A 57671-nucleotide genomic window follows, 5' to 3' on the forward strand; every position below is an offset into this window, starting at 1 on the left:
TGTCACTAAAATGACGAAGACGTCTTTGTGACACACTTTGAAGATACAACTTTTTGTTGGCCATAATTAATAGATTTTAAGTTTAAAATTTTACTTTTAAACGGTCAACCTATTTCAGGCATTGACAAGGGTTTAGTTATTAGTTATTAGGGATTGTTAAATTTAGTTTTGAATTAAAATTTCGGATTTGAAACTTTTATTCAAGTTTAGAAGACTATGATATCCTTCAAAAAGAATAAATAAACGTCAATAACTAATCCCTAATAACTAAACACGCTTTAAATCACTCCTAATTCTTTTCCCACCTTAGTAAATGCTGCAATGGCTTTGTCTAGGTGTGATTGATCATGAGCTGCGGAAAGTTGTACACGAATTCTCGCTTTCCCTTGAGCTACTACAGGGTAGAAGAATCCAACTACATAGATACCTTCTTCCAACATGCGAGCTGCAAATGTCTGAGCAATTTTAGCATCATAAAGCATCACTGGCACGATAGGGTGGAAGCCCGGTTTAATATCAAAACCTGCGGCAGTCATTTGCTCGCGAAAATATACGGTGTTTTCATCTAATTTATCTCGTAAGGCAGTTGACTCAGTTAATAAGTCTAAGACTTCAATGGATGCAGCTGTGATAGCAGGAGCTAAGGTATTGGAGAATAAATATGGTCTAGAACGTTGACGTAATAATTCGATAATCTCTTTTCTCCCCGAAGTAAATCCTCCAGATGCTCCACCTAAAGCCTTTCCTAAAGTACCTGTGATGATATCAATTCGCCCCATGACATTAAAATGTTCATGCGTTCCTCTCCCTGTTTTACCAATAAAACCGCTGGCATGGCATTCGTCTATCATGACCAATGCTTGGTACTTGTCGGCTAAATCACAAATTTTATCTAAAGGAGCCACAGAACCGTCCATGGAAAACGCCCCGTCACTGACAATGATACGGTGACGACAGCCTTGAGCTGCGATTAATTGTTTTTCTAGGTCTTCCATATCGATATTCTTATATCGGAAGCGCTGAGCTTTGCATAAACGTACCCCATCAATGATGGAGGCGTGATTTAGTTCATCTGAAATGATGGCATCCTCTGCCGAAAATAATGGTTCAAAAACACCTCCATTGGCATCAAATGCCGCAGCGTACAAGATGGTGTCTTCTGTACCTAAAAATTCGGAAATCTTTTGTTCTAAAGCTTTATGAATATCCTGTGTACCACAGATAAATCGAACGGAGGATAAGCCAAATCCATGTGAATCGATGCCTTTTTTAGCGGCTTCAATTACTCGGGGATGTGAGGATAATCCCAAATAATTATTAGCACAGAAATTGATGACTTCTTGCCCTGTATTTAATTGTATATCCGCTCCTTGTGGGCTGGTGATAACGCGTTCTTGTTTGAATAATCCAGCTTCTTTGATGGATTGTAGTTCTTCTTGTAGAGGTCCTTGTAATGTTTGGTACATGATCGTTGATGTATTATTTTCTTAGGTTACTAATCATATCTTGGGTTAACTTGCTCAGGTCGAATTCAGGTTTCCATGCCCAGTCACGTTGTGCCATTTGGTCATCGATGGAAGCAGGCCAAGAATCCGCTATGGCTTGCCTTGGATCATGAGAAGCATAGTTGAGCTGAAAATGGGGAATATGCTTTTTGATTTCTTCAGCTAGTATTTCTGGCGTAAAACTTAAACCAGCAAAATTATAACTGGAACGAATTTGGATTTTATCAGCTGGAGCATCCATGAGTTCAATGGTTCCTCGGATGGCATCTTCCATATACATCATTGGTAATTCCGTTCCTTCGGAAAGAAACGAAGAATAAGAGCCTTTTTTCAACGCCTCATGAAAGATATGAATGGCGTAGTCAGTTGTACCACCGCCAGGGGCCGCTTTCCATGAAATTAAACCGGGGTAACGGATACTTCGTACATCTAATTGATACTTTTGATGGTAGTATTCACACCAGCGCTCTCCTGCCAATTTACTAATACCATACACCGTATTAGGGTCCATGGTACAGTACTGAGGCGTTTGTTGTTTGGGGGAATTCGGGCCAAATACGGCAATGGAGCTTGGCCAATACACTTTAGCGGTTTTATAAGCTAAAGAAAAGTCTAGCACATTCAACAAGCCATTCATGTTCAAATCCCAGGCCAATTTTGGATTTTGTTCTCCTGTGGCGGAGAGTAAAGCCGCCAATAGATAAACTTGGGTAGGCTGATATTTTTGATAAATCTCTTTGAGGTTGTCTTTGTCTAAGACATTGACAAATTCAAAAGGACCAGCATGTAGTGTTTCGTAATCAGGGCGGCGGATATCACAAGCTACGACATTGTCGTTATGATAGGCCTTTCGAAGTGAGTTGACTAGTTCGGTACCAATTTGACCATTGGAACCCAAAACCAATATTTTTTCTGACATGTGCTTGTTGATGAGTAGATAGGCAAAGGTAGAAAAAATGTGAGTCCCATGTGTCGAAAATTGATTGGAAAAAGATGAAATGGTAAAAGGTGATTCAAATCGGATGGGAATATGATCACCTGTTACCTCCTGATCAAATCAATAATTTGACTTATTTTTTTTCTCTTTTTTTGCTTCCTTTTTCTCCTTCGGAGTTTTCGTAGCTTCTTTTTTCTCAGTTTTTTTGGAATTCATTCCCTTGGCCATAGCAGTAAAGGTTAGATGGTTTCATATTTCCTGCAAGGAAGGTAAAATATGATGGAATGCCAAGGTTTAGCCATGGCTTTGCATGAACTATTCAGGATATTAGCTAATTTTATTTCAAATTCTAAACCTAAATCAAACATCATGCTTCATTCCATTTTAGTGGTCACTATGCTCTTTGGTGGGCTACATGCTCGTTTTTTTGAATATTCCCTGCTTCAAAATAAAACAAAGAAAGAATTTCCGTCGAATCGCCCAGCTCGTATTCAACGCGATGCACCAGGTAATTATCTATTAAGTGCTGCCAAGGGGAAGGCGATTGGTCCCAATATTAAATTCATGCCAGAATACCAGGCTTTTGGCTGGTTTACTTCCAAAGATCGTGTGGAATGGGAAGTGGATGTGCAGAAAGCAGGGGATTATCAAGTAGAAATCAATTATTCAGTTGATAATGCCGAGGCAGGTAAAGAATTCATTTTGTCGAGTCCTTCAGCCCAATTAGTAGGAAAAGTTCCTCCCAGTGGAAGTTGGGAAACATATAAAATCCTAAAAGCCGGGAAAATCCATTTGAATCCAGGTGTTCAAAAATTAGTATTTAAGTCCAAGACCCAATTTAAAGCAGGTGGTGCCATATTGGATTTGAGAGCCATTGTTTTGAGATGATTTAGGTAAACGAAAAAACAGGTAGCTGAGGCTGCCTGTTTTAATTTGGACTTGAAAATTTGAAACTATCTACCTACCATTTTCATGGCTGCTTCTGAGTATCTAGCTCCATGTATTTGAATTTTAGCGGAGGCATTTTCTATTTCTTCAATCTCATTTGGATTTAGATTTAAATGTACTGAAAGTAAATTTTCATGTAATCGGTGCAATTTCGTGGTGCCAGGTATAGGTGAGATCCAAGGTTTTTTGGCTAAGAGCCATGCTAAACAAATTTGAGCTGGAGTAGCATTTCTCATTTGACCAATTTGTTGGAGCAATTCCACCAAAGCCTGATTGCTATTTCTTGCTTCCGCAGTAAACCTAGGCAACGTACTTCGGAAATCATTTTCTTTTAACTCGGTATTTACATCAATTTTACCAGTTAAGAAGCCTTTCCCCAGTGGGCTAAATGGAACAAAGCCAATTCCTAATTCTTCTAATAAGGGGATGATTTCCTGTTCAGGTTCTCTTGTCCAAAGGGAATATTCACTTTGGAGTGTCGTGACAGCCTGCTCCAGATGTGCCTTTCGAATGGTAGCTGCTCCTGCTTCCGATAAGCCAAAATGCTTCACCTTTCCTTCTTGAATCAAATCCTTTACTGTTCCTGCCACCTCTTCAATCGGTATTTCTGGGTCTACTCGGTGTTGGTAAAACAGGTCAATGGCATCTACTTTCAATCGTTTTAAGGATGCTTCTGCCACACGACGAATATTAGCTGGACTGCTATCTAAGCCTAGCATTTTACCATCTTTTGGGTCTATTTTAAAGCCAAATTTGGTAGCAATAACCACTTGATTTTTGAATGGCGCCAAAGCTTTCCCTACCAATTCTTCATTGATATAAGGACCATAAACTTCAGCGGTATCAAAAAAGGTAATACCGTGTTCGAATGCAACGTGCATGAGCTTAATCATTTCTTGATCATCCGCTTTGTCACCATAGCCGAAGCTCATTCCCATACAACCAAGTCCCAATTCAGAGACTTCAAGATTTTTTCCAAGGATTCTTTTTTTCATGTTGTAAAAATATATTGTTAGGTATTTCTGAATTTTAAAGGGCTAATGCCTGTATTTTTCTTAAAGAAGTTATTGAAATAACTTACCTCATTGAAGCCTAAAGCAAATGCGATTTCTGAGATATTCCAATCACTGAATTTTAACATGACTTTAGCTTCTTGAACAATGCGCTCTGCAATAATTTGTGAAGTGGTTTTTTCTGTGGTCTCCTTGATGGCTCGGTTCAAATGATTGACATGTACAGATAATTGATTGGCAAAGTCGGAAGCATTTTTTAATTGAATAAATGGATGAGATTCTTCTATGGGGAATTGTCGCTCCAATAATTCTAAAAATAGCATCGATATCCGTTGGTTGGCATTTACTGGGCTATGCTTATTGGCATTTACTGGTTCTAATTTTAACGCATTATGTATAGCTTCAAAGGTTAAATTTCTCAGAACATCATACTTGTGGATATAATCGGAGCTAATTTCAGCGAGCATTCTATTATATAACTCCTCAAATTGATTGTAGGACTCATCACTTAATTCAAAAACAGGAATTCCTTGTGGTTGGTAAATGGAATAGCTATTAATATTCCCAAATTGTTTGAAAAAATCTTGGTTAAAGATGCAGAAATAACCGCTGGTAAGATTTTCAATACTTTCCCATTTGTAAGGAATCATGGGATTTGAAAAGACAATAGCCTGCTTTTTTACATCCACAAATTTATTAGCGTAATGAACGCGGCCCTGTCCTTTTACTAAGGTGATTTTGTAAAAATCTCTCCTTTTGTATGGAGTTGGTTTTGCTTTGATACCAATATATGGGTCCAATTTGAATACATTGAAATGTCCCCATTCCTTTTTTAGATTTTCTGGAACCCAATTGAATTTATTTCGATAAAACTCTTCTAAGTTGATTAATTTTTCCATGTTCAAAATCTCTATAAAGTTTTAAATTTCTTTTGAAATTGATAAACCAAAGCAATGTTCCAAACAAAATCATTTCCTGGAATGGTAGAATTTATTTTTTGATTTAAAATAGAACTGATAGATATAGGCATGTGGGAATTGGTTATACTCAATGACATGGTGGCGTAAGTTCCCGCTTGATTATCCATGATTAAATAAAATAGCTGTGGGTTGAGTCTCAAAAACGTGTTTTTTACAATGGGAATAGCCGAAATGCTACTGTTTATGGTCATGAAATGCGTATTGTTGGTTGTACCCTCCGTCATCCCATGAGAATACAAATAATAGGCCCCCACACTAAATCGATTTGAAATAATTAAGCTAGGTGAAAATTCACTTGCAAGGTATTGAGTAGGATTTAATAGTTCTTTGGGACTTCCAGTTTTATCATAGAGCCATGTGCTTTTAAATGCCACCGATGGGTGCATACCCAATGTAAATCGAAATTTCTTAGTTTGAATAGCCTTGTATCGGAACCAAAATAGAAATGACCAAGGCTTACCTTCAAGAGAAAAGCGTAGTTGAGGCTCAAAAGCTAGTTTTTCGCTGCCAACAGAAAGATCAAAAATGGCTGCGGGTTTTCCAAGTGTAAAGGTCGGAATGACCGAAATGCCGTTTTGTGTAATTAAAGCACTACCCGAAATATGGTACACAGCTTTTGAGCTATCTCCCGGCGCATCTTCCGCTTTTAAGGGAGTCAAGCTGCAAGTAATGCATAAGCTAATAATCCCAATGATGGCCAATTGAAAAGAGAAATGGGTTAAACGCCAATGGTTCATATCAAACATTGTTTTGTTTTTCAAATGCAAATTTCCTTCAAATTAGGTAATTAAACAGTATATCAATCAAATAGTAAATTATAAAAATCAAACAATTTGATGGGAAGGTGAATGTGTAGGAATCACCAATTAGTTAGATATGATAGTCTAGTTTTTTTACCCAATTGATTCCTCATTTTTGATTTTTAAAGAATTTTGTCCAATTTCAACTAGGGAGTCGGCAGTTTATCTGATTCTTTTTTGAAAACCTATCGACTATAAAACCACATGAAAAAGCTAGTACTTCTGTTCTTCTTTGTCCTACTTCATGCATCTTTTACACAAAGAGAAATTACTTGGGTGGCTATTGGTGATTCCATTACCTATTTAAATGAGCACCCCGATGAAACAGGAAATAGAATTACCAAAGGATATATGACTGGCGTGGTAGAAAAGTTGCCAGCTTTTCATTATATCAATAAAGGATACAATGGCTGGACAGCAGTTAAAATTGCGACAGACATAGAAAAGTTGAATATTCCTTCGGCCGACGTCTATTCGATATTTTTAGGAACCAATGATTGGTGGGGCTCCAAGCCATTGGGAACATTGGCCGATTATGAAAATAATACGGGTGTGGCTACTGTTCAAGGTTCATTTCGAGTGATCATAAATAAGTTAAGAAGCCTAAATGCTCAAGCCAAAATCGTTTTGATTACCCCGATGCAGCGGGTAGATTTTGTTTATATTAATAATTATAAGAACAATGCATTTGGTTCTTACAAAGAAAAAAACGGTCAGCATTTAGAGCAATTTGCCGATGCCATCGTAGCGATAGCCAAAAAGGAGGGCATTCCTGTGGTGGATTTATACCATAAAAAGGGAATGGATCATGCCAAATTGGTACGTTTTAAATATTTAAAAGATCCAGCAACGGGCCAATACAAGAAATTTTCATATCCTGATTTTGTGGATGTGCCATTTAACCCAACGACGGATGAATACCCATATCCTGTGGAGGCTTCCCATGTAACTTACGATGGACTCCATCCATCCGATGAAGGATACGAAATGATTACTAAAGAGTTAGTCAAGGTTTTTAAAAAGTGGTAATTTATTAGGTCAGAAAGGGGCTTAATTGCTTAAAAAGCATTTATCAGTTTCTTGGCATTCTCCTTTTAATTCGTTGAATTGCTGGTCTTTCACAGCAGTTTTTAAGAGTTCTCTTTTCTCTAATGAAAGTTTTCGGATGATTTTTCCTTTGCAAAAACGACGAAGCTGTACTTCATTTTCTAAAATGATACCTGGTACTGTCGTTAGGTTTCCTTCCGAATCTTTAGCCGCCATGGTGAAATAGCAGGAGTTCGTATGCCGCACTATGCCATCTGTGGGTTTGAAAGATTCCACTCGCATCCCTACAATCATGGTAGTTTTGCCAACGTATATGATGGAGGCTTTGATGGTGACCAATTCGCCCACTTCTACGGCTTGTTTGAATTCAACACCCTCTACCGCTACAGTGACACAATATTGTCCACTGTGCTTAGAGGCACAAATAAACGCTACTTTGTCCATCAGTGAGAGTAGAATTCCTCCATGTATTTTTCCGCCAAAATTGGCATAGGAAGGAATCATGAGTTCTGTGTAAATGGTTTCTGAATCCATCACACTTTTTTGTAATTGATCGGACATGTTTTATTGGTTAACGGTGGCTTGTATCAAAGAGTTTAACTGAGTGCGGTGAAGCTTGACAACTTCACCTACTATGATGATGGCAGGGTTGCTAATTCCAGCATATTCTGCTTTAAATTGAATATCACGTGTCGTGCCAATGACCATTTTTTCATCTGGTCGGGTACCATTTTGAATGATAGCAACAGGCGTTTTGCTTTTGCCACATTGCTGAAAAATATCCATAATGGCTTCTAATTTGCTCATGGCCATGAGTATAATGACTGTAGCAGATGACTGAGCTGCCCAAAATATATCCGAAGAGATTTCTCCATTGGCTGTGGTGCCCGTAGTGACCCAAAAGCTTTCATTGATGCCACGACAAGTTAGTGGAATTCTTTGAGAGGCTGGAACGGCCAACGCACTCGATATGCCAGGGATAATGTCGACTTGTATACCTGCAGATTCAGCTGCTTCTATTTCTTCTTGCGCACGACCAAATACGAAAGGGTCACCTCCTTTTAATCGAACAATATTGAAATATTGTTGTGAAAGTTCTACAATACGGTCATTTATCTCATGTTGGGACAATGCGTGGCAGCCAAATCTTTTGCCTACAAATTCAAGGTGGCAGTCGGGTCTTGCATGATTTAAAAGTTGGGGATTCGCCAGTGCATCATATAAAATCACATCCGCTTCTTGAAGAATGCGCACCGCCTTCAATGTCAGTAATTCAGGGTCGCCGGGTCCAGCACCGACTAGAAATAATCGTTTAGTAGACATGCTTGTTCTTGGTTTGTTCTTGGTTAAATACAATTTGTAAGTGAAAAGCTAATGTTCTCAATTATAAACCTGCATGTAAATCTAGTTAGCTAAGTTTAATTTTTGCCTATTTATTATTATTTTTTTGTAAAATGATTAAAAATGAATTTAAAAATTGATTGAAATTTAATCTAAAACCGAATAATCAATAAAAATAGGTTAAATATTTTCCTAAAATACTTGTTTTGTATTTTTAGATGGTCAATATTTGCAACAGATTAAAAGCATTTATATAACAACGATTGTCCTTTTTTAGCATTTTAAGGAAATTTCAAAATGTTCCAAAATAAAATAGTCGCTTAGCTCACTATTTTGTTTCTCATCAACAAGGATACATACTAGTCAAGATTAAATTGGAAAAATTCAATTTTATCTGATGAAAGTTTTTAGCACATTGTAACATCAAGCATCATGAAAATTATCATCATCGGCAATGGAATGGTTGGCTATAAGTTTTGCGAAAAACTGATAGCAAAAAATCCACAAGGCGTAGAACTCATTGTATTTGGAGAGGAAATTAGGCCGGCCTATGACCGTGTCCACCTCAGTGAATTTTTCTCAGGAAAGACTGCCAAAGATTTAGAAATGGCTCCAGCTTCTTGGTATGAAGAACATGGAATCAAACTGTATATGGGTGATCCTATTATGCATTTGGACTGCCAAAATAAGTCTGTTAAATCCCATGCTGGAATAATAGAAACCTACGATTACTTAGTTTTTGCAACGGGTTCATCTGCCTTTGTTCCACCCATTCCTGGTGTGGAAAAAGACGGAGTATTTATTTATCGCACCATAGAAGATTTGGAAATGATGCGCGACTGGGCCCCCAAAGCTAAGAAAGGCGCTGTGATAGGCGGTGGACTCTTAGGTTTGGAAGCAGCTAAAGCCATGATTGATTTGGGCGTTTCTGATACCCATGTGATTGAATTTGCTCCTCGCTTAATGCCTCGACAAATAGATGAAGCTGGTTCCAAGATTTTACAAGCCAAGTTAGAATCGATTGGCCTACATATTCTGACATCAACAAATACCTTGGAAATTACAGGTACTGATAAAATTGAAGGCATGCGCTTTCAAAATGATGAGCTCTTGGAAGTAGATATGCTTGTTATTTCAGCCGGTATTAAACCTCGGGATGAATTAGCTAAAAGTGCTGGTTTAGCTGTAGGTCCTCGGGGTGGGATTTTGGTTGACTCGCAGATGATCACTTCTGATCCTCATATTTTGGCCATTGGAGAATGTGCTTTGTATGAGGGGATGATCTATGGTTTAGTAGCCCCTGGGTATGAAATGGCTGAAGTTGCCATAGCTACCTTATTAGGTTCGGACAAGCAGTTTACCGGATTTGACATGAGTACCAAATTGAAATTGATTGGTATTGATGTGGCAAGTTTTGGAAATCCTTTTTCTACAGATGAGGATGTTCGATCGATTGTACTAGAGGATCGAAATAAAGGAATATATAAACGCGTCAATATTAGTGCTGATGGTAAAATGCTTTTAGGAGGTATTCTGATTGGAGATGCAGAACAGTATAATATGCTGTTACAAACCTGTAAAAATCAAGTAGTTCTCCCCCCTAATCCTGAAGATATCATGTTAGGTTCTCGAGGTGGCGAATCTGAAGGAGGGGCAGGCGTACTGAGTTTACCGGATGAGGCTATGATTTGCAGCTGCGAAGCCGTAAGTAAAGGAGATATTTGTTCCCACGTAATCAATGGGGCGGAAAACGTAGAGGCCATTAAAAAATGCACCAAGGCAGGCACCGGTTGTGGTGGGTGTGTTCCCATGGTCAAAGATATCGTAAATCATACATTAAAATCACAAGGCATTTATGTACGCAATGTCATTTGTGAGCATTTTGATTATTCTCGACAAGAGCTTTTGGATTTAGTGCATTTGCACAATTTGAGATCTTATGATGAGGTACTTTCAGCGCATGGACATGGGGATGGTTGTGAAGTTTGTAAGCCTTTAGTTGCTTCCTTAATTGCCAGTCTCTGGAATGAGATGATTTTGGATAAGGGGAATGATACGGCTCAAGATAGTAATGATCGTTTTTTAGCTAACATTCAAAAAGGAGGCACTTATTCCGTGGTACCCCGTATTCCTGGTGGAGAAATTACACCTGACAAGCTCATTGTCATTGGGGAAGTGGCTAAGGAATATCACCTGTATACCAAAATCACGGGTGGTCAGCGCATTGATTTATTCGGGGCTCACTTAACGGATTTGCCTGCTATTTGGGAAAAACTCATAGCTGCAGGTTTTGAAAGTGGACATGCTTATGGTAAAGCATTACGTACAGTAAAAAGCTGTGTGGGCAGTACTTGGTGCCGCTTTGGCTTGCATGACTCTGTAAGTTTTGCCATTCAAATTGAGGAAAGGTATCGCGGAATTAGGGCGCCACATAAAATCAAAGGTGGTGTTTCAGGTTGTATTCGTGAATGTGCCGAAGCACAAAGTAAGGACTTTGGTATTATAGCGACCGAGAAAGGGTGGAACCTACATGTATGTGGAAATGGTGGTTCTAAACCCCAGCATGCCCTATTGCTTGCCAGCGACATCGATTCAGAAACCTGCATTCGCTACATCGACCGCTTTTTGATGTTTTACATCAAAACAGCTGATCCTTTAACTCGTACCGCTACTTGGTTGAATAAATTGGATGGAGGTATCGATTACCTACGCAATGTAGTAGTAAATGATAGCTTAGGTTTAGCCGAGGAATTGGAAAGTGAAATGCAAAAACTGGTGGATAATTATGTCTGTGAATGGAAAGCTGCAGTAGAAAACCCAGAGTTCAGAAAACGTTTCAGCCATTTTGTTAATGCGCCAGAAGAGAAAGACCCAACGGTCAATTTTGAAGTTTTACGTGATCAAAAGAAGGCAAAAGCCTGGAATTAATTAGCCTAACTAGTACAATTATGGTAGAGACAATGAATAAAACATGGTTCCTGGCTTGCCAGGTACAAGATGTGCCCGAAAATGGAGGAGTTTGTGTCAAAGTAAAAGACCAACAAATTGCCTTGTTCCATTTCGCCCGACGTGGAGAATGGTATGCTACTCAAAATGAATGTCCACATCGTCAACAAATGGCGCTAAGTCGTGGAATGATTGGCTCACAGGGAGAAGAACCTAAAGTGGCTTGTCCATTTCACAAAAAGACTTTTTCGCTTAAAACAGGAGCTTGTTTATCAGGTGATGTAGAGGCTATCAAGACCTATTCGGTCATGGTCAAGGATGAATCTGTGTACATTTTTATGGAAAGCGATGAAATATAAACTACTACTACTTCTATTGTTAATGTGTAGCCCCCTTTTGGCGCAATTATCATTTACAGGACAATTAAGAACTCGCACGGAGTATCGTGATGGAGTGGGGACTTTACGTTTAAAATCCATTGATCCAGCCTTTTTTACATCTCAAAGAACTCGACTGACTGCAGCTTACAAAAATAGTCGCGTTCAGTTTCAAGCAACTCTACAAGATGTACGCGTTTGGGGCCAAGATGCTTCTACTATTTCAGCCAATGATGGGAGTAAATTAGGTGTTCATGAGGCTTGGGCAGAAGTTACACTTTTGAATAAGTCTGACAGCACTTTACCTAAAGGACTAGATTATTTGGCCTTGAAAATTGGTCGCCAAGAATTATTATACGATGATTCACGTTTATTGGGTAATTTGGATTGGTTGCAACAAGCGCGTCGTCATGATGCCGTACTTCTTAAAATGTTGCACCATGGATGGCGGGCTGACCTAGGTTTGGCATTTAATCAAAATACCGACGCTTTTCAGTATGATGGTACTTATTATACTCCAGCCAATGTGATTCCGTATATCAAAGACAGTAAGGGAAATTTGGTAGCAAGCCCAGCTGGAATGATCCCCACTGTCAATGCCCAAGGAATTTCAAGTAAATCAGGTTCTTTGGCGGTATTAAATCCTCCAAGCACCAATGCTTTAGGTCAAAATTATAAATCCTTACAATTTTTATATGTATCCAAAAGCTTTTCAACTAGCAAACTGACTGGACTTTTATTGAGTGATCAATTTGGGGCTTATACCCTGGACTCAACTAGAAATGTGGCTGGCCGTGATACAGGTTATGTATTTGGAAGAAAGTATCATTCTTCTCTGAATCATGCTCGATTTACTTATGGCCTCACCTTATCAAGTATGTTAGAAAAATCAAAGAAAGTCCAATTAAATGCAGGCTTTTTCTATCAGTCTGGACACGACAAAGAAGGGCTATTGCTTGATGCATTTACTTCCACTTTAGCTGTTAGTATGCAACATAAACTATGGAGCTATACTTTGGGTTGGGATTACGTTTCTGGAAATGATGCTTTTTCAAGCTCTCAAGTGAATCACCGCTTTGATCCATTATATGGGACACCTCATAAATTTTGGGGATACATGGATTATTTCTACGTAGCCACAGGGTCACCATTAGGTGGTTTATCTAATGTCTATGCCAAAGCGAAATACCTTTCCAAGAATAAGCGATTTAGTACAGGATTTGACCTTCATTATTTTGCATTAGCCAATCAGCAAAAGCGATTGGATGGGCAGCTTCTAGATGCCTATTTGGGAATGGAGTTGGATTGGATTAGTACGTATATGCTAAATAAATCCAGTCAAATCGAAGTAGGCTTGTGTGCGCTGAATGCCAGTGACTCCATGGAATATGCTAAATCAATAACACCTGGAACAAGTCAAAAAAATGCCCAATGGGCCTATTTACAATTAAATATCCTTTTATAATCCACCTAAATATTAATCTGATGAATACGATCAAACCTCTCGAAAAATTACATGTCTTTTCATTCAAAGGCGTGCAAATGCGTACTTTTCATATTACATGGTTGACTTTTTTTGTTTGTTTCTTTGGCTGGTTTGGTTTAGCTCCACTGATGCCAACGATCAAGGAAACATTGCATTTGAGTAAGTCTCAAATCGGCAATATCATCATTGCTTCCGTTTCAGGAACGATCATTGCACGCTTATTAATAGGCCGTTTATGTGATACTTGGGGACCACGAAAAACATATACAGCTTTACTATTATTGGGTTCTATACCTGTGATGGGGGTGGGTTTAGCTAACAGCTACGAAAGCTTCTTGTTATTCCGATTAGCTATAAGTATTGTGGGTGCATCCTTTGTTATCACTCAATTTCATACTTCCATTATGTTTTCTCCTGCCATAAAGGGGACAGCCAATGCCGTTGCTGGTGGTTGGGGGAATTTAGGTGGAGGAGTAACGAATATGGTCATGCCATTGATTTTTTCTGCCATTGTTGGGTTTGGATACATCAAAGCTGACGCATGGAGATATGCAATGATCTTCCCTGGCATATTAATGTTGATCATGGCTTTTGTTTATTACCGTTATACAAAGGATACTCCTGCCGGCAATTACGATGAAATAGAAAGGTCGGCCGATCAAAAAAGTAAAACAGATTATTCTGTTTTAAAAGATTGGAGAATTTGGGCTCTTTCTTTAGCCTATGCGGTATGTTTTGGTATGGAAATTACATTCGACAATGTTGCGGCCTTGCATTTTGTTCAAGAATATGGCTTGACACAAAGCACGGCAGGTATCTGCGCTGGAGCATTTGGCTTTATGAATATTTTTGCTCGTGCATTAGGGGGAATTTTTGCCGATAAAGTAGGTAAGACTTATGGTATGCGAGGCAAAGGTTTGCTTTTAGCAACAGTGTTATTGTTGGAAGGACTAGGCCTAATCATGTTTGCCAATGCAGGTAACTTAACCATGGCTATTTTATCCATGATTGGTTTTGCACTTTTCTTAAAAATGGCCAACGGTACTACATACGCTATCACACCATTTGTCAATGCCAAAAATGTAGGATTAGTCAGTGGAATTGTAGGAGCGGGTGGAAACGTTGGAGGCATGATGTTCGGTTTCTTATTTAAGAGCGAGAATATTACTTACATGCAAGCATTTGCTTACATAGGATTAATTGTCATCGCCATTTCGGTCATTATTTTCATCACGCGTTTTTCGGAGCCTAAAAAGGCAATGGAACTTAATTTGGCATAATTATCACAAAAACACCTCATGGATAAGCACTTAAAAGCTGGGTTTACGGAGCATTTGAGTACCTGCTGTTACTGTGGGGTAGGCTGCGGTGTATCTATACAAAAAGATCCCTTAGGTAGAATTTGGGTGGAAGGCGAGCAAGGTCATCCAGTAAATCAAGGGCAACTTTGTAGTAAAGGGATGAATTTGCACCATACAGTCAATGATACCTCCGACAGGCTACTTTATCCAGAGGTTCGCTTCGGTAAAAGTCAGCCTCGACAAAGGGTCACTTGGGATATTGCTTTAGAGCGCACCGCGGCCGTGTTTCGTTCATTAATTGAAAAATATGGGCCTGATTCTGTGGCATTCTACGCTTCAGGTCAATGTTTAACAGAAGAATATTATGTGATTAATAAGCTCATCAAAGGTTTTATAGGTTCCAATAACATAGATACCAATTCCCGCCTTTGCATGAGTTCAGCAGTAGTAGGGTATAAAATGGCTTTAGGAGAAGATTCCGTGCCAGTTTCCTACGAGGATTTAGACCATGCAGATGTGATTTTTGTAGCTGGAGCCAATCCCGCTTGGTGTCATCCTATTTTGTGGAGAAGGGTTGAAGCTGCCAAGGAACGTAATCCAGATTTAAAGATTATTGTTAGCGATCCACGAAAAACGCAGACCTGCTCCATTGCAGATGTCCATTTGCAACTGAATCCTGGTACCGATATTATCTTGCATCATGCCATTGGTCGCGCACTCATCGAAATGGGTGCTATTGATTTGGCTTTTGTAGCGAATCATACGGAAGGGTTTGCACGTTATCAAGAGTCCGTGATGCAAAGGACCTTGGAAGAAGCAGCTCATTTATGTGGGGTTTCATGTAAAGACATATTTACAGCAGCATCATACATTAAAAATGCACAGGGTTTTATGACCATGTGGACCATGGGATTGAATCAAAGTGCCGTGGGAGTGAGTAAAAATCTTTCATTGATTAATTTGAACCTCATCACTGGTCAAATCGGTCGACCCGGCGCTGGTCCATTGTCTTTAACAGGTCAACCCAATGCTATGGGGGGGAGAGAAGTAGGAGGATTATCCAATTTACTTCCAGCTCATCGAGATTTATTAAATCCTGAGCATCGGGCCGAAGTAGAAGATTTTTGGTCCGTTCCTCGCGGACGAATCGCCGCCAAACCGGGCCTTAGTGCTACCGAAATGTTTGAAGCACTGGAATCAGGCAAATTAAAGGCTGTTTGGATTATTTGTACTAATCCATTAATCAGTATGCCTGATGTTCGTCGAGTAGAACAGGCCTTTAAAAAAGCCAAATTTGTAGTGGTACAGGACATTTCCAACAAAGTGGAAACTTTAGCATATGCCGATGTAGTATTGCCTGCAGCCTCATGGGCAGAGAAAGAAGGTACCATGACCAATGCCGAAAGAAGAATAAGTTACTTACCCAAGGTATTGAATGCACCCGGAGAGGCAATTCCCGACGCTGAAATTATTTGTCGATTTGCTCAAAAAATGGGTTTCAAGGGCTTCGACTTTAAAAATTCAGCTGATATATATGCAGAACATGTGCAATTGACCCAAGGGACAAATGTGGACATGAGTGGATTGAGTCATGCTATTTTGAAGCAAAAAAGAACGGTTCAGTGGCCTTATACCCAAGGACAAAGTGGTCAAGGTACACCCCGTTTATTCACGGATAATCAGTTTTTTACGGCCTCGCAAAAAGCACAAATACATACGGTTTCAGATGAAAATACCTCAGAGAAGATATCAGAAGAATTCCCTTTTATTTTAACTACAGGCAGAATTCGAGATCAGTGGCATACGATGTCTAAGACGGGGAAAGTGAATAAATTGAAACAACATATTCATGAATCATTTCTGGAAATTCATCCTGAGGATGCCCAAAAATTAGGTATTCAGGATCAGTCGCTGGTAGAAATTGAAAATAAGCGAGGGCTAGCTCGTGTCAAAGCCAAACTATCTCCAGACATTAAAAAGGGAGTGTTGTTTATGCCCATGCATTGGGGGAAAATGGGAAAATTAGACTTGAATCGAGCGAATAATTTGACCCAAAATTTAGTTGATCCCAAAAGCAAAGAGCCTGATTTTAAGTTTTCGGCAGTTTCTGTAAAGCTTTATACTAAATCAAAGCAAAAGATCATCGTAGTTGGTGCAGGCGCAGGTGCATGCGGCTTTGTGAAGTCGTATCGACAATACAATACGGATGATAGCATTGAGGTATTCAGTAAAGAAAATTTGCCATTCTACAACCGAGTTTTACTTCCTGATTATATCAATGGTACACTTCCTTGGGTTAATCTAGTCAAGATGTCGGAGGAAGAGGAATTGGAACATCAATTTACCTTACATCGGGGTGTCTGGATGACTTCGGTGAATCGCGAAGAAAAGCAAGTAGTTGATAATTTGGGCCGTAGTCATAGCTACGATGTATTGATTCTAGCTACAGGAAGTAGACCTGCTCTTTTACGTGAAATCCCTTCTTTAGCAGGTATTTTCACCATGCGTAGTCGTATGGATGCGGATCGCTTTTTAGCCCATATTGACCCAGGTCGGGGTCCTGTATTAATTGTTGGTGGAGGATTATTGGGGATAGAATTGGCTGCTTCCTTGCAAGAAATGCATGTAAAAGTGACGATTATTCATCGAAATTCGCGGTTTATGGACCGACAACTGGATCCTTTGGGTAGTCAATTATTGCATGAGGAATTAGTAGATCGCGGAATTGGGATACATTACAACGATGAAATAGAGCGATTTGTTGGAGATGAAAAAATAGAAGCTGTGCGTTTGAAAAGTGGATTGACTTTAACTTGTCAAGCCATGGTTATCGCCATAGGTACCATTCCAAATATTGAATTAGCCAAGGAGGCTGGATTAAAAACACAAAGAGGAATTTGTGTGGATGAATATTTACAAACCAATGATCCACATATTTATGCCATTGGTGAAATTGCTGAATGTGATGGAGCCTTATTTGGGATAACGGCTGCGGCAGAGCAACAAGCAGAAATTGTGGCTCGATATTTATCTGGTGATATTTCAGCTCAATATTCAGGTTCATTATTGATGAATATTTTGAAAATGCATGGTACGGATTTTTGTTCGATGGGTGTCATTGAACTTCCTCAGAACCCTGCATATGAGGAAGTGGTGTTTATAGATAAGACCAAGCGATATTATAAAAAATGTATTATTCATAATGACCGATTGGTAGGAGCCATATTGATTGGAGATAAGCGTGAATTCTTGGAATTTAAAAATCTGATAGAAAATAAGATTGAATTAAGTGAAAAACGCCTGCAATTACTTCGTTCAGGGGAAGCTCCCGAACCTGTAATTGGTAGGTTAATTTGTAGTTGCAATGGAGTAGGGGAAGGGAATTTGCTTAAAAAAATAGATGCGGGATGTACGGACCACTTACAATTATGTCAGTTGAGTGGAGCAGGAATGGGTTGCGGAAGTTGTCGCCCCGAAGTGAAATCGATTTTAGATCATAGCTTAAAATTGAAACATCATGAAACAGTTATTGGATAAACCTTCGATCTTTAAAGGTCAAAAAGGGCTAGAATATTTTGAATTTGAAGAGGATTTTGTAGAAGCGAATATGCGGTGTATTCCCATGGTAGTTCGCTTTAAATTGGATCAAGTAAAGATCAAGTTGAAATTACATGAATGGGCTAAGTTTTCAGCTGCCGAGAAATTGGCTTTAGCTCTTGCTCCTACAGAAAGTTTAGCGGATAAAATGAATTATAAGGATAAATTGAGGTCTTTGGTTTTTCAATATACCAAGGAGGACATGAGTGAATTAGACCCAAGTCGATTGATATTTGATTGGATGGATGGATTAGTTGTCCCTGCTCGTCTTCAAGAAAAAGCCAAAGAATTTGGTTGGAAAGTCTCTGTCCAACAATGGGGGCAATTGAGTCATTTACAGCGATATGCCTTGTTGAAATTAACTAATCCTGGGCATGAGAATAAGAATTTTCCCATTGCCATGCGCGAATTTAATATCGTATGAATTACGTAAAGATTAATTTTCTGGGGGGTATCATTTCGCCAGGAGATCTTTTGGAAATATTGGACTTGCTAGATCGCTTGTACATTCGCTATGTAAGTTTTGGTTTACGTCAACAGTTGATCATTCCAGTAGAAGAAGATCTAATTCCTGCTTTGCAAGCTGGATTAGAGTCTAAAGGAATAAATTATGAGTTAAATTCTGAGATTTATCCCAACATTGTTAGTTCCTATCCTGCAGAAGATATTTTTATTCAAGGTACGTGGCTAAGTGAAGGGGTATATCGTGACATTTTAGATGGAATTGATTTTTCTCCTCAATTGAAGATTAATATTTCGGATTCCAATCAAAGTTTCACCCCATTGTTAACGGGAAATATTAATTGGGTGGCATCAGTTAATGAGGCCCATTTCTGGCATTTATTCATTCGTTTTCCCAAAACCAATGTAGTCTACCCTTGGACAGAACTCGTTCATACCCAAGATGTGGCCTCTTTTTCTAAGTCCTTGGAAAGTTTGATTTTAAGTGATCTTCCCACTTTTTATGACCAAGAAAATGCCAGTGGGACGGAGTTAATGTCTCGCATGAATTTGAGACCATACATTTTACGAAGAGCTCAAGAACAGGCTAAATTACCAGATTTTAATTTGCCTTATTATGAAGGCTTAAATCGCTACAATAATCGGTATTGGCTAGGGATTTATCGGAGAGAAGAAAGATTTACGGTGGCATTTCTACGGGAGGCATGCCAACTCTGTATGGCTACCAAAGTGGGTCAGATGGGTTCCACACCTTGGAAGTCCTTGATTATCAAAGGTATTGTGGAGTCGGACAAAGGAGCGTGGAATTTATTGCTAGAAAAGCATCAAATTAATATGCGCCATGCAGCGAATGAACTCAATTTTCAAGTAGAAGACCATTGCCCTGAGGGATTGGCTTTAAAACAATATTTGGTACGACATTTGAATGAAGAAGATACACGGACCTTTGGCTTGAGTATCGGTATTAAAACAAGGAAAAAATCGGAGGTATTTGGTGGAATAGTGGTTAGAAGAAGACCTCTTTTATTTGGGCTTTTTCATGTGTATGATATTTTATGTGCCAATGATTTTAATCCCAATCAACGAACAGGTTCTTTATATGGATCTGGACTGCCCAAATTTATTTTAGGGGAACAATTACGTCGTGCAATTTTGAGCTTTTATAAATTTCGTTCTTCTCAAGTGAAATCCTTCATGGAGCCTGTCGTTGTCCAAGAAGAGATTAAGTTGAGTTTATGTCAATGTCCAGCTTGCTTGACGATTTATAATCCTGAGTTTGGAGATGATTCCCAGCAAATTCCAGCAGGAACACTTTTTGAGGACTTACCCGATGATTATGTCTGTGAAATGTGTGAAGCGCCTAAACTTACTTTTGTTTCAATTAGTTGATTTCCTCAGGAGTATTACAATTGATAAAGTTCTTCGTATTTTCAGCCGAAACTGGTTTTATAGCCGCCTGCAGTCTATTCAAAATAGATATTAAGCTTGTAGGTATGAGTTCTTTTTTTTCTAACAAAGCAGAGAGTTTTTCTAAGCCATTGGCTGAATAAATAGCACACATTGGCTCAATTTGCTCCCCATTTTGATATACCCAAGCTAAGGCATTAGGCTGGGAATTTCGGAATTCCATTAAATCTTGTAGACAAGAAATTTCCATGTTGGGCATGTCACAGGCTAACACCAGAATATCTTCCTTTGGATAGGATAGATGAGCAGATAATATACCCTGGATTGGGCCAGGTGCCACAATATCTGGATGGTCAAGAATGATATTAGCAGGAGGAATATGTGGGGAATAGCTAGAAGTTTGTAAGGGATTTATTCCTACATAACTCTTGATTCCGCAGGATTGTAGCTTGTTCCACGCAGATTTAGCCCATATTTCACCCGTTTTTGTTACTAATAGGCCTTTGTCAGACCCCATACGAAGGCTTTTTCCTCCCGCCATGACTAGTCCTATCATCGGTCAGAATGTCCCAAGGACTTTTCTGGGCAGATTTTATCTCGTAGTATTTGCTTTAATTCCTTAATCTCCATAAAACCACCATTCGTTTTTCTATCAAACAAGAGCTCATGGTTGATATATAGAGCGAACTCTCCTGAGGTTTCACTGGGTTGTAATGTTACTGCTCCCAATTCTGTTTCGAACGTACTTAACATCTCTTGGGCCACATAGGCTGCACGAAGAAGCCAATGGCATTTAGGACAATAGGAAATCGTTAAGGTTGGTTTCATGTCAGTGTATCTTCTAAAAAGCTTTATTAAAATGGTGGATCATTCAAATAAATTTACCTAATTTATTGAAAAATTACCCCTTATATATCATTATCCTTAAAGACCTATTTCATTTATGAAAATCATTTCTTGTCTCGCATTCCTTGTATTATTAAGTTTTGCTAGTCCCTTATTTGCTCAGGGCCCCAAAGTTTTGGTAGTAACGGCGCATCCAGATGATGAAACAGGGTTTTCAGTCAGTCTATTTAAAATCACGCATGAACTCAAAGGAATAGTTGATATGGCCGTGATGACAGATGGAGGAGGAGGCTTTGCCGATTCTCAATTAGGCGCCATGTATTATGGACTCAATTTAACCGATTCTTTGGTTGCTCGTACACATTTACCCCTGATTAGGAAACAAGAGATTTTGGATGCTGCTAAAATTATGGGCTTGCGAAATATCTATTTTATGGAGCAACCCGACGACTGGTATACCTTGGATCCAACACCTTATATATCGGGTAAAAATTGGGATATACCATTCATTGAGAAGCGTTTGGATTTAATTTTGGCTGAGCGTCAATACGATTATGTCATTACCATGTTGCCACATGCAGGTCAGCATGGCCACCATAAGACAGCCGTTTTAATGGCACTTCGCGCAGTTCAGCGATTCAAAGGACCTCATAAACCAATCATTATAGCGGGCAGTCCATTGTCTGCCAATGTCAAACCTGTTGAATTTGCTATGTTAGAAGGTTTTCCTGAAACTATGATCAAATCGAATGCTCCTACTTTTACGTTGAATCGGGCATTTCGATTTAAGGAAAATGATAAAGTAAGTTATAAAATTGTAGCAGATTGGGTTATTGCAGCTTATAAATCGCAAGGAGCCATACAAGAAAATGGTATCCATAAGACTGACTTTGAAGTATATCGCTATTTTGATATCAATGACTCTAAAGGTATTAAGCAGGTTCAGGACTTATTTCAACAATTGGCCAACAGTGGCTTTGCGGCTCCTAAATAGATTTAATTAGCTATTGATCTTCTTTTTCTCCTATTCGCAGGGATTTAAATAATCCTTGCCCGACAATTCTATTGGCTTTTTATTCGTTAGGTATGCACCTAATTGATTCAGGAAATTGCTCCTCGGTTGATTGGCCATTTTCATCCATGTAAATCAAGCTTTAGACTCGGAATGAGCCGTTTATACTAATTTTTATTTATTCGAAAATTTTATGACTTATTTAGTCAGTATTGTTCCTTTTCCACTAATTCAATCAACCTAACATTTTTAAAGAGCAAACCATTATGGGAATTTGGAATTATTTTTTTGGAGGGAATAAGTCTGAGGAAAAGACTATTCCTGATGTTGCATTGCAGGAAGAAGCGAATCGGATCGACCAGCGATTGAACCCTAGTTTAGATGTTCGAAAGCCGCATTTTGATGGTAGATCGGAATCAACCTGGCAACGGATTTTTGATCGAATTCGGCATGATTATGAAATGGAAGGTTACCAAGATGCCTTGACTACTGCCGATAATAAATACCGTGATGATAATATTTCTATTATTAAATTGGACTTACAGGCAGATATTCATGAGGCTGAAATTGCCATCAAAGAATACCTGAAGGAAATAGATTTTCATATTAATTCTAGAAGAAAGGCAGATTTACATGATTTAGTAGAAGAACTAGAATCCCGACGAGACATCTGTTTAGATCGATTAAAAATCATGGAAGAAATAAAAGTGGATGTTACCAATGAAACAGGAACTTCCATCCGCATTATATTGGCATACAAACGTGGTTTTAATAAGGGTTTAGCGGCTCTTTCCATGGCGAACATCATCAATCGTAACATCTAAACTTATGGAAAAGACCTTCATCCCCAAAGACTTATGGCTTCGTTTTGGATGTTTCCTATCGGGACACAATTACCAGATTTTGTCGGAATGCTCAGAAGCAAGTAAGCGAGATCAAAAGAAAATCACTTCTGCCTTAGTAATTATTACGCTCATTTGGTCCATTATTGGCTATATTTTCTCTAATAAGTACCTCAATTTTGGACCATGGTTATCTTTACTAGGTTCTGCTTTTATGGCGGTTTTGATTGTTCAGATAGAACGACAAATTATACTTTCTGCCAAATTGAATAGCTGGGCAAAGTTCTTTCGTGTGTTATTGGGAATTATTGTTGCTGTCATTGGAGCTAGTATCATCGATCAATATCTATTTGCCAATGATATTCAGAAAATTGCCCAAGCATCCGTCGAGGCAAAGGCATTAAAAGAAAGTAATATTGCCCGAAATGCTTACCAAACAGCTATTGCCCAATTGGATAGCACCATTATGGTAGAGAAATTCAATTACCAAAAAATACAAACTCAAGTATTGAAATTACCCGCTACGCTCGCTGGGGGTGGGGGTGGAAGAAAATACGATTCCGCAGGGAATTTGATAAGTGAGCAACAAAGTAGTCGGATTCCGAATCCAGAGATTTCCAATTTACGCGCCTTTCAAGCTTCAATTGCTTCCAAGATTAGTGTGTTGGAAAATGAGAAAATTCAGAAAGGACAGCAATATGCTGCGGAAGTTAAGAATAAAGCCAAAGAGATTTTAAATCGCAAACCTGGCTTTTTGTATGAGCTGAATGCTTTGATCAATTATTTGTTGGAGTTTGATCCTTATCCTACTGCATTAATCTTTTATTTGATCTGGTTCTTCTTTTTCTTACTCATAGAATCTTTAGTCTTAATTATTAAAAGCAATCATCATGAAAATGACTATGAGAAGGTGGTAGACTACCAACAAAATATTCGTATTCGTCGTTTAATGGCATTGGAGGATAAACGTAATGCTGCTTTGGGTTCAGAATCCATGATTAGTTCATCATCTAATTTAATCGATCATTTACCCAGATAGTCAATTTGGATGTACAAAAAAAGCCTCCCGAAATCTCAGGAGGCTTTTTTTATTGAAATGAAATCAATTATTTCTTAGGATCTAATGCTTTATCAATTCGAGCAATCAAATCCAATACATGTAATTTACTTAAACGATCAATGGTACCAGCTGAAGCAACTTTTAAACTATCTTTCAAGCTCAATAATTGTCCTCTCGCAATAGAAGGTAAATCGGTTTGGTTTAGATTGACCACTCTCGTTTTAAAGCCATAAGTAACACCTACAGGAATGGATCTAACTTGAGCTATTCCTGGATTCAATAAGGCAGCTACTTTATCAATGAATAGTTTCTGAAGATTTCTTCTGAAAATATCGATGGAAGCTTGGCTTTTTAATTCAGCAAAAATACCTAAACGTAAATCGGTCATTAATTCATCCACCGAATAATTGTTTTTATTGATCGACGAACCTTCCATTAAACGGACCATTCGGTCACCTACCAATAGATTACTTAAGGTGGCATCTTGCATGGATTTAATGGACTCTACTCCATTTTCAGGATTGATTTTGGCTAATATGTTTTGATCTAACAACCAAGTTGGAGTAGCAAATAATTGCTTATTTAAGAAGTTGACGGCATCTTTTTGTAAACTTTTTGGAACTATTTCAAATTGATTTCCAGTCATATCATAGGTTTTAGGATTGTCGTAAATACCTCCGACATTTTTGGTAACATGACCTAAATACCTTCTAAATTGCCCTGTAACATTGCTATATAATTCATCAAGTTCGGAATAGCTTTCGCCATTTTCCTTGGTCCAATCGATTAAATTCGGCAAGATTCTTTGTAAGTTTTTAATTCCATAAGTGGAGGCCACCATGGCATTATCACCAATATCTTCTGTTTGATAACGAGGGTCATATGGGCTAATCTCTGTTCCAAACCAAAGTCTACGGTTCTTATATGCTTCCTTAGTTAATTCATTTAGAATAGTCTTTTCTTCTTTTTCACTTTTGGCTTCGTCAAAATACGAATAACCCCATTTGATCGCCCATTTGTCGTAATCTCCAATTTTAGGGAATAAATGAGTTACGCCATCTTCCGGTTGAGCCACATAGTTGAAACGTGCATAATCCATGATAGAAGAAGTATGTCCGTTTTTCTCTTGAAAGTCTTTATCTCTTAATTTCTCTACTGGTGTAGCGGAACTTGCTCCCATATTGTGACGTAAACCTAGGGTATGGCCAACTTCATGAGAAGAAACAAAGCGGATCAATTCACCCATCAAAACATCATCAAATTGTTTTTTGCGAGCATTAGGGTCAACTGCCCCTGTTTGAACCATGTACCAATTTCTTAAAAGAGACATGATGTTATGGTACCAACCAATATGGCTTTCTAATATTTCACCCGTTCTAGGATCATGTACATTGGGACCATAAGCATTTTGAATATCGGCAGCAAAATACCGTACCACGGAGAATCGAGCATCTTCTAAGCTCATGCTTGGGTCATTTTCTGGCCAGTATTCCCCACGAATGGCATTTTTCCAACCAGCATGTTCAAAGGCCACTTGCCAATCATCAATACCTGCTTTGATGAATTTTTTCCATTTGTCTGGTGTAGCAGGGTCAATGTAGTAAACGATAGGTTTGATGGGTTCAATCAATTGTCCTTTTTTCTGTTTTTCGGCATCCTCTTTCGACTTAGGTTCAAGGCGCCATCTAACCGCAAAAACATCGGTATCTGCCTTTTGAGATTCCTCTTCAAATACGCCATATTGATTGGCAAAATAACCTACACGCGCATCAAAACTTCTTTTGCGCATGGGCTTCTTAGGTAAGGCAATCATGGATGTATTTAATTCCAACGTCAATAGTCCGGCATCGGCTCCAGCAGGCAAAATGGCTCCAATTCGAGGCACAGGGCTTAGAGAAAGCAGTGCAGGAACCGTTGAAAAGGTTTTCACAGTTCTGATTTCTGTATTGATTGGAAAGCTACTGATTTTTTGAATGAACGATTTGTCCTTTTGAAAAGCCTGAATACTCAACGTTTGTTTTTTTACAGGATCTAGAGAAAATGTCTGAATATCGGAATCGAAGGTACTCGTCATATCAATGACAAAAGCCATATCCTTTTTACCTGTTGAATCTTTTTTGATCGCCAATATTTCATATATACCAATAATGGGATTCGCTGAAGAATTTTTAACGGCTTGAGCTAAAGGCTTTCCTTCATCTGGAGACATGATAACGTAGCTGATTGAACGAAGCAATAAGTTATTATTATTTCCTTTCTCAAATTGAATCACTTGTCGGTTGACTTCTTCACCACCAAAAATACCTCCACCAGCAGGTGTTTTGGAAAAACGAGTGATGGTCATAATCTCTTGGTCGATGAGCGACGCTGGGATTTCAAATAGGTACTTCTGATCCATTTTGTGGACATCGATTAATCCTTTTTGTGTGACAGCAGTACTATCAACCACCTTATTATAAGGTTTAGGCCCTTTTTTGGCATCAGGTTTCGGAGCATCGCTACTTGGCGCAGCTGCCACAGGAGTTTTAGGCGGTTCCACTTTTTTATTGCTTTGAGCGAATGCGGAAGGAGTTAGACTCAACAGCGCAGCAGCTAATAGCAAATTCAGCTGTAATTTTTTCATGTATTTTTTAGTGTGTTTACAAGGAAATTCGTTTAAAACGACCGTTTCCTAAATGGAAGTTATCTTGTAATTTAAACAGGGTCATTTTACTTACCAAACCAGTGGTCATTTTTCCAGAGAATATTTTTTAAGTTCTGAATTGTTCCCATGCCTATAAAAATAAAAAGCCTCTCCTGTGAAAGAGAGGCCGGTAAAACACGGAAAATATTTTTAGCAATGTATCATTAGTAGAAACCTACAACTCCTACATTTAAACGTCCACCTGTACTGGTTTTACCACTTAGTGATGGCGTTGCTATGGTGTTATTAATAATGGCTTTTTTGATAACTTGAGATGCCGCTTGATTAGTGCTCGTTGGGTAATTTTTAGCAGCATAAAGTGCCACAGCCGCAGTCACGTGCGGTGTTGCCATGGATGTTCCGCTGTAGGCAGCATAACCTACTCCATTAGGTCCAGGAACGGTGGAAATGATGTTATCACCAGGTGCGCCTAATGCCACGGTTTTTACGCCGTAGTTAGACCAAGATGTTAATAATCCATTCACGTCGATGGCAGAAACAGCAATGACATTTGGGCTTAAATAACTAGCTGGGTAGTTAGGACTTGCATCGATGTTACTTCCAGCGTTTCCTGCCGCTGCAATGAAAAGTATACCAGCTTTATCTGCACGTTGAATGGCAGCTAATAATAATTTAGAATAACTTCCGCCACCCCATGAATTATTGGAAGCTACAATATTGATTTTTTTGTTCTTCTTTAAATTAGTTAAATAATCAATGGCTTTAATCGCATTGGAAGTAGAACCTCCGCCAATACCTAAAAACTTGGTTGGGATAATTTTGACATTCCAATTCATTCCCACCACTCCAATTGAATTATTGCCTAAACCACCAATGGTCCCAGAGACGTGAGTACCGTGGGCATCAACATTGTTTGTTGAAAGGCCATCGTAAACCGAAGCGTCATTGTTGGCGAAATCCCATCCACGTACATCATCAATGTAACCGTTTCTGTCATTATCTATTCCATCAACGATTTCATTAGGGTTGGTCCAAATATTATTGACCAAATCAGGGTGATTATACATGACCCCTTCGTCCACAATACCTACATAAACTGTTGAACGTCCCGTATTATTATTTGCCCAAGCTACATTGGCATTGCTACCATAGGTGCCATTTAAGCCCCATAATTGACCTGTACCGTAGAAATAGTCGTCTGGAGTCGTGGTAGTTTGTTGGTGTGTATATAGTTGATTGGGTTCTACAATTTCAATTAATGAATTTCCAGAAGCTCGGTTGATGGCTTCAATGGCATTAATATTAGTTTTTACCACGTAGAAACCTTCATCTCCCTCATCCTTCATTTCTTGAGTGATGATTTGTTCTTGTATGATTCCAGAAATGGCTTTTAATGCAGTTAATTTCCCAGATTCAGGAATCCCGCTTTTGAATTTGATTAATACTTCGTTTGAGATAACACCTCCAGCATTGGAATTTTGACTTAGGCCTGGAGCAGATGAATTGCCATTGTTTCCGTTAGGAGAAAGGGCTAATTCATCCAATTGCATCTGGCAGGAAAAGGTAAATGCTGCCAAAAGCACGATTGCAATTTTCAATTTCATTATTCGATTTTTTAAGGTTAGAAAGTTTCATCTTTAATCTAGAACACATCTTAATAAAATTCGAACACGTGGTAAATGTAATAATACATTTGGATTTATTTGAAATACAAATCTATTTTATCTTATTTTTTTACAATTTTTTAATTGAAATAGGGGTAAAATTGACATTAATCATAAAATTAATTCAAAGAATAAGTTTTTAGCTTACCATGTTCTGTATTTTAATTTAGATTCATAACTAATTATCTAAGCAATTTTTTTTTTTTGATTTCGTTTTTAAATTTAGAACATGTAAGAAATGAATACTTAAAATGATTCATGGTGTTTTTTCAAAATTAAAGCCTCTCATGTCGGACATAAGAGGCTTTGATTTTAATTATATAATTGTACTGTTTATTTACCTTTTTTCTGAGTAGCCATCCATTCCATAATACTTACAGGCTTTCCATTTATTTTTACTAAGGAACCATCAAAATCAGTTTTTGGTAAGTTCTCATGTAAATATACCCATGACCAATGACCATTATATTGAAACCCCTTTCCTCCGTAGAAATTAGTAATATCATTCACATGGTCATAGTAGGTAAAGTGTACATTTTTAGCACCTGCGGCCTGTAACCTTTTATAAACAGGTACAACTGTTAAATCAGGGATGGTAGTTGCATCATCTTTGGAATGAACAAACCAAATGGGAACCTGTTTGATTTTTTGAATGTCCGTATCTGTAATATATTCTGAGCGGTAAGCTAGAGCACTGATATAACCTGCAGCAAAATAGTCAGGGTAAAGTAATATCAACTTTAAGGCCATATATCCACCATTAGAGCAGCCTCCTACATAAATTCTAGTTGGGTCAATGTTGGGATTGGATTTAACGTAATCTTTAATCAAGGCCATTAAAGCTTCATTATAGACATCATTTTCTTTTCCTTGCGTGCTTATTTTTTGTGCATTATGCATCCAAGCACCAGGACACTGTGGAGATAAAACATAAGCTCCTTCAAAAATGGATTGAATCGGTTCAGCAGCATAATTCGCAGCTTTATTACCTAATAATGGAATAGTGGGGTCAAATCCTCCTTCTCCACCTCCATGTAACCAAATGATCAATGGTGCTTTATCTTTTTTGATTTTCGGACTAAAGCTGGCATATGACATGGTCAGTTGATCATTGAATTTATATTTTCCTGTCAAATCAAATTGATCAATCAATGGCATTATTTTTCCTGCATTCGTATCCCATACTTGTTGTGATTTTGCATGAACAATCGTCAATTGGTAATCTACCCAGACATTTCCTTTGCTTCGAAAATATTGAATGGGAGAACTAATGGGCAATTGAGGGCCTACTATCAAGACCAACGTGATATTTTTACCTGTTTTCACTCGATTGCCATTTTCATCAGAAACGTAGGCTCCTAGGACATCTCTTTTACCAGATGATTGTTCATCAGCTATGGGACCAGCAGTCGATTTCCTTGATGCAAAAACGGAATATTCCATCCCATTGACGATTGATGTAGTATCGGATAAAGAAAGTATGACTTTGTTGACACCTGCACCCCAGTCAAAGCCCTCTACAACAAGTTTATATGATCCAGTTGGTTTGGCCAAAGCCACAAAAGAGAATAAAGCCATTAAAAGCGTAAAAGAGGTAAGCTGTTTTTTTCATGGTGTGAGGTATTTTTTTTCAATGTAGTTAAAAATTGGAGATTTCATTCAGGTAAATTCAATAAAATAGAGAGCAATGATCTTTCATTTAGAACTGGAAGTTAATTCGTAATGTTCAGGTTTTCAATTTGTTATGACGATTTAATATTTTCCTCAGTTGTTGGAAAAATCAATATTTAAAAGAACATTTGATTTCAAAAATTAAATCAGATGAAAAAAGCCATTTTAATTTTGATTACTGCCATTATTTTTTGTCCCAAATATTCAAATGCTCAAAATAATACGGCTGCCATTGCAGGGGCAGCTGCCGTTGGAGCCATGGCAATTGGTTTGGGAATAGCCTCAATCGAAGAAATGAAAGAGCGTGCTGAATTGAGAGCTACTCAATGGATATTGTCGAACCATTCAGAACTTCAAAGCTTCTCGTTGAAAACATTGGATTTTGATGGTAAAAAGTTGAAAGACATGTCATCGACTTCTGTAATTACCTATAAAATTCAAGAATTTGTGCCTGCCGATAATCCTAAATTAGATGGGAAAAAACAGGTATTGATGGGCTTTACTAGTTATGGTTGGATTAGCGAACAAGGTGTTGATTTCAATAAAGTTCAATGGTTTTTAATTGATCGCCCGGAATGGGTAAATATGATGATTGCCTACTCTAAAGTAGCTTCTGGTGAAAAAAATGAAGGGGTTTTGAAAGAGAAATTAATGAATGGCCTAATCGTTAACAGAGGAATTCGTGTTAAAGGTCGAATTGAGATTCCATTTTATAAACTAGAAGAAGATATGTATTTAAGTACGGATTATTCTCCTGCTATGAAATTTATTTACAATGAAAGGTCCCTAGGTATTTTTTTGAAAGCGACTGCAAGCTTGGTGCAAATTCGTAGGGCCGACTTAATTAAAACACATGAATTCTTTTTTGATGGAAATTAACATTGGAATAGATATCGGCAAGAATTTATTGCTAATTACTTCTAAACTCCATAGATTTTAGAAAGGGATTTCAATAAATTACGAAACATTTCTATTTTAAGGAATGCGGCTAGAACAGACAAGAATACATCAATTTATGAGAAATTGCTTTTACTTAAGTTTACTATTTATACTGTTGGGATTGTCCGATTTGCATGCTCAAACTCCATTGGATAGCTTACATCAGCCTATTATTCGATTTTTTGATGGTTTTTCTCAATTGAATACTGCTTTATTTCGACAGAATACCACTCCTGATTTTATACTCTTAGAAGCTGGGATGATTTGGAACAATGATACTTTAGTCAATAAAGTAAAGCCTAATCCCACTATTGCGTATGAGCGGAAAAATAATTTTACTTTTTTAACGAGCGAGCAAAAAGGAGATGTGGCTTGGGTTACATATTGGAACCAAGCGGAGATTCGTCGGGGTGATCAAATCAGACATGCGCGTTGGTTGGAAAGTGCAGTTTTGGTCCGACAATCAGGCAGATGGAAAATTCGTTTGATGCATTCTACGCCAATGCCAAAGTAAATGTTGACTTTGTCGCATGTTAAAAGAATAATTTGTTGAAAATTCAAACCTTTTATCCTTGATCTAGTTTGAACATTGATTCATTTAATGAATGTCTCAATGAATGGATCCTAGTATATGCAAGGAGTTAAAAAGCAACATTTACCGGTTAAAATGTGCCCCATTTGCTTCAGGCCATTTTCTTGGCGCAAAAAATGGGAACGAGATTGGGATAAAATCGTGTATTGCAGTGAAAAGTGTAGAAGAAATAAATAAGTTAACAGAAGAAGATACCGACAGAATCATTCAGATGGCCTGGGAAGATCGTACCCCATTTGAAGCCATCGAATTTCAGTTTGGATTGAAAGAAAAGGATGTCATTGAATTCATGCGACTGCATAGCAAGAGGTCAAGTTTTCAGATGTGGCGCAAAAGGATGTCGGGTCGAATCACCAAGCATGTGCAAAAAAGAGTAAGTGTAGATCCTCGATTTAAATGTAGCCTACAAAGAAGTATTAGCCTCAATAAAATCAGTAAACGTTGATTGAATTCCCCACGAGTTTAGCTGCAGTACATGATCGAATTGATACTTTTGATCCTATTCACTATGCGCGTACAAGAAATTTCATTGATGGTGGAGTTTCTTCCCTTTCGCCTTATTTGTCTCGTGGATTTATCACGATAACCGAAATATATCGGCGATTGAAAAATCGGGGATTTAGCTTTTCTGAATTGGAGAAATTCATTCAAGAATTGGCATGGCGAGAGTATTATACGAAAACCTGGTTTCGATTGGGTGATGGTATTTTTCAAGATATCCGACATCCACAAGAGGGGGTGTTGCACCACGGAATTCCTGCAGCATTGGTTCATGCTCAAACGGGGATACAAGCTGTAGATTCTCAACTGGCGTATTTTGCTCAATCAGGCTATTTGCATAACCACATACGGATGTATATAGCGTCGTTGACTTGCAATGTGGCACATTATCATTGGTCTGCCCCAGCTACTTGGATGTACTATCATTTACTGGATGGGGATTTAGCTAGTAATGCACTTAGTTGGCAATGGTGCGCGGCTACTTTTAGCAACAAGCCCTATTATGCCAATCAAGAAAATGTCAATCATTTCACCCACAGTGAACAAAGAAATACGGTGATTGATTGTAGTTACGAGGATTTACCACAATTACCTGTGCCTGAGATATTGAAAAACGGGGTAGATTTTAAACCCCAAATGCCTGAAATTCCCTTTCAAATTCCGCAAATCAATACAGCACTTTCTACATTCGTGTATACCCATTATACCCTTGATCCTAATTTTCATAAAGGGGAGGAGGGGAATCGGATTTTGGTCATGGAGCCTTCCCATTTCAGACGTTTTCCCATGTCTCCCAATTCGATACAATTTATCATGGATTTGGCTGCCCAGATTCCCAACTTACAGGTTTATTATGGAGAATATGCAGATTTGGGTATCGAGGGAATATTTAGAGACCATCCTATCAATGCTCATTTTCGAGGGCAAAGGGAAGCATATCCTTTTCTAGCACCAGATTTGATGGGAGATTTCCCTAGTTTTTTTTCTTATTGGAATCCTCTGAAGAAGCTTCTGGAAAAAGAGTAAATAGATAGCTTTCTGCCTGTTGTAAATGCGACTCTTTCTTTTCGAAAGACATCTTGTCCCAAGTGCTAATGAGCATAGCCCATCTAGGATTCTTGGAGAAAGTAGCTCTTTGTTTATCTAAAAAACGCCAAAATAGTCCATCCCAAATAACTTGCCATGGACCTTTTTTATAATCACTCATTTTTAAAATGTAGTTGGATCCACATATATAGGGCTTTGTGGTCATCATGCCGCCATCACTAAATTGCGACATGCCATAGACATTAGGTACCATGACCCAATCGTAGGCATCTATGTACATTTCCATAAACCACTGATATACAGCATCTGGTTTAATTTCACAGAGTAACATGAAATTGCCTAGTACCATCAATCGTTCGATATGGTGGTTATAACCTGTTTTCAAAAGCTTTCGAATGGTCATATCCACAGGTTCTATGCCTGTAGAGGCTGAGTAAAATGCTTCTGGCATCTCATGCGTAAAATGCCAATAATTGGAAGTTCTTTGTTGCGAACCTATTTTTTGATACAGCAATTGGACAAATTCTCGCCAACCAATGATTTGTCGGATAACCCCTTCCAAACTATTCAATGGCGCATGAGTCTGAGCAATTTGAGATATAATCTTGGCAGGGTTCAAAAGCCCGACATTAATAAGTGGGCTTAGTACGCTATGAAATAAGGTAGATTCTTGAGCCAATATGGCATCTTCATAAATTCCGAAAAGGGAGAGTCGTTCTTGAATAAAAATTTCCAAAGCTATTTGAGCTTCCGCATGCGTACATGGATAGTAAGCGTTCAGAAATGGTTTCTCTAATGTTCCTTGATTGATAGAAAAATGTGTTTGAATATATTGAATAGCCTCTTGAATATATGGATTGGTAGAGGGGTTAGGAAAAGGCTGTGGGATATAGGTGTTTTTGGGTATTTTTTTTCTGTTTTCGGCATCAAAAGACCATTGACCACCTAAAGGATTTTGTTGCTCATCTATTAGTATTTGAAGATTTTTTCTTTGTTGGATATAAAAAGCCGTTTGGAAATAGGTTTTTTTATTCCCCAAAACTTGAGCATCCTGATTCAAAAAATTGGGACTAGGGATTCTATTTTTGGGTACTCGACAAATACGATGTATCCTTCTTTCCAGCAAATAATCATGGGTGTCAAAATAGCTCAACTCAGTTAATCCATCATTTTGTAAAGATGACAGAAGCTCAATAATGTCTGATTTAGGATCGTTCGCTTCAATATATAGAACCTGAAATCCATGTTGTGTTAATAAATCAGCAAAATAGCGCAGGCTAGCACGGTGAAATAGGAGCTTCTGTTGATGAAAATTATATTGTTTGAAAAATAGATCGGATTCAATCAAATAAAATGTTTGATCACGAGGCAATACCAATGCTTCTTCAAATAACTGATGGGGGAAAATTAGAAAAGCTTTCACAGCAGGGTAGTTGAGGGTCTGCAATGAGAACTATTGAAATTAAGAAGATGTTTTGAAAGCTATTGGTTATTGGAAAATTGTTCTTTTATCATGCGAATGGGTTTAATCACATAATAGACAAAGTGAAAAGGTTTTGGCAATGGTAAAAATAGGTAATCTTTGATATTGGGTTTTAGAATCAGATTGATGTGTCGAAATAGGAGATTTATTGCTTTTGATTTGGCATCTAATAATAAAATCCGTTTGATCATGAAATAATAAAAATAGGCTATCGTCGACTTTTTGTTTACCCAATTTTCATTAGAAAGAAGTGAATCAATAAAAAATCGTTGAGTCTTTTTGGGAATCTCAATGGGAAAATGTTGAGGGATTTGAATTCCAAATAAATGAACAATGATATTCCCTGCCATTTCATACGAATGTTTAAGGCCGATTTTTTCAAAATGCTGATAAAGTAAATTCCATTGCTTCTCTTCTAATTTTTGCGCTGCTTGAGCAATGTCGATAAAGTTTCGCAAGAAGTTGAAAACATCTTTTCCAGCATGATGAAACAAGACTGCTAAAAAATGAGATTCATTTGTCAATCTGAATATTTTATCTTGGATTAAAGTGTGTTTTTCAGAATCTTTATTCAGCAATTGAGTGACTTCATTTGAATATAAAAGCTCAGAATTTCCAATACACCAATGTAGCTCCACATGGTAGAGTCTTTGTCCATTTTGATAAAAATCTAGGTTATATTCGTTTTCCTTTGATTTTAAGTTATCCCAACCATGTAATAATTCCATTTCATTTTCGGGGAGATAACTTTCTTTTTTAAGTATTGCGATGCAAGCTTGTAAGTCTTCCCAGTTGATTAATAAGTCAATGTCACATGAAATTCTGGAGACCAGATTTCCATAGAATTGTTGAGAAAAAGTAGCTCCTTTGAATGGAATAGCTTGAATGTTAGCACTTTGGAATAGTCGAATGATTCTTTCTGCCTCTTGGGTGAGTTGCCAGTTTCTTAATGTGATTTGTTGAAGTCTACTTTTTAATTGGTTTAATTCCGTAAACCTTTCACCACTCTGTAAAATGGATTGATATACGATGGGTGGAACTTTATGGTATTCTGAGTAACTACTAAATTTTGCCCAATCAATTGGATTAGACTGTATAAATTGGCGTATTTCATTAACATGAGAGGTTTTGAAATGACATCTAATACATAGCATAATGAGTGCCATTTCTACATCATATTCACTCTTTATTTCCTCTATAGATATCATCTTTATCCGGTTTTCAAAAATCTAATTATACTTTATTTCGCTATCCATTTTACTATAATAAGCACGTAATCAAGTTTTTGTGCTTATTGTGTAGACTTAGGTTTGAGGTCAATTACTTGCCCCAATTGATTAGTCGAATTTTTTTAGGAATCGAGCGAATTGAATGGATTTTAAAATTTTTTGTTGCTTTTCAAAAGTTGACCCATTTTCTAAATCGGCATGAAAAATGGGCAAATCTGCTTCTAATTGTTTCAAATCAAAATAGTGATTGGCCATTGAACTTTTTTTAATTGTATCTAGTATTTTGAATAAGTCACTTTCGTTTTCTAAAATCCTAGGAGTTAGGTCTGAGTTTTGAAGACCTTTTTTATTGGAGAATAATACTGAATCAGGTAATTTATTTCGCATCATATTTTTAACAAGCATACGATATTGGTAATGCGAATCGATAAACTCTTCATTGGGTATTCTGAAAAAGTAATTGACTAAATCAATGTCACAGGTAGGATCTCTTAATTCAATCCCATAATATTGTCCAAAAGTTGCTCCCAACAAACTACGAGGTATATACAATTGGATTAATCTTTGTTTAGCTTCATAGCCTGAAGAGTAGACTTTGAGAAAACTAGTTCCATTTTTTTCTAAATCATTTATGATATCATAGTCCTCTAAAACAGTTGAATTTATATATTGACTTTGTACATAGTTTTTTAAACTAGGGTCTTTCTTTTCCCCAATTTTTTTGAGGTATTTATATACAATGGGTTTAACCAATTGGCTTTTAAAATACCTGTAGGGGTGGTTCAATAACCTTTCCCAAGAATGCTTAAGTAGATAATCTTCACCTGTATATGATACAGAACCATTTCCTCCCTCTCCTGTCAAAATGGTGCCAAATCCATCTTTAGCACAGTTTTTGTAAAGGTCTATGATCCAAAAAATATTACTTGCTGCATGTACCGGGCCATCTAAGATATCTAGACCAATTTCAAGGCCATCAATGGGCGAAAAATCACCAGCAGATAAGTAATGGGCCTTGATATTACCTGAAGTATCCACGATTGATTGGATATTGGAGTGTTCATTTAATTCCCTGAGCGAGGAGAGTGGGTGCTTTTGAAGCCAGTCTGTATAATGAGGTACGTGACTATAGGTATTTAGTTGTTTACCTTCTTGTTTGAGAAGTTCTGCTGCGATATAACTGACGCTACTACTATCTAGTCCGCCGCTTAACATGGATGCAACGGGTTTGTAACTTCTTAAACGTCTTTTTACGGCAACTTGGAATATTTCAACTATCTCATGTAAATAGTCTTGTTTATTTTTATAATGGATTTCTTGGACATTTTGTGGAGGCCAATATTTTTTTAAGGATTTTTCTTGATGTGATAAAAATATAGAAAAGCCGTTCGGTAAGTAGTATACGTCTTTGTAAAAAGTCAGACCTTCTTCCAACTTCTCTTCAAATTTCCAAATACTTAAATATGAAATGAAGTAGAATTCATTTAATCGAATGCTGTATTTGGGTAACTGAAGGATGGATTTGATGGAAGAGCTGAATGCAAAAAACTCTTTTGACTGATAATAATAGAGGGATGTATAACCCATGACATCTCGGGTTATGAATAGTTTTTTAGATTCGTAATGGTACGCCGCTAAGCTCCATTCGCCTTTTAAATGTAGTTGAACCTGATCTCCATATTTTAGATAGGCTTGTAGCATAATAAATGAATCCGAAATTTCATCCCCTTTGCCTAAAGCTAAGCTATAAATTAATTCTTCTCTATTGTCTATTCTACCTTGAGAAACAAAAAGTGTGTCAATTTCACTTAAATACAAGGGGAGTACATCATATACATCTTCTTCAGTACCATAAGTAAGCTGTTTAGCAAAAATGGCTTCCTTGTTTTTATTGATTTTGATTTTTTCATGAGGCATATTTTTTAGTGGTTCAAGCATTTTACTCATGCATGAATCATCCGCATTTTCTTGATCAAAATAGACTAATCCCAATAATAAACTCATGGCAATGAAAATAAGGGTATAATATAATAAAGCGATTTAATGCTAAGGAAGTCCTAATGAAACTTATAGAAGTTTAGGATTCGATAATTAATAAATCATGAAGGATTAAAGTATTCAAAAATTCCAATACATGCGTTTGACATGCTTGTTCTTCAACATCGTATTTGAAGAGTAAAGCTTGAATTAAATCATGAATGGTAATTGGATTTTTTATTAAATCCCAAATAGCAGTTCCGATTCGATTTAAATTAAGATAATTCCCATTTTTTAAGTCCATAATGACAACTTCATCATGCAATACATTACTCATGATGTGGGAACTGTTAGAAGAAATGATAGTAGTGAGAGTTAGCTCAGTAGACGGATGCATACTTAGGGAATTAAATAGGTTTTCTAGAGAATAATTTTCCTAGTCCAATCGAAAGAAAGTATGTCTTTAATGAATGGTACAAGGAAATAATCAATTGGTTAAAGTTATTAATATATTATTTAATTTCTATCTTGGAACGATATCAAAGGTCTATTTTTTTGATTTTGAAGTGCTAATTGGTTTTTTTAGAAACACATATCACCATTATTGATTTTCTTTGTTTTTGAATTGAGCTATCAGATAAATACTAATTTCTGTTTAGCTAAATTGTGCAATTTGATCTATTCATTTTAAATGAAGAATATGTTATTTAACTATTGGGCTTTTGGATTGAAAATTCAATCGGATATCGAATTCCCTGAATTTGTAAATTCGGAATTCGATATGGCAGATTTGGTGATTTCGAGTCGAAAAGTTTCTAATAAATTGAAATCAAAGCCTTTGATAGAAGAGAATAAAGAGGCAATAAATGAAGATGAATATTATTTGGAGGTGGACAATGTTGCCAAATATTATGCCTATCAAGGGAAAATAATTGATGTGGATTTTAATCCATTAGCAGATTCGCGTACCATCAGGATTTATTTGTTGGCAACAGTCATGGCTGCTGTATTGCATCAAAGAGATTGTATACCCTTGCATGCTTCTTCTATTAAATGGAAGAATGGATTGATTATTATATCAGGAGATTCTGGTGCAGGAAAATCAACGACAGTTTCGGGTTTATTGAAATCTGGATATTCTATTTTTAGTGATGATGTAATCGTTTTAAAGCAAGAGGAAAACCAAGAAGTTCAAGCTAGAGCATCATACCCCATGATAAAATTATGGGATGATGCTATTGAAAAATTGCAAAGTGAAATGTTTGAAAAAAGAGATTTTTTAGTAAAACCAGGATATGAGAAATTTGGATTTTTTTTTCACGAGCAATTTGATCAAAATCCATATCCTATCAAATTGATTCTAGTGTTGAAAATCAAAGAAGTAGATCAAGTAGAATATCAAGAATTACACGGAGGAGAAGCGTTTAAAGAATTTATAGCACAATCATATCGACCAAATTTATTGCACAGTAATTCACTGAGAGCATTGAACTACGCTATGTTGGTAGCTATTTTGAAAAATGCCAAATTGGTAGTGGTAAATAGACCTTCCGTATGTAATCCTGAAATATTATTATCGACCATTGAAACCATTATTCAGCATGAATATCCTGTATAAGTCGAAAGAAATTGGGTTATTTGTTGAAGCTTGGATTTGGTTGGCATTTGCCAGAATGGCCATATTAATTCTTTCATTCGAATATTTGATGAAACTGATTGGTAAGCCGCTTTCAGCTCAAGAATGGGTAAAGGCAAATCAAGTTCTGGATCGCTTTATTCCTATAAATCAAGCTATTGAACGAGCATCTCGATATTCATTTTGGAGGACTAAATGCTTTGAACAAGCTCTAACGGCCAAATGGATGTTGGGCAGTCGAGGCCAAACTACCTATTTGTATTTTGGAGTAAGAAAAGAATTAAGTTTAGGCCTTACTGCTCATGCCTGGTTGGTATGTGAGGGGGAAATAGTAACCGGAGGCAATGGAGCCTCTGATTTTACAGCGATAAGTTGCATTATTTAATTTTTTTTAAGAAAATAGCAGTTTGATAATTTTTACATAAAATATAAACCTGTTAAAATGGAAAAAATGAAAGAAAACGCTTCTCAAGTAGAAGCTAAAGAAATTTGGGCAAAACCTGAGTTAGAGACAGTTTCTGTTAAAGAGAATACTTTAGCAGGAGGTCCAGGTGCCAGTGATTTTGGTATTTTTAGCTAATCTATTCTGGTTAGTTGAATTTATATTAATTAACGAGTCTAAGTAGAAGAAGCTAGATTTTTTGGTTAATATGCAAGAATGGAACAGATGAAAGAGATATGACAGCTTTCATCTGTTCTTTTTTTTAGAGGTTTTTAATTGATTTTGTTGAAATTCGAATAGGTGTCAATGGCTGAATTATTTGTTCTCATACCAAAGAGAAAAATCTAAAGTTCATGTCTAATAATTATGTCATGAGGAAATAATATCGGGAGGGAATGTAGCCCCTGATTTTACTTCGACATTTGCATTATTTAATTTTTTTCAAGAAAATAGCATGTAGATTAATTTTACATAAAATATAAACCTGTTAAAATGGAAAAAATGATAGAAAACGCTTCTCAAGTAGAAGCTAAAGAAAATTGGGCAAAGCCTGAGTTGGAGACGGTTTGTGTTAAAGAGAGTACTTTAGCTGGGAATGGTGCTACCCCAGATGCTCTTTTATTTAGCTAGATTCCATGAAAGATTTAAATAAAGTTCAATAATTATAAAATGTGGTAAAGCCTGTTGATGCTAATATATTTGTCAGGTTGTTATTACAAGGGTGATTGATAATACTTCTTTAGTTATTGATTGCATTTCTGTTTAGAAAATTGGTCTCATGAACTCTTATTTAATCTATCTTTTGCAATAGGCTTCACTGGACTTTTTAAAATCACATATTTTATTTTACTAATTAAAGATTACTAATCAATTTTTTTTACATTATAAACATAAAACATATCAAAATGAAAGAAAACAAAGAATTGATCTCCTTCACGGAAGTAAAAGAAGTGTGGGCTAAACCTGAAGTAGAATTGGTATCAGTGAAAGAAAATACCTTAGGTGCTTTCGGAGTCGGGGCTGATAATGGAATTTTTAGTTAGATTTAGATTGGATATTTGGTGCTGTTTTCGACCAAAATAAAGATTTATCGAAATGCTAGAGTTGCAAAAAAGGTGGGATTATGAAAATATATCCCACCTTTTTTGATTTCTAAATACAAGATTTAACGCTCCTAGGATTTGAATTATTTCTTTTTCAACCTTTCATATAAATCTACATAAGCAGGTTTTTTCTGGTAAGCTTCATCAAAAAGCAAGGGATATTCCTTGGGTCTTTTGAAATAACCTCTTAACCAAGAATCCTTGTCTCCCACATTCCAAAAAGTAATGCCGTACTGTTGCCCTGCAGGAATGTTGGCAAACGAAGTAAACAATAACTGAAATTTATCAGATTGGGCTTTCAGGACAATGATATCAAGCACAAAATCTGGATTGTTTTTCGGGTTTACGGCTACATCCACTTCGGAAAAATGAATGTGTAAGCCAGTAGCGGTCGACTGCTCTATCACTTGCTTGATTTCTTCATTTTTGGATTGGATGGAAATATGCATTTGCAATCCTAAGCCATGAATGGGGATTTGACGTTTTTTGAAATCTTGAACCATATTCAATATGGCCTCCATCTTTTTAGGTTTTCCATCTTGCCCGTAATCATTGTAAAAAAGTAAAGCCTTAGGGTCTGCCTCATGTGCCCAAGTAAAGCTTTTAGCAAGGTAATCAGGTATATGATCAGCCCAAAGGCTTGGTCGCAAACTCCCATCGTCCAAAAAAGCTTCATTCACGACATCCCAACCAGCTATTTGACCTTGATAATGTTTGACAATCGTTTGAATATGGTTTTTCAATAGATTTTCCCAAGCCAGCTGATCTCCTTGGAATTCTTTCATCCAAGTGGCTGTTTGATTATGCCAAACTAAGGTATGTCCATGAATTCGACTTTTATTTTTCTTAGCAAAAGCAAGAATCTCATCGCCTTTCGTGAAATCAAATCGATTTACCTCTGGATGAATGAGGGCCATCTTCATGTGATTTTCAGCTGTTAAACTTGTAAATTCACTAGATGCTAATGCGCGATAACTTGCGTTTTCTTCCAATAATCGAGGATTCACCGAAGCTCCCAAAGGATATGAGAGTATTTGTTTTAAATATGGAGCAGTACCTGAATTTTGTGCTTGGAGAAAAGGAGTGAAGCCAAGTAAAAGCAGAGTGAGGATTCTTTTCATGGTCAAATGGTTTTGCACAAGGTAGGAATTTTGATGAAAATTATTCTTAAGCGAGGTTATTATTGCTATTAGGCAAGCCTTAAGACTATTACATCTTATTTTTTATTGACATGTTTTTGAATAATACGTGCTCCTTCCTGCTTTGCAACTTTCGTCTTTCTGATTGCCCAAACTTGTTCAGAGGCTGTTTTGCGTGAATTTTCTACATCAATGATGGGGAATGGGTAATCTTGCCCAATGTTTACTTGGTACATTTTCTGTTCCATTTCACTCATCTTCCAGGGTTCATGAACTAGACTTGATGGAACATGATGAAGCTCAGGGATCCATTTTTTGATGAATATTCCATCAGGATCATGTTCCATGGAGTTTTTTATTGGGTTGTAAATTCGAATGGTATTAACGCCTGTAATGCCAGCTTGCATTTGAATCTGCGGATAATGGATGCCCGGTTCATAGTCGAGGAATTGTCGAGCCAAAAAATGAGCTAAGTCCCGCCAATCTTGCCACAGGTTAAATACAAAGAAGGAAACAACCATAGCACGCATTCGGAAATTGATATAGCCCGTTTCCACTAAACAGCGCATGCAGGCATCTACCAAAGGAATGCCCGTTTGTCCTTGCTCCCAAGCTTTTATGAGTTCATCATCGCGCTTTTTTTCCAAAGATTGATAGGCCAAATTGATGGCTTCAAATTCCATTCGACATTCATCTTCGAATTTTTGAATAAAATGACAATGCCAATGGAGGCGGGACATGAAATTTTGAAGGGAGCGTCGATTACTTGATTGAGAATAATGTTGTTTTGTAAATGTATATACCATCCTCATACTTAGGTTTCCATAGCTCAAATAAGGAGAAATTCGGCTACAGGCTCGCCGACTGGCCTCTGGTTTACTGATGGATTTACTGTAATGGATATGTCGGGTTTGTACAAAGCTTTGCAAATATTTCCAAGCCCAATATTCGCCTCCTTCTTGAAATTTCTGATTTCGAGTTTTAAAATCTTTTGGAATTTCTTCCCCTTTCAATTGGTCAAATAGTTGAATGGGTAAATGTACTAAGTTCCAATCGTGCTCTCGAACTAAAAATGGAGGCCGATTCATGCTTTGCTCCCATCTTTTTTGCCAAGTCTTTCGTGAACTTAATTTCCGAATGACTCCATTGCTTGGAGTTTCTTTCCATTGAATTCCATGTAAATCACAAAATACCTTGACTGCTATATCTCGCTGGTAGCTTAGATTGTTTCCAATTTCTTCGTGGGAAAAAATGTTTTGTATAGAATAATGTTCTGTTAAGTCAACCAACACGGGCAATACCTCTTGATGAAAAATATACAAAGTTCCATTTCGATCCTCCAATCGACCTTGCATTTCGGTTAAAGACTCATATACAAAGCGCCAATGTCGCACATCACTATCGGGATATTGGATCAAAGAAGGTTCAAAAAAATAAACCAATAGTACAGGTATATCTTGTTCCAAGGCATGGTAAAGTGGCTCATGGTCAGTAAACCGTAGATCACGTTTAAACCAAACGATATTGATGGGCGCTTTGCTCAAGAGAATTTGTTTAGTTGGTAAACTAGAAGCGGAAAATATTGTTTTAAGGGAATCCGTTAAGCTATGGCTATAAAATGACAAGAAATGTAATTACAGATTGGAGGGAATTGTATTTTTAAATTAGCTTAAGGTAATATGATTCCTTATGTCATAAGTATTAGGATAAATTATCAGTTTTTTGAGTTGATAGGATCCAAAAGCTATGTATTTTCGAATCGATAGAAAAATATTTATATATCATTGCAGGATGTAATGGAGCTGGAAAGACAACAGCTTCCAATACTATATTACCTGAAATTTTAGATTGTAAAGAGTTCGTAAATGCAGATGAAATTGCTAAGAGTTTATCTCCATTTCAACCAGAGAAAGTAGCATTTGAGTCGGGAAGAATTATGCTTGCAAGAATTGATGAGTTATTGTTGAAAGGAGAGTCTTTTTCATTTGAGACAACTTTAGCTGCCAAATCATATCAGAATTTGATTAAAGAAGCTCAGAACAAAGGCTTTATTGTATTTCTATTGTTTTTTTGGCTCCGTTCAATTGATCTTGCAAAAGAGAGGGTTGTTATTCGAGTAAAAGAAGGGGGACATTATATACCTGAAAATGTAATAGAAAGACGATATAAAGCAGGAATTACAAATTTGTTTCATATATATTTGCCCTTGGTTGATGCATGGTTAATCTATGATAATTCAGATTCAGAACCTGATTACATCGCATCTAAAGATCAAGGCGGAATTTGTAAAATTAAAAATGTTATAAAATGGCAGCAACTAAATCAGACTCGTTAAAGAATGCTTCATTAATAATGGAGAAGATAGAGTTGGGTATGTCCAAAGTAAAAGAGGATTTAATTGCATATAAAAAAGCAAAAAAATCTGATTTAGTTGTACTTAAGGGAGACAAAGTCGTTCATGTAAAACCGTAAGTATTCACATTTCAACATGTGAAATTTCAAATGTCACTTGAATGGAAGTTTCAACCTATTTAAGGTTAAGCAAAACTTTTTCTGTCCTATTCTATTATCCGGATGAAAAAAATAGTACCCATACTATGGTTTGTATTAGTGTCTTTTAACCTAATAGCCCAAAATTCATCCAAACCCAACATCATCACTTTTATTGTAGATGATATGGGTTGGACAGATGCATTTAATCCTAATTATCATACACCTAATATGGCCAAATTGGCTAAGCAAGGAGTGAAATTTTCCCAAGCTTATGCTACACCTGTTTGCACTCCTACTCGAACTAGTTTTTTATCAGGCATGAATGCCGCACATCACGGGGTGACCAATTGGACATCACCTGTAAAGGATAAAAATAGTGACGCAGATGATCAACAATTTAGTCCTAGTCCATGGAAGATCAATGGTTTGAGTCCAAATGAGTATACTTCTTACCCTCAATTGCTGAAGCAAGCGGGTTATTTTACCATTCATGTTGGTAAAGCTCATTGGGGGGCAGCGGGCACTCCACAAGCAAACCCCTATAATTTAGGCTTTCAAGTCAATATTTCTGGTCATGCAGCTGGACATCCACAGAGTTATTATGGGAAAGACAATTATGGCAATTTGCCTGGTAAAGTTAGTCTTCAAGCTGTACCTGATTTGGAAGAGTACCATGGGTCTTCTATATTTTTAACCGAGGCTTTAACTTTGGAAGCATTAAAGTCCTTAGATACTCCAATACAAAACAAGCAGCCATTTTATTTAAATTTAGCCCATTATGGCGTGCATACTCCTATTCAGTCGGACGACCGTTTCTTCCAAAAGTATTTAGCTGCCGGCTTGGATTCTGCAGAAGCAAAATATGCGAGTTTGGTAGAAGGGGTTGATAAAAGTTTGGGGGATATCATGAATTACTTAGATGAAAAGAAAGTAGCTGGGAACACGATTATTCTATTCATGAGTGATAATGGAGGTTTGAGTTTAGCGCCAGCTAGAGGGAAGAAAGCGCATGTGCAAAACTTGCCCTTGAGGGCAGGGAAGGGCTCTGTTTATGAAGGAGGAATTCGGATTCCTATGATGGTCAAATGGCCAGGAGTAGCCAAGGTAAACCAAGTAGCTAATCAATACATGATAGCAGAAGATTTGTTTCCAACGATTCTTGAAATGGCTAAATTGTCGCGAGTGAAAACTTTCCAAACATTGGATGGTCAGAGCATGGTTCCTTATTTGAAAAACCCAAGTTTAAAGAATGAAAACAGGATTTTAGTTTGGCATTATCCCAACAAATGGATAGAGCAAGACGGCCCTGGTATCAATTATAAATCGGCAATTCGTCGAGGGGATTATAAATTAGTTTATGATTTACGCACTGGCCAAAAGGAACTATATAATCTTTCACAAGATATGGCGGAACAGTTCGATTTGGCAAGCAAGTTACCTGAACAATGCCTTCAGCTCACTCAAATGTTAAAATCTTACTTGATTCAACATCATGCACCTATGCCAGTAGATAAGAAAACTGGAAAGGTAGTAGAGATTCTTTAATGGGGATTTGAATTTGGCTTGGCAACTTTCTGTTATTTGAAATTCGACGTTTTAAACTATAATTGCTTATGGATCTAAATGGATTCAAAGTTGAGCTCTTTTATTTTCCCATAACGCGTAGTTTGCAGCTATTCTTTGATGGAAACCGAGCTGTGTTTCAATAAATCGTCATCTATGTAAGTATAAGTAAGTTTTATAGATTCATTGGGCATTATTTCAAAGTAAAGTGTTGCGTACATACCTTTTGGCGTCGATGGATATTCAAAAGTATTATTGCCAACGTATTCAAAATTTTCTCCAAATACTTCATTCTTCATCCAAAGGCATTTGTTCTTTTGAAAGAGTTCAATTTTTTTGGATTTGTCTTTTTCATCGGTATAAATACCAGTTAATTTGTCAATAACTGCCGCTTCAGCTGTTAATGTTTTGGACATACTTACATGATACAATACTTTTTTGGTTCCATCTTGTAAGGTTTCAGTATCCAATATTCTGTTTTTAGCCTCAGGTGAGGAGGCGTACATATCCTTCGGGATATGGGTATCGCCAGAGAAATACAATTGTGTTACCAATGGCTGATAACCTTCTGCGGTAATCATTAAATGAAAATGTGCGGGTCTTATATGTCCACCTCCTGCATCATAGGGCACGGGTAAAATAGTCTTAAATGAATATTTCCCATGTTCATCTGAATAGCTTGTTCCTCGATAACGGTACTCACTAGATGTATTATCATAAACACCCTGGGAGTCACAATGCCACAATTCTATTTTCGCTTTTTTGTAAGGAGTTATGCAATCTTTATGTCGGATAATACCACTCAATTCAATGGGAGTTCCGCCCTGACCTTTCATGTTGAGGTTGTTTCGAAGGGGGCTGTTGGGTCGATAATAGGGTCCCAGTATATCGCTGGTAGTTTCACAATCACCTATAAAATGATTGCCGTCAAAGTGAATAAATCCATTCGTACTTATTGCCACAGCAAATAAGGTTGAGTTTTTAATAAATGTTCTTCTTTGCATGATTTCTCCTAAAAATTAGTGTTAAATCTTAAAACAGTAACTTATAATGCTAAAAACCATTCACCGAATTCCATCCAAAAAGTGAATTTATAAAAGTTTAAAACAGAAAGATGGTATCCGACTAAAAGTAACAGGACAAAGGGGAAAACGTTCCAGCGTTTATGTGATCTAAAGTCCCAGATACATAAAAAAAGCAGTAAAATATCGACTATTGCAAAGCTATAAATGGGCACTAATGGGTAACCTTCTAAGGTAGGCAAGTATTTCAATAAGGATGGTAAATGAGTGCCAATAATACGGTCGGTGATGGGTGGGATCATTGGGAAAACTGTGCAAAGCATGTATCTGGCATGAATGGTTCCTTTATTCTTATGATAGATGGCTAGGCCATATAATATGATAAAAACAAGTAAGGCATTAAGGACAAGTGCTACAGCAAAGTTAGAATATGGGCTCATTTGTTTTATACCCAATAACCTGTATTTTAACAGGTAGATGGTAGAAAACAAAAGTAGTGGTACGAGAACATAAGAAACGATCCCAATTTTTTTATGGATGGCAACTTTTTTTAATCGGATTAGCCATGGCTGAACAATCAGCATTAAGCACCATAAAATTAAGGTGATTCCATGGAAGTGTAAACGGTAATTTAACTGCTCACCCATTTTAGAAAAATAGGTAAACCAAAAGCCCCAAATCATAAACAAAAAGAATACAACAAAGAAGAGATAACTCTTTTGATAGAGCGATTTTTCAAGTTTCATTTTAAGTCCCATATCGCTAAGTTTTTTAAAAAGCTAAATCATCGTAAGTCGTTCATGTTGAGGCAATTGATTAAACGTGCACAATAGTATAAAAAGAAGCATATATATCAAATTTTTAATACTATAGTTTTGGGTATTATTGCAAAACTCGTGTATTCAGGCTTTTTACGATAGTAAACGTGATTGATTTGGTAGTTTTGCCTAATTAGAAAGGTGGTTTTGAATTTGAAATGAGGCAATCTTTAAAGGACATCCATCCTTTTATTGTAGTGGCTGATGGAGATTAAAAGTTATGTTTGTGATTCTCGAGGCGACTGGTTTATTTTTGATACAGCCTTATTTTTTATGCTAATTCGTTCATTTTCGATGATACTCATTTAGCAATATTGGGGAATATTTTCCTTGAAATAGCTTTTGTTTTTGAATAATATATTTCGAATTCTATGTATTCTGTGAATACCCCCTAAAACACAAAAACCTCATCGAAAGATGAGGTTTTTGAAGGGTGTGGTCCCACTAGGATTCGAACCTAGGACCCCCTGCTTGTAAGGCAGGTGCTCTGAACCAGCTGAGCTATAAGACCCTTTCCGTTGAATTGGTCTGCAAATATCCATCTTTTTTTGGCTTTTTGCAAGTGCAGTATAGAAAAAAATGTAGAAATTTTTCAGCTCTTTTATTAATTGTTGGCTATCTCGCAGAAAGCCAGCATCTTTGCATTCATAAAATTTTTAACATGGATCACCTTTTTTCTATCAACGGACTACTTAGCCTATTAACCCTGACTTTTTTAGAAGTGGTATTAGGCATAGACAATATCATCTTTATCTCACTAACCGCTCATAAATTACCCGAAGACCAACAAGCCAAAGCACGCAACCTCGGACTTATCCTGGCTATGGGTTTCCGCGTCATGCTGTTACTCGGTCTTTCCTATTTAATCTCCTTACAAAAACCTTTCTGGCACTTTAGTTCTGATTGGCTTTCTGTTGCACCAACAGGTCAAGCCCTCATTCTGTTCGTCGGCGGCCTCTTTCTTTTATATAAAGCCACCAATGAAATATTCCAAAAACTGGAAGGAGAAGAACATCATGCCGATGGGAAACCTAAAAGTGTGAAAGCTAAGTTTGCCCAAGTTGTCACTCAAATCGCACTGATTGATTTGGTCTTTTCTATCGACTCGGTATTAACCGCCATTGGTTTAACCAATGAAATTGTCATTATGATTACTGCAGTGATTATTTCCATCTTTATCATGATGGGCTTCTCAGGCCCTGTCGGTCGTTTCGTGAACCAACACCCTTCCTTGCAGGTCTTAGGCCTTTCATTCCTCATCATGATCGGTTTTATGCTCATTGCCGAGGCTAGTCACGACTCGGAATTCGTTATTTTGGGAAATAGCATCGGTCAAATCCCGAAAGGCTATTTATATTTTGCTATTGCTTTCTCCCTATTTGTAGAATTCATCAACATCAAAATGCGGAAGAAATCCACCAAAGCCGTAGAGATTCGTGATGTGAAAAATGAGGCGGGGGAGAAGGGGATCATTTAATTAATTGTAAATGATAAATGATGAATTATGAATTATAAATGGTTGAGTCTTTCATTCTAATAACTAAACCCTAATATCTAACAACTAAAAAGGTTAATCCAACGAAAGATGGAAACGGAGCATGAGCGAAGCGGAAGGCGCATCTTTGACCCCGTGCGTTAGGCAGTGCTAAGTGTCAAAGATTAAAGCCGTATGCGGAGTGGACATCGGTTCTGCGCAGCAGAATTCGTCTTAGGATTAACCGTATTGATTCCATTTTTTTGTTTCTTTTTTTTATAAAAAAAAGAAATACCTTAGCATTCTATGCTTAATCAAGTTCTTATTTGGTGATTGAGATGTCAGACTATTTACCTTAGGGTCTATCAAACTTTACTTTTCAGCAAGTACCTTTGGTTTTCTTTTTTTGACAAAAAAAGAAACAAAAAAATCTTTTTTTGTCGTACAGCCAAGGCGAATTCCGCTTCGCGGAACCGTGATTCACTCCGCTAGCGCCTATATTTTTGACGCCTACGCACATCGCCCATGCTGAGGTCAAAACCTCGTCTACCGCTGCGTTCATCACATTTCGCAGGGCTGTACGACGGTGTTTTCTATTAAAAATTTTACATTCTCAATTCTACATTGAACTGTTAATGCCAACGATTGATGGAAACGAAGCTTCAGCGAAGCGGCAAGAAAGAAATTGTAAATGATGAATTATAAATGGTGGAAGCCTTTCATTCTAATAACTAAACCCTAATATCTAACAACTAAAAAGGTTAATCCAACGAAAGATGGAAACGGAGCATGAGCGAAGCGGAAGGCGCATCTTTGACCCCGTGCGTTAGGCAGTGCTAAGTGTCAAAGATTAAAGCCGTATGCGTAGTGGACATCGGTTCTGCGCAGCAGAATTCGTCTTAGGATTAACCGTATTGATTCCATTTTTTTGTTTCTTTTTTTTATAAAAAAAAGAAATACCTTAGCATTCTATGCTTAATCAAGTTCTTATTTGGTGATTGAGATGTCAGACTATTTACCTTAGGGTCTATCAAACTTTAATTTCAGCAAGTACCTTCGGTTTTCTTTTTTTATGAAAAAAAGAAAGACCAAAGAAAGTTAAAGTGAGAAAATGTGATTGTAAAAAATAAAAGGCCAGAATTCAATGTAGAATTTGGCCTTTTATTTTTTAAATATCAATTAATAAATCTTGTTGAGTTGACTATTTAACCGTTTTAGCCACAGTCAATAACTCCTTCGCACCACCTCTAGGTAATCCTAATACCTTCTTTTTAACTTTACCAGAAGCATCCATAAACATCAAAGTAGGATAGCCTTCCACAGGATACATATTGGCCAATTGTGGGCCTTCACCCGCCTCCATATCCACACCAATGGAAATGAATTTGGCATTCATGTATTCGCCTAACTCCTTATCTGGAAATACCTTGGTTTTCAACACCTTGCAAGGGCCACACCAAGAAGTATACGCATCAAAAAAGATTAATTTATTCTCTTTCTTAGCCTTCGCTAATGCTTGCTTGAAGGAACCATGAAAAAACTCAATTCCATCTCCTTCTCCCGTTTTGGCAAAAGAAGTGAGTGAAATAAATAATAGACCTGTTAAAAATATAGATTTCATTGTTTTTGATTAAAATGTTGATTTCTAAACGAAATAGTATTGTTTAAATTATCTAATCACTAATCCCTAAACACTTATAACTTAGTTATACGAGTTCAGCATCACCGGCATCACCAATAACAACACATCTTCGTTTTCATCCTGATCAGAAGGAATAATTAAACCTGCCTTATTTGGTTCGCTTAATTTAATGTCCACATATTTGGCACTTAAATTGCCCAATAACTCCGAAATCAATTTGGCATTAAATCCAATCTCCATATCTTTTCCTGCATACTCACAAGCTAATACTTCATTGGCTTCATTCGAATAATCTAAATCTTCTGCTGAAAGCGTTAATTTATTGGCATTAAGTTTTAAACGTATCTGGTGAGTCGTCTTATTAGAATAAATGGAGATACGTTTCACCGAACTCAAAAACTCCATTCTGTTGATCGTCAAAATCTCATTGTTCTCCTTAGGAATTGCATTTTCATATTCAGGAAAACGCTCGTCGATAATGCGACAAATCAAAGAAAAGCTTTGGAAGGTAAAGAAAGCATTCGATTGGCTAAACTCTACTTTCACCGTGGTATCGTCCATCGGTAGGGTAGATTTTAACAAAGACAAGGCTTTTTTTGGTAAAATCAAGCTGCTTTGTGCCTCTGGACGGATGTCTGTTCTACGGTAACGTACCAACCGGTGTCCATCTGTTGCCACAAAATTTGTATGATCACCCATCATTTGAATCAAAACACCTGTCATAGCAGGACGCATATCATCATTCGAAACCGCTAATAAGGTATTAGCAATGGCTTCGCCTAAAACAGATGAGGAAAGGCTAATGGATTGGTTTTTAGCAACTTCTGGAATGCGAGGAAAGTCGATTGGATTTTCTCCGCTCAATTTAAAGCGACCATTCTGTGTTGAAATTTCAGCACCAAAAGTGCCTTGATCAGCTGAAATAGTCACTGGTTGCTCAGGTAAACTGCGAAGTGTTTCCAACAATAATCGAGCTGGAAGAGCAATAGATCCATTTTCTGCACCTTCTACATCCAACGTTGTGGTCATCACCGTCTGTAAATCTGAAGCTGTTAAGGTCAATTGATTGCCCTCCAATTCCACTAAAATATTCTCTAAAATAGGAATGATTGGATTGCTCGCAACAACACCATTAATGGCTGAGATTTGTTTGAGAAGAACACTAGAAGCTACAAGAAATTTCATGTATTTGATGGTTTTAAGAGTATTTGTGATAAAGACACCTGCAGGTGTATTCAAACCTTGAAGTTAAAATAATTTAGGTATTCTACCAAAGGTTTCAAGCATTGTATTTTTTCTTTCGGTACAGTATGACTAAAAGACTGACAATTCCCGCAAATGAGATTGGAATAGCCAAATTTATACCTTGCCAAAAGCTTTTTTCTTCCTTCACCTTCACTTTATCCAATGGTCGTAAACGAACATTTTTATTTCTGGCCAATAAGGCTTGCTGATCATCCAATATGTAATGAAAAGCATTCAAAATAAAGTCTTTATTGGCAAAGGTATGTTTCGCAAAAGTATCAAATCCCAAAGGCAATGGAGCCTTCGTGCTGGGGTCTATTCCATTCAAAGGAATGTCCCCATCTGCCACCACGATTAAAGTACCAGGTTGGTCTGTTTTAGCCTGAAACGGTTTAGCTAATTTCTCTGTTGGTAAAATTCGATTGGTAAAGGCTGATTGGAATTTACCTTCCAACATATACGCAATAACCTGTGATCCACCTTGGTATTTAGCTGGGTCAAATTCTTTGCCTGAAGCCGAAAAGGGTAGGGTGGCAGGTGTTTTTTGAACTTGCGTATAAGGACTTGTTTTCAATAATGCAGTTCTCTTTAGATTTTGACCGCTTTGAATCGTATCTAAACTAGAAACAAAATGCCCATAGATGGCATCTAGGTTTTTCGTAATGACTGAATTAGGGTTTCCATTCAATAAAGGGAATGCAGGCCATGGCATTAATTCTAAATTGGCCTGATTACCAAAATTGCCTACTGCCAAAGGTATCGCTCCACTCATTTGGGCATCTTTTACCAAATTGGAATTTAAGCGAACTCCATATTGAAATAATAAATTCTGTAATCCTAAATCTTGAGGAGTCACGATCAAGCCCTGTTTCTCTAATGTATCAATTCGAACTCCATCCAAGAAGAAAATCCCTTTGCCTCCCTGAACTAAAAATTGATCTATCTTATATTGATCTTCCGTAGAGAATTTGATGGAAGGTTGTATCACACAAATCGCATCAAGTCCATCCAAAGTGAGGGATTGCGATAAATCAACGGGATATAAATCATAGGACTTTTTTAGTTGGGCAATCAAATCCAATTGCTTGATAGCAGGCACTTTACTGTGATCTAAAAAGAAACCGATTTTCTTTCTTTCTCGATTATCTTGAACTTGCCTAATCCCTTGCATCAATTCATATTCCAAACCCTCAATGGACTGGTTCAATACTTCTTGGGGACTAGTTAGCTTATTGCCTTTCAATAAGAGAATGGCTGCCTGACGGTCCGACTTCTCTATGACAATTCCTGGAAAAATCAATTGCTGAACTTGTTGTCCATCTTCCTGATTCACCACATTGGTAGGCGGGATGCCTAAGGAATCCAAATAAAAGATAAGCGCTTGTCGATCTTTTTCTTTGGGATAGGTTTTATACACATCTATCTGCTCGATATCAATGCGCTGTGGGCTTTGTGCTCGTACATCATCAAGTAGTTCCAATAAAGCTTTTTCAAGTCTTCTAAAGCCACCCGGAAGGTTTTTTCCACCCAAATACACTTTGATGGAAATGGGTCCATCCAAAGACTGCAATACCTGCGTGGAAGATTCACTCAAAGTAAACTTCTTTTCTTCGCTTAAATCCCAACGTAAACGTAGCTGCGGGCTTAGCACGATGAGTAAAATACCCACACCTATTAAGATTACCCACAAGCCGTTTTTTGTCAGTTTCATTTTGGATCTAATACGTTTCAAACAAGAAAAGCATTCCTTGCAGAATGCTTTTCAAAGATAAAGGATATTTTGATTAATAGAATTTGTAGCGTTTATCTACAATTTTCGCATTGTCTTTAATGGCCTCATTGATGTAGTAAGAAGCACGTTGAATTCCCATGGATTGAATCTGAGATTTGTAAGTCGTGTAATCCGCTAAAGCAGGAGCTGCTACAGCAGCTGTTTTTTCTGCAATAAATACACCATTATCACCCGTGAATACTTGGCTTCTCTTACCAGTTTTCAAACCAGCAATTTTACCCAAAGCAACAGCATCAGGACCAGCCGTGTTTAACATACCAGTTGATAAAGTAACATCTGATACATTTTCAACTAAGGCACCAGCACCATATTTTTGAGCAATTTGCTCTAAGCTTCCTTTGATAGCGTTTAATTTAGCCGTGATTTTTTCACCTTTCAATTCAGCACGAACTAAGTTGGTAATACCTTCACGGTAATCATCCACTTTGACATTGTCTTTATCCGTCTTACCAGTTAAGTAAGCCACAATGTATTGATTATCTTGTTCAAATACTTTTTTAGAACCGTCTCCAATAGAAGTGCTTTCATCAAACGCCCAACGAACAATTTCACGCGCATTGGTTAAATTGTTGATGCTTGTTGCGTTTTCTAATAAACGATCGGCACGCATCATGATGATGTTTTTATCCTTTTTCAATGCGGCTTCAAAAGCACCTAAGGTACCATTGGCATTGGCAAATGCATCCGCTTGTGTATAAACACGATCTAACGTAGCTTGTGAAGGAGCAATCGTTTTATTGATCGCCGCTAAACGGTAAGCTGTATTAGTTTTGGCATCCGTGATTTTCACGATGTGATAACCAAATTCAGTTTCAACTACCCCTGGCATTAAACCTGCACCATTAAATCCGAAAATAGCTTTTTCGAAGGCTTTCGTCATAGAACCATTGTTCTTGAAATAACCTAAGTCGCCACCATTTTGAGCAGTACCATCCATACCGTTCAATTGAGCCAAGGTTTCAAAGCTTGCACCACCCTTGATTTGAGTCAAGATGCTTTCTGCTCTTTGTTTAGCTTGTGCTTTAGCAGAATCAGATTTGTTAGCTGGAGCGATTAAGATATGGCTTGCACGAACTGTGAATAAGCTATCTTTTTTAACTCCACCGTATTTGTAAATGGAATAAGTCAAACCGTTTTTAAATGGTCCATAAATACCCCCAACTTGGAAAGTACCTAATTGAGATTTAACAACTTCTGGTATTTCTGAGTAAGCCAATAAATAAGGAGTACGTACATCCGAATTCAACATAGCAAAGGCTGAATCGTTTGGAGCTACTGCTAAATCCTTCGCTAATTTCTTGATTTGGTTGTAAAATTCAACAGTATCCTGAGCTGTTGGCACTACTGGGAAAGTAGCATATTGGATAGAACGAGAATTAACTCCTTTAAAACGATCTTTATGTTTTGCCAAATATTCTTCCAATTGCGCATCACTTACTTTAATGCTAGAATCAGGAATGGAGAAGAAAGGCACATATAAGAAACGTGCAGAAAACTTAGAATTTTGAGCTTGATATTCTTTTTGAGCTTCTGCTGTGTTGACGTAAGTCGACAAACGGATTAAGTTTTCATACTTAGCACGAATACGATCTTGAGCAATTGACTTCTCAAAATTAGCCCAACCTTGTTGCTGCTGTACAGGCATTGTTTTTAAGTTTTTCAAAAACTGAATCACAAAAGTCTTGTCAAATTGACCCGTTTGAGGATTCGTGAATTGCTGACGAACAGATGGGTGGATGTTATTTCCTTGCACCATATCAATCAATTCTTCAGAAGAAACTTTCAATCCTAAAGCATCAAACTCTTTTTTGTAAGCAATATCTAAAATGTATTGATTCCAAACTTGATCACGGATCATGGTAGCTTCTTGTTCACCAGGACCTTTACCTGTTTGTGCTGTATAGTTCGCCGTAGCTTCTTCAACCTTCTTTTGGAATTCAGGTAATAAAATGCTTTCACCTGCTATAACACCTACTTCTTGGTTATTAGAGCCAAACAAAGACGATCTTCCTTGGAAAATATCACTACCGACGAGAAATAAAATTAAACTGATGGCGATTGCTGCTGCCGCGATTCCCGATTTCTCTCTAATTTTTGTAATTAATGCCATTGATAATGTATAATATGTTGTTTAATGTCTTTTTCTATAGCCTTAGCCGTTCACAAAAGAAACGCAAAATAATCACATTTCTAATGAAAAAGCAAACCTTTATCAGAATGAGCCTCCGAAATTTAAGCTTTCAGGACTTGGGTCAAACTTTCTAAAAACTGATCTGCCACCTTTTGGTCAATAGCTAAACTTGGTAATAAACGCAATGTGTGCTTTCCAGCGTAGCCACAGAAGATATGGTGGTCAAATAATAAAGTATCGCGAATAGGTCCTACAGCTTGTTCGAATTCAATGCCAATCATCAATCCTTTTCCTCTTACTTCTTTTACTGAAGCAAATAAGCTTAATTGATCCATCAAATATTGACCGATTTTTGCTGCATTTTCAATTAGATTCTCCTCTTTGATGACATCCAAAACCGCATTTCCGGCAGCGCAGGCCATGTGATTGCCTCCAAATGTGGTACCTAAAAGTCCGTAACTTGCCTTGAAATGTGGGGCAATCAATACGCCACCCATAGGAAAACCATTTCCCATGCCCTTAGCGGTGGTCATCATATCTGGTTGAATGCCAGCATATTGGTGGGAGAAAAATTTACCAGAACGGCCATAGCCACACTGAACAGAATCCAATATTAATTGAGCACCAGTTTCATCACAACGTTTTCTTAATGCTTTCAAAAAGTCTGTTCCAGCCACTTGGATACCCCCTACACCTTGAATTCCTTCTACTATGACAGCTGCAGTTTCTTCCGTAATACCTTCCTCTAAGCCTTCAATTTGATTGAACGGTAAAAAGCTAACATGTGAAGTGTCATTGATAGGTGCTACAATGTTTGGATTGTCCGTTACGGCAACTGCACCAGCTGTACGACCGTGGAATGCATTTTTAAAAGCCACTACTTTTTTGCGTCCTGTATGAAAGGAAGCCAATTTCAATGCATTTTCATTGGATTCAGCGCCAGAATTAGTTAAGAATAATTGATAATCTGGATAGCCAGATAATTTCCCTAACTTTTCTGCTAATTCTTCTTGACCAGGAATGATGACAGAATTGGAATAAAAACCAATGTTCTGTAATTGTTCTGTCAATTTAGCTACATAATATGGATGTGAGTGTCCAATGGAAATCACCGCGTGACCTCCGTATAAATCCGTGTATGCTTGACCTTTTTTATCCCATAAAGTGATACCTTGTGCTTTGACAAGTTCAATAGGATAAAGTGGGTATACGTCAAATAATTTCATGATAAGCGTGTTTTTTGAATGAAAATCTAGGTAAGATTGGATTAAAAACCGATGGCTTTTAATCGTAGACCTTCATCTTCTTTCCAACCAAGCATGATATTCATGTTTTGCACAGCTTGTCCAGAAGCTCCTTTAATAAGGTTGTCGATGATGGAAGTTATCAACAATTGTCCTTGGTGGATTTCTAAGTGCAACAAGCATTTATTGGTATTAACCACTTGTTTTAAATCAATGCTGGCTTTTGAGACGAAGACGAAGGGGGAGGACTCATAGTAATTATTGTATAATTCC

The 57671-nt window shown here is 37.3% G+C and carries 52 protein-coding genes and 1 tRNA gene (1 of these 53 running past the window's edge); 26 read left to right on the forward strand and 27 right to left on the reverse strand.

All coding sequences use genetic code 11. The annotated features are described in order from the left end of the window. Positions 1-278: 278 nt before the first annotated feature. Complete coding sequence (kbl, locus tag EWU22_RS05800; protein ID WP_130924796.1) at positions 279-1466, reverse strand: glycine C-acetyltransferase; 1188 nt, start codon at positions 1464-1466, stop codon at positions 279-281. Between the two features lie 13 nt (positions 1467-1479). Beyond that, positions 1480-2424 carry an NAD-dependent epimerase/dehydratase family protein gene (locus EWU22_RS05805; protein ID WP_130924797.1) on the reverse strand — a complete coding sequence of 315 codons (945 nt, stop codon included), beginning with the start codon at positions 2422-2424 and terminating at the stop codon, positions 1480-1482. 294 nt (positions 2425-2718) lie between these two features. Between EWU22_RS05805 and EWU22_RS05810 the strand changes: the two genes are divergently transcribed. After that, on the forward strand, positions 2719-3330 hold the full coding sequence (locus EWU22_RS05810; RefSeq protein WP_130924798.1) for a carbohydrate-binding protein: 612 nt from the start codon (positions 2719-2721) through the stop codon (positions 3328-3330). A 65-nt stretch (positions 3331-3395) separates the two neighbouring features. Here EWU22_RS05810 and EWU22_RS05815 read toward each other — a convergent pair whose 3' ends face one another. From EWU22_RS05815 to EWU22_RS05825, 3 genes are read right to left on the reverse strand one after another with little or no spacing between them, the layout of a single operon-like run. Beyond that, on the reverse strand, positions 3396-4385 hold the full coding sequence (locus EWU22_RS05815; protein WP_130924799.1) for an aldo/keto reductase: 990 nt from the start codon (positions 4383-4385) through the stop codon (positions 3396-3398). 17 nt (positions 4386-4402) lie between these two features. Then, positions 4403-5302 carry a helix-turn-helix domain-containing protein gene (locus tag EWU22_RS05820; RefSeq protein ID WP_130924800.1) on the reverse strand — a complete coding sequence of 300 codons (900 nt, stop codon included), beginning with the start codon at positions 5300-5302 and terminating at the stop codon, positions 4403-4405. 11 nt (positions 5303-5313) lie between these two features. After that, positions 5314-6120 (reverse strand): hypothetical protein, encoded by an 807-nt coding sequence (locus EWU22_RS05825; protein WP_130924801.1) that lies wholly within the window; start codon positions 6118-6120, stop codon positions 5314-5316. Positions 6121-6387: 267 nt separating this feature from the next. Between EWU22_RS05825 and EWU22_RS05830 the strand changes: the two genes are divergently transcribed. Further along, positions 6388-7212: an SGNH/GDSL hydrolase family protein gene (locus EWU22_RS05830; protein ID WP_130924802.1), complete on the forward strand. Its 825-nt coding sequence runs from the start codon at positions 6388-6390 to the stop codon at positions 7210-7212. 21 nt (positions 7213-7233) lie between these two features. Here EWU22_RS05830 and EWU22_RS05835 read toward each other — a convergent pair whose 3' ends face one another. After that, positions 7234-7791, reverse strand: a complete 558-nt coding sequence (locus EWU22_RS05835) for an acyl-CoA thioesterase (protein WP_130924803.1) — start codon at positions 7789-7791, stop codon at positions 7234-7236. A 3-nt stretch (positions 7792-7794) separates the two neighbouring features. Next, entirely contained in the window at positions 7795-8553 is a 759-nt protein-coding gene (gene cobA / locus EWU22_RS05840) for a uroporphyrinogen-III C-methyltransferase (protein WP_130924804.1), read from the reverse strand. A gap of 450 nt (positions 8554-9003) precedes the next feature. Between cobA and nirB the strand changes: the two genes are divergently transcribed. The 7 genes from nirB to EWU22_RS05875 are packed head-to-tail and all read left to right on the forward strand — an operon-like array spanning position 9004 to position 20129. Continuing rightward, positions 9004-11499 (forward strand): nitrite reductase large subunit NirB, encoded by a 2496-nt coding sequence (gene nirB, locus EWU22_RS05845; RefSeq protein WP_130924805.1) that lies wholly within the window; start codon positions 9004-9006, stop codon positions 11497-11499. A 20-nt stretch (positions 11500-11519) separates the two neighbouring features. Then, a complete protein-coding gene (gene nirD / locus EWU22_RS05850) occupies positions 11520-11876 on the forward strand; it encodes a nitrite reductase small subunit NirD (RefSeq protein WP_109322411.1) in 357 nt (118 codons plus the stop codon). A 22-nt stretch (positions 11877-11898) separates the two neighbouring features. Continuing rightward, positions 11899-13359, forward strand: coding sequence for an alginate export family protein (locus EWU22_RS05855; RefSeq protein ID WP_231962776.1), 1461 nt, complete (start codon positions 11899-11901; stop codon positions 13357-13359). A gap of 20 nt (positions 13360-13379) precedes the next feature. Further along, a complete protein-coding gene (locus EWU22_RS05860; protein ID WP_130924807.1) occupies positions 13380-14660 on the forward strand; it encodes a NarK family nitrate/nitrite MFS transporter in 1281 nt (426 codons plus the stop codon). A gap of 18 nt (positions 14661-14678) precedes the next feature. Then, on the forward strand, positions 14679-18218 hold the full coding sequence (locus EWU22_RS05865; protein ID WP_130924808.1) for a nitrate reductase: 3540 nt from the start codon (positions 14679-14681) through the stop codon (positions 18216-18218). Further along, positions 18199-18702, forward strand: coding sequence for a nitrate reductase associated protein (locus EWU22_RS05870; RefSeq protein WP_109322415.1), 504 nt, complete (start codon positions 18199-18201; stop codon positions 18700-18702). Before EWU22_RS05865 ends, EWU22_RS05870 begins: the two co-directional genes overlap by 20 nt. Continuing rightward, positions 18699-20129: a rubredoxin gene (locus tag EWU22_RS05875; RefSeq protein WP_130924809.1), complete on the forward strand. Its 1431-nt coding sequence runs from the start codon at positions 18699-18701 to the stop codon at positions 20127-20129. The genes EWU22_RS05870 and EWU22_RS05875 overlap by 4 nt, the downstream gene beginning before the upstream one ends. Here EWU22_RS05875 and mobA read toward each other — a convergent pair. Then, positions 20122-20703, reverse strand: coding sequence for a molybdenum cofactor guanylyltransferase (gene mobA / locus EWU22_RS05880; RefSeq protein WP_130924810.1), 582 nt, complete (start codon positions 20701-20703; stop codon positions 20122-20124). The two genes, EWU22_RS05875 and mobA, sit on opposite strands and share 8 nt — an antisense overlap. Further along, positions 20700-20975 carry a SelT/SelW/SelH family protein gene (locus EWU22_RS05885; protein ID WP_130924811.1) on the reverse strand — a complete coding sequence of 92 codons (276 nt, stop codon included), beginning with the start codon at positions 20973-20975 and terminating at the stop codon, positions 20700-20702. Before EWU22_RS05885 ends, mobA begins: the two co-directional genes overlap by 4 nt. 115 nt (positions 20976-21090) lie before the next feature. Between EWU22_RS05885 and EWU22_RS05890 the strand changes: the two genes are divergently transcribed. The 3 genes from EWU22_RS05890 to EWU22_RS05900 all read left to right on the forward strand — a co-directional run bounded on the left by EWU22_RS05890 (position 21091) and on the right by EWU22_RS05900 (position 23886). Continuing rightward, positions 21091-21987 (forward strand): PIG-L family deacetylase, encoded by an 897-nt coding sequence (locus EWU22_RS05890; protein ID WP_130924812.1) that lies wholly within the window; start codon positions 21091-21093, stop codon positions 21985-21987. Between the two features lie 284 nt (positions 21988-22271). After that, positions 22272-22829, forward strand: coding sequence for a hypothetical protein (locus tag EWU22_RS05895; RefSeq protein WP_130924813.1), 558 nt, complete (start codon positions 22272-22274; stop codon positions 22827-22829). Between the two features lie 4 nt (positions 22830-22833). Further along, a complete protein-coding gene (locus EWU22_RS05900) occupies positions 22834-23886 on the forward strand; it encodes a DUF4407 domain-containing protein (protein ID WP_130924814.1) in 1053 nt (350 codons plus the stop codon). Between the two features lie 67 nt (positions 23887-23953). Here EWU22_RS05900 and EWU22_RS05905 read toward each other — a convergent pair whose 3' ends face one another. The 3 genes from EWU22_RS05905 to EWU22_RS05915 form a co-directional block, all read right to left on the reverse strand. Then, positions 23954-26530, reverse strand: coding sequence for a zinc-dependent metalloprotease (locus EWU22_RS05905; RefSeq protein WP_130924815.1), 2577 nt, complete (start codon positions 26528-26530; stop codon positions 23954-23956). 224 nt (positions 26531-26754) lie between these two features. Beyond that, the gene (locus tag EWU22_RS05910) at positions 26755-28155 is read right to left on the reverse strand and encodes a S8 family peptidase (protein WP_130924816.1); all 1401 of its coding nucleotides are present in this window, start codon (positions 28153-28155) and stop codon (positions 26755-26757) included. Positions 28156-28548: 393 nt separating this feature from the next. Beyond that, positions 28549-29793 carry an alpha/beta hydrolase-fold protein gene (locus tag EWU22_RS05915; RefSeq protein WP_130924817.1) on the reverse strand — a complete coding sequence of 415 codons (1245 nt, stop codon included), beginning with the start codon at positions 29791-29793 and terminating at the stop codon, positions 28549-28551. Positions 29794-30036: 243 nt separating this feature from the next. Here EWU22_RS05915 and EWU22_RS05920 point away from each other — a divergent pair, with 243 nt between their 5' ends. The 5 genes from EWU22_RS05920 (at position 30037) to EWU22_RS05935 (ending at position 32944) form a co-directional block, all read left to right on the forward strand. Next, positions 30037-30765, forward strand: a complete 729-nt coding sequence (locus EWU22_RS05920) for a hypothetical protein (RefSeq protein WP_130924818.1) — start codon at positions 30037-30039, stop codon at positions 30763-30765. Between the two features lie 136 nt (positions 30766-30901). After that, complete coding sequence (locus tag EWU22_RS05925; protein ID WP_161566800.1) at positions 30902-31339, forward strand: nuclear transport factor 2 family protein; 438 nt, start codon at positions 30902-30904, stop codon at positions 31337-31339. Positions 31340-31492: 153 nt separating this feature from the next. After that, on the forward strand, positions 31493-31594 hold the full coding sequence (locus EWU22_RS13465; RefSeq protein ID WP_317046253.1) for a DUF2256 domain-containing protein: 102 nt from the start codon (positions 31493-31495) through the stop codon (positions 31592-31594). Continuing rightward, positions 31569-31862 (forward strand): TIGR03643 family protein, encoded by a 294-nt coding sequence (locus EWU22_RS13470; RefSeq protein WP_394364560.1) that lies wholly within the window; start codon positions 31569-31571, stop codon positions 31860-31862. Before EWU22_RS13465 ends, EWU22_RS13470 begins: the two co-directional genes overlap by 26 nt. Further along, entirely contained in the window at positions 31859-32944 is a 1086-nt protein-coding gene (locus EWU22_RS05935; protein ID WP_130924821.1) for an FAD-binding domain-containing protein, read from the forward strand. The genes EWU22_RS13470 and EWU22_RS05935 overlap by 4 nt, the downstream gene beginning before the upstream one ends. Here EWU22_RS05935 and EWU22_RS05940 read toward each other — a convergent pair. The 4 genes from EWU22_RS05940 to EWU22_RS05955 all read right to left on the reverse strand — a co-directional run bounded on the left by EWU22_RS05940 (position 32892) and on the right by EWU22_RS05955 (position 38051). Next, entirely contained in the window at positions 32892-34388 is a 1497-nt protein-coding gene (locus EWU22_RS05940) for a cryptochrome/photolyase family protein (protein ID WP_130924822.1), read from the reverse strand. The two genes, EWU22_RS05935 and EWU22_RS05940, sit on opposite strands and share 53 nt — an antisense overlap. Positions 34389-34447: 59 nt before the next feature. Then, positions 34448-35656, reverse strand: coding sequence for a nucleotidyltransferase domain-containing protein (locus EWU22_RS05945; RefSeq protein WP_130924823.1), 1209 nt, complete (start codon positions 35654-35656; stop codon positions 34448-34450). A 129-nt stretch (positions 35657-35785) separates the two neighbouring features. Continuing rightward, a complete protein-coding gene (locus EWU22_RS05950; RefSeq protein WP_130924824.1) occupies positions 35786-37681 on the reverse strand; it encodes an asparagine synthase-related protein in 1896 nt (631 codons plus the stop codon). 73 nt (positions 37682-37754) lie between these two features. Then, positions 37755-38051, reverse strand: coding sequence for a lasso peptide biosynthesis PqqD family chaperone (locus tag EWU22_RS05955; RefSeq protein WP_130924825.1), 297 nt, complete (start codon positions 38049-38051; stop codon positions 37755-37757). A 303-nt stretch (positions 38052-38354) separates the two neighbouring features. Here EWU22_RS05955 and EWU22_RS05960 point away from each other — a divergent pair, with 303 nt between their 5' ends. The 5 genes from EWU22_RS05960 (at position 38355) to EWU22_RS13230 (ending at position 40775) form a co-directional block, all read left to right on the forward strand. Next, positions 38355-39272 carry a phosphoenolpyruvate carboxykinase (ATP) gene (locus EWU22_RS05960; protein WP_130924826.1) on the forward strand — a complete coding sequence of 306 codons (918 nt, stop codon included), beginning with the start codon at positions 38355-38357 and terminating at the stop codon, positions 39270-39272. Beyond that, on the forward strand, positions 39256-39675 hold the full coding sequence (locus EWU22_RS05965) for a lasso peptide biosynthesis B2 protein (RefSeq protein ID WP_130924827.1): 420 nt from the start codon (positions 39256-39258) through the stop codon (positions 39673-39675). Before EWU22_RS05960 ends, EWU22_RS05965 begins: the two co-directional genes overlap by 17 nt. Positions 39676-39732: 57 nt before the next feature. Then, the gene (locus tag EWU22_RS13220; RefSeq protein WP_161566801.1) at positions 39733-39870 is read left to right on the forward strand and encodes a hypothetical protein; all 138 of its coding nucleotides are present in this window, start codon (positions 39733-39735) and stop codon (positions 39868-39870) included. A gap of 354 nt (positions 39871-40224) precedes the next feature. Then, complete coding sequence (locus EWU22_RS13225) at positions 40225-40362, forward strand: hypothetical protein (protein ID WP_161566802.1); 138 nt, start codon at positions 40225-40227, stop codon at positions 40360-40362. A gap of 275 nt (positions 40363-40637) precedes the next feature. Further along, entirely contained in the window at positions 40638-40775 is a 138-nt protein-coding gene (locus EWU22_RS13230) for a hypothetical protein (RefSeq protein ID WP_161566803.1), read from the forward strand. A 143-nt stretch (positions 40776-40918) separates the two neighbouring features. Here the strand turns inward: EWU22_RS13230 and EWU22_RS05970 are convergent, their stop codons facing one another. Then, positions 40919-41956 carry an endo-1,4-beta-xylanase gene (locus EWU22_RS05970; protein ID WP_130924828.1) on the reverse strand — a complete coding sequence of 346 codons (1038 nt, stop codon included), beginning with the start codon at positions 41954-41956 and terminating at the stop codon, positions 40919-40921. 95 nt (positions 41957-42051) lie between these two features. After that, the gene (locus tag EWU22_RS05975) at positions 42052-43518 is read right to left on the reverse strand and encodes a cryptochrome/deoxyribodipyrimidine photo-lyase family protein (protein WP_130924829.1); all 1467 of its coding nucleotides are present in this window, start codon (positions 43516-43518) and stop codon (positions 42052-42054) included. A 239-nt stretch (positions 43519-43757) separates the two neighbouring features. Here EWU22_RS05975 and EWU22_RS05980 point away from each other — a divergent pair, with 239 nt between their 5' ends. The 3 genes from EWU22_RS05980 (at position 43758) to EWU22_RS05985 (ending at position 46012) form a co-directional block, all read left to right on the forward strand. Continuing rightward, complete coding sequence (locus tag EWU22_RS05980) at positions 43758-44309, forward strand: zeta toxin family protein (RefSeq protein WP_231962796.1); 552 nt, start codon at positions 43758-43760, stop codon at positions 44307-44309. Continuing rightward, on the forward strand, positions 44282-44446 hold the full coding sequence (locus tag EWU22_RS13475; RefSeq protein ID WP_231962778.1) for a hypothetical protein: 165 nt from the start codon (positions 44282-44284) through the stop codon (positions 44444-44446). The genes EWU22_RS05980 and EWU22_RS13475 overlap by 28 nt, the downstream gene beginning before the upstream one ends. A gap of 102 nt (positions 44447-44548) precedes the next feature. Continuing rightward, on the forward strand, positions 44549-46012 hold the full coding sequence (locus EWU22_RS05985) for a sulfatase (protein ID WP_130924831.1): 1464 nt from the start codon (positions 44549-44551) through the stop codon (positions 46010-46012). A 128-nt stretch (positions 46013-46140) separates the two neighbouring features. Here the strand turns inward: EWU22_RS05985 and EWU22_RS05990 are convergent, their stop codons facing one another. The 3 genes from EWU22_RS05990 to EWU22_RS06000 all read right to left on the reverse strand — a co-directional run bounded on the left by EWU22_RS05990 (position 46141) and on the right by EWU22_RS06000 (position 48381). After that, the gene (locus tag EWU22_RS05990; protein ID WP_130924832.1) at positions 46141-47034 is read right to left on the reverse strand and encodes a dioxygenase family protein; all 894 of its coding nucleotides are present in this window, start codon (positions 47032-47034) and stop codon (positions 46141-46143) included. Positions 47035-47075: 41 nt separating this feature from the next. Next, on the reverse strand, positions 47076-47810 hold the full coding sequence (locus EWU22_RS05995) for a hypothetical protein (protein ID WP_130924833.1): 735 nt from the start codon (positions 47808-47810) through the stop codon (positions 47076-47078). Between the two features lie 496 nt (positions 47811-48306). Continuing rightward, positions 48307-48381, reverse strand: a tRNA-Val gene (locus EWU22_RS06000). Positions 48382-48531: 150 nt separating this feature from the next. Here EWU22_RS06000 and EWU22_RS06005 point away from each other — a divergent pair. After that, a complete protein-coding gene (locus tag EWU22_RS06005) occupies positions 48532-49347 on the forward strand; it encodes a TerC family protein (RefSeq protein WP_109322430.1) in 816 nt (271 codons plus the stop codon). A 1198-nt stretch (positions 49348-50545) separates the two neighbouring features. Here the strand turns inward: EWU22_RS06005 and EWU22_RS06010 are convergent. The 6 genes from EWU22_RS06010 to argC form a co-directional block, all read right to left on the reverse strand. Further along, positions 50546-50965, reverse strand: coding sequence for a thioredoxin family protein (locus EWU22_RS06010; RefSeq protein WP_109322431.1), 420 nt, complete (start codon positions 50963-50965; stop codon positions 50546-50548). Between the two features lie 81 nt (positions 50966-51046). Continuing rightward, entirely contained in the window at positions 51047-52171 is a 1125-nt protein-coding gene (gene dnaN, locus EWU22_RS06015; RefSeq protein ID WP_109324974.1) for a DNA polymerase III subunit beta, read from the reverse strand. A gap of 94 nt (positions 52172-52265) precedes the next feature. Then, the gene (gene gldG, locus EWU22_RS06020) at positions 52266-53942 is read right to left on the reverse strand and encodes a gliding motility-associated ABC transporter substrate-binding protein GldG (protein ID WP_130924834.1); all 1677 of its coding nucleotides are present in this window, start codon (positions 53940-53942) and stop codon (positions 52266-52268) included. A 73-nt stretch (positions 53943-54015) separates the two neighbouring features. Then, on the reverse strand, positions 54016-56133 hold the full coding sequence (locus tag EWU22_RS06025; RefSeq protein WP_130924835.1) for a peptidylprolyl isomerase: 2118 nt from the start codon (positions 56131-56133) through the stop codon (positions 54016-54018). Between the two features lie 122 nt (positions 56134-56255). After that, complete coding sequence (locus EWU22_RS06030) at positions 56256-57383, reverse strand: aspartate aminotransferase family protein (protein ID WP_130924836.1); 1128 nt, start codon at positions 57381-57383, stop codon at positions 56256-56258. 38 nt (positions 57384-57421) lie between these two features. Then, positions 57422-57671: the 3' portion of an N-acetyl-gamma-glutamyl-phosphate reductase gene (argC, locus tag EWU22_RS06035; protein WP_130924837.1), read on the reverse strand. Its footprint extends 701 nt past the window's final position; 250 of the gene's 951 nt are visible here — the last part of the coding sequence; the start codon falls outside the window, past its right edge — the gene reads right to left on this strand; it ends in the stop codon at positions 57422-57424.

Source organism: Aquirufa nivalisilvae (assembly GCF_004307455.1).
In the GTDB taxonomy this organism is placed as follows: domain Bacteria; phylum Bacteroidota; class Bacteroidia; order Cytophagales; family Spirosomataceae; genus Aquirufa; species Aquirufa nivalisilvae.

Coding starts and splice junctions, on each gene's coding strand:
- kbl (WP_130924796.1), bottom strand. CDS start 1,466: ATGTACCAAACATTACAAGGACCTCTACAAGAAGAACTACAATCCATC.
- EWU22_RS05805 (WP_130924797.1), bottom strand. CDS start 2,424: ATGTCAGAAAAAATATTGGTTTTGGGTTCCAATGGTCAAATTGGTACC.
- EWU22_RS05810 (WP_130924798.1), top strand. CDS start 2,719: ATGATGGAATGCCAAGGTTTAGCCATGGCTTTGCATGAACTATTCAGG.
- EWU22_RS05815 (WP_130924799.1), bottom strand. CDS start 4,385: ATGAAAAAAAGAATCCTTGGAAAAAATCTTGAAGTCTCTGAATTGGGA.
- EWU22_RS05820 (WP_130924800.1), bottom strand. CDS start 5,302: ATGGAAAAATTAATCAACTTAGAAGAGTTTTATCGAAATAAATTCAAT.
- EWU22_RS05825 (WP_130924801.1), bottom strand. CDS start 6,120: ATGAACCATTGGCGTTTAACCCATTTCTCTTTTCAATTGGCCATCATT.
- EWU22_RS05830 (WP_130924802.1), top strand. CDS start 6,388: ATGAAAAAGCTAGTACTTCTGTTCTTCTTTGTCCTACTTCATGCATCT.
- EWU22_RS05835 (WP_130924803.1), bottom strand. CDS start 7,791: ATGTCCGATCAATTACAAAAAAGTGTGATGGATTCAGAAACCATTTAC.
- cobA (WP_130924804.1), bottom strand. CDS start 8,553: ATGTCTACTAAACGATTATTTCTAGTCGGTGCTGGACCCGGCGACCCT.
- nirB (WP_130924805.1), top strand. CDS start 9,004: ATGAAAATTATCATCATCGGCAATGGAATGGTTGGCTATAAGTTTTGC.
- nirD (WP_109322411.1), top strand. CDS start 11,520: ATGGTAGAGACAATGAATAAAACATGGTTCCTGGCTTGCCAGGTACAA.
- EWU22_RS05855 (WP_231962776.1), top strand. CDS start 11,899: ATGTGTAGCCCCCTTTTGGCGCAATTATCATTTACAGGACAATTAAGA.
- EWU22_RS05860 (WP_130924807.1), top strand. CDS start 13,380: ATGAATACGATCAAACCTCTCGAAAAATTACATGTCTTTTCATTCAAA.
- EWU22_RS05865 (WP_130924808.1), top strand. CDS start 14,679: ATGGATAAGCACTTAAAAGCTGGGTTTACGGAGCATTTGAGTACCTGC.
- EWU22_RS05870 (WP_109322415.1), top strand. CDS start 18,199: ATGAAACAGTTATTGGATAAACCTTCGATCTTTAAAGGTCAAAAAGGG.
- EWU22_RS05875 (WP_130924809.1), top strand. CDS start 18,699: ATGAATTACGTAAAGATTAATTTTCTGGGGGGTATCATTTCGCCAGGA.
- mobA (WP_130924810.1), bottom strand. CDS start 20,703: ATGATAGGACTAGTCATGGCGGGAGGAAAAAGCCTTCGTATGGGGTCT.
- EWU22_RS05885 (WP_130924811.1), bottom strand. CDS start 20,975: ATGAAACCAACCTTAACGATTTCCTATTGTCCTAAATGCCATTGGCTT.
- EWU22_RS05890 (WP_130924812.1), top strand. CDS start 21,091: ATGAAAATCATTTCTTGTCTCGCATTCCTTGTATTATTAAGTTTTGCT.
- EWU22_RS05895 (WP_130924813.1), top strand. CDS start 22,272: ATGGGAATTTGGAATTATTTTTTTGGAGGGAATAAGTCTGAGGAAAAG.
- EWU22_RS05900 (WP_130924814.1), top strand. CDS start 22,834: ATGGAAAAGACCTTCATCCCCAAAGACTTATGGCTTCGTTTTGGATGT.
- EWU22_RS05905 (WP_130924815.1), bottom strand. CDS start 26,530: ATGAAAAAATTACAGCTGAATTTGCTATTAGCTGCTGCGCTGTTGAGT.
- EWU22_RS05910 (WP_130924816.1), bottom strand. CDS start 28,155: ATGAAATTGAAAATTGCAATCGTGCTTTTGGCAGCATTTACCTTTTCC.
- EWU22_RS05915 (WP_130924817.1), bottom strand. CDS start 29,793: ATGGCTTTATTCTCTTTTGTGGCTTTGGCCAAACCAACTGGATCATAT.
- EWU22_RS05920 (WP_130924818.1), top strand. CDS start 30,037: ATGAAAAAAGCCATTTTAATTTTGATTACTGCCATTATTTTTTGTCCC.
- EWU22_RS05925 (WP_161566800.1), top strand. CDS start 30,902: ATGAGAAATTGCTTTTACTTAAGTTTACTATTTATACTGTTGGGATTG.
- EWU22_RS13465 (WP_317046253.1), top strand. CDS start 31,493: ATGTGCCCCATTTGCTTCAGGCCATTTTCTTGGCGCAAAAAATGGGAA.
- EWU22_RS05945 (WP_130924823.1), bottom strand. CDS start 35,656: ATGATATCTATAGAGGAAATAAAGAGTGAATATGATGTAGAAATGGCA.
- EWU22_RS05950 (WP_130924824.1), bottom strand. CDS start 37,681: ATGAGTTTATTATTGGGATTAGTCTATTTTGATCAAGAAAATGCGGAT.
- EWU22_RS05955 (WP_130924825.1), bottom strand. CDS start 38,051: ATGCATCCGTCTACTGAGCTAACTCTCACTACTATCATTTCTTCTAAC.
- EWU22_RS05960 (WP_130924826.1), top strand. CDS start 38,355: ATGTTATTTAACTATTGGGCTTTTGGATTGAAAATTCAATCGGATATC.
- EWU22_RS05965 (WP_130924827.1), top strand. CDS start 39,256: ATGAATATCCTGTATAAGTCGAAAGAAATTGGGTTATTTGTTGAAGCT.
- EWU22_RS13220 (WP_161566801.1), top strand. CDS start 39,733: ATGGAAAAAATGAAAGAAAACGCTTCTCAAGTAGAAGCTAAAGAAATT.
- EWU22_RS13225 (WP_161566802.1), top strand. CDS start 40,225: ATGGAAAAAATGATAGAAAACGCTTCTCAAGTAGAAGCTAAAGAAAAT.
- EWU22_RS13230 (WP_161566803.1), top strand. CDS start 40,638: ATGAAAGAAAACAAAGAATTGATCTCCTTCACGGAAGTAAAAGAAGTG.
- EWU22_RS05970 (WP_130924828.1), bottom strand. CDS start 41,956: ATGAAAAGAATCCTCACTCTGCTTTTACTTGGCTTCACTCCTTTTCTC.
- EWU22_RS13475 (WP_231962778.1), top strand. CDS start 44,282: ATGGCAGCAACTAAATCAGACTCGTTAAAGAATGCTTCATTAATAATG.
- EWU22_RS05985 (WP_130924831.1), top strand. CDS start 44,549: ATGAAAAAAATAGTACCCATACTATGGTTTGTATTAGTGTCTTTTAAC.
- EWU22_RS05990 (WP_130924832.1), bottom strand. CDS start 47,034: ATGCAAAGAAGAACATTTATTAAAAACTCAACCTTATTTGCTGTGGCA.
- EWU22_RS05995 (WP_130924833.1), bottom strand. CDS start 47,810: ATGGGACTTAAAATGAAACTTGAAAAATCGCTCTATCAAAAGAGTTAT.
- EWU22_RS06005 (WP_109322430.1), top strand. CDS start 48,532: ATGGATCACCTTTTTTCTATCAACGGACTACTTAGCCTATTAACCCTG.
- EWU22_RS06010 (WP_109322431.1), bottom strand. CDS start 50,965: ATGAAATCTATATTTTTAACAGGTCTATTATTTATTTCACTCACTTCT.
- dnaN (WP_109324974.1), bottom strand. CDS start 52,171: ATGAAATTTCTTGTAGCTTCTAGTGTTCTTCTCAAACAAATCTCAGCC.
- gldG (WP_130924834.1), bottom strand. CDS start 53,942: ATGAAACTGACAAAAAACGGCTTGTGGGTAATCTTAATAGGTGTGGGT.
- EWU22_RS06025 (WP_130924835.1), bottom strand. CDS start 56,133: ATGGCATTAATTACAAAAATTAGAGAGAAATCGGGAATCGCGGCAGCA.